The sequence below is a fragment of the Sphingomonas sp. MA1305 genome (assembly GCF_016107325.1).
Taxonomy (GTDB): domain Bacteria; phylum Pseudomonadota; class Alphaproteobacteria; order Sphingomonadales; family Sphingomonadaceae; genus Sphingomonas.
The window spans coordinates 909,821-966,771 of record NZ_RCVT01000002.1 but is presented as its reverse complement, the minus strand read 5'-3'; the positions used below and the strand labels follow the sequence as shown (position 1 = coordinate 966,771).

51 protein-coding genes, 1 tRNA gene and 1 pseudogene (2 of these 53 running past the window's edge) are annotated in these 56,951 nt (G+C 67.0%); 32 read left to right on the top strand and 21 right to left on the bottom strand.

Annotated features, from left to right (window positions below; all coding sequences use genetic code 11):
- Positions 1-904: the 5' portion of a serine hydrolase domain-containing protein gene (locus tag D9601_RS12635; protein ID WP_332837995.1), read on the bottom strand. Its footprint begins 26 nt before the window's first position; the window shows 904 of its 930 coding nt (coding positions 1-904); the start codon lies at positions 902-904; its stop codon lies beyond the left edge, outside the window.
- Between the two features lie 39 nt (positions 905-943).
- On the opposite strand from D9601_RS12635, the pseudogene D9601_RS12630 reads away from it, so the two are divergent.
- From D9601_RS12630 to D9601_RS12620, 3 genes and pseudogenes are all read left to right on the top strand, one after another.
- A pseudogene (locus D9601_RS12630) lies at positions 944-1,387 on the top strand (TrbI/VirB10 family protein); the annotation flags it as partial.
- 1 nt (position 1,388) lies between these two features.
- On the top strand, positions 1,389-1,619 hold the full coding sequence (locus tag D9601_RS12625) for a DUF2274 domain-containing protein (RefSeq protein ID WP_198354330.1): 231 nt from the start codon (positions 1,389-1,391) through the stop codon (positions 1,617-1,619).
- Between the two features lie 32 nt (positions 1,620-1,651).
- Positions 1,652-1,849: a helix-turn-helix domain-containing protein gene (locus D9601_RS12620; RefSeq protein WP_232474079.1), complete on the top strand. Its 198-nt coding sequence runs from the start codon at positions 1,652-1,654 to the stop codon at positions 1,847-1,849.
- On the opposite strand, the gene D9601_RS12615 is transcribed toward D9601_RS12620, so the two are convergent.
- Positions 1,846-3,177, bottom strand: a complete 1,332-nt coding sequence (locus tag D9601_RS12615) for a type II toxin-antitoxin system HipA family toxin (RefSeq protein ID WP_198354328.1) — start codon at positions 3,175-3,177, stop codon at positions 1,846-1,848. The genes D9601_RS12620 and D9601_RS12615 overlap by 4 nt on opposite strands.
- A gap of 2 nt (positions 3,178-3,179) precedes the next feature.
- A complete protein-coding gene (locus D9601_RS12610) occupies positions 3,180-3,428 on the bottom strand; it encodes a helix-turn-helix domain-containing protein (protein ID WP_198354327.1) in 249 nt (82 codons plus the stop codon).
- A gap of 530 nt (positions 3,429-3,958) precedes the next feature.
- Between D9601_RS12610 and D9601_RS12605 the strand changes: the two genes are divergently transcribed.
- Positions 3,959-4,159 (top strand): helix-turn-helix transcriptional regulator, encoded by a 201-nt coding sequence (locus tag D9601_RS12605; RefSeq protein WP_084220569.1) that lies wholly within the window; start codon positions 3,959-3,961, stop codon positions 4,157-4,159.
- A 31-nt stretch (positions 4,160-4,190) separates the two neighbouring features.
- Here D9601_RS12605 and D9601_RS12600 read toward each other — a convergent pair whose 3' ends face one another.
- Together D9601_RS12600 and D9601_RS12595 are read right to left on the bottom strand one after the other, a co-directional pair.
- A complete protein-coding gene (locus D9601_RS12600; protein WP_198354497.1) occupies positions 4,191-5,408 on the bottom strand; it encodes a tyrosine-type recombinase/integrase in 1,218 nt (405 codons plus the stop codon).
- Positions 5,409-5,558: 150 nt separating this feature from the next.
- A tRNA-Thr gene (locus tag D9601_RS12595) sits at positions 5,559-5,634 on the bottom strand.
- Positions 5,635-5,808: 174 nt separating this feature from the next.
- Here D9601_RS12595 and D9601_RS12590 point away from each other — a divergent pair.
- On the top strand, positions 5,809-7,143 hold the full coding sequence (locus D9601_RS12590) for a PAS domain-containing protein (RefSeq protein WP_443024740.1): 1,335 nt from the start codon (positions 5,809-5,811) through the stop codon (positions 7,141-7,143).
- A 167-nt stretch (positions 7,144-7,310) separates the two neighbouring features.
- On the top strand, positions 7,311-11,903 hold the full coding sequence (locus D9601_RS12585; RefSeq protein WP_198354326.1) for an NAD-glutamate dehydrogenase: 4,593 nt from the start codon (positions 7,311-7,313) through the stop codon (positions 11,901-11,903).
- A 131-nt stretch (positions 11,904-12,034) separates the two neighbouring features.
- On the opposite strand, the gene D9601_RS12580 is transcribed toward D9601_RS12585, so the two are convergent.
- The 4 genes from D9601_RS12580 to D9601_RS12565 form a co-directional block, all read right to left on the bottom strand.
- On the bottom strand, positions 12,035-13,174 hold the full coding sequence (locus tag D9601_RS12580; RefSeq protein ID WP_232474186.1) for a PepSY-associated TM helix domain-containing protein: 1,140 nt from the start codon (positions 13,172-13,174) through the stop codon (positions 12,035-12,037).
- A 55-nt stretch (positions 13,175-13,229) separates the two neighbouring features.
- The gene (locus D9601_RS12575) at positions 13,230-13,913 is read right to left on the bottom strand and encodes a Fe2+-dependent dioxygenase (RefSeq protein ID WP_198354325.1); all 684 of its coding nucleotides are present in this window, start codon (positions 13,911-13,913) and stop codon (positions 13,230-13,232) included.
- Positions 13,914-13,978: 65 nt separating this feature from the next.
- Positions 13,979-16,417 (bottom strand): TonB-dependent receptor, encoded by a 2,439-nt coding sequence (locus tag D9601_RS12570; protein WP_198354324.1) that lies wholly within the window; start codon positions 16,415-16,417, stop codon positions 13,979-13,981.
- Between the two features lie 61 nt (positions 16,418-16,478).
- Positions 16,479-16,745, bottom strand: coding sequence for a ribbon-helix-helix domain-containing protein (locus tag D9601_RS12565; RefSeq protein WP_198354323.1), 267 nt, complete (start codon positions 16,743-16,745; stop codon positions 16,479-16,481).
- 158 nt (positions 16,746-16,903) lie between these two features.
- Between D9601_RS12565 and D9601_RS12560 the strand changes: the two genes are divergently transcribed.
- A complete protein-coding gene (locus tag D9601_RS12560; protein WP_332837988.1) occupies positions 16,904-17,992 on the top strand; it encodes an AI-2E family transporter in 1,089 nt (362 codons plus the stop codon).
- On the opposite strand, the gene D9601_RS12555 is transcribed toward D9601_RS12560, so the two are convergent.
- The 6 genes from D9601_RS12555 to D9601_RS12530 form a co-directional block, all read right to left on the bottom strand.
- A complete protein-coding gene (locus D9601_RS12555; protein WP_198354321.1) occupies positions 17,993-18,430 on the bottom strand; it encodes a c-type cytochrome in 438 nt (145 codons plus the stop codon).
- Positions 18,431-18,444: 14 nt separating this feature from the next.
- Entirely contained in the window at positions 18,445-20,271 is a 1,827-nt protein-coding gene (gene cobT / locus D9601_RS12550) for a cobaltochelatase subunit CobT (protein WP_198354320.1), read from the bottom strand.
- Complete coding sequence (locus tag D9601_RS12545; protein ID WP_198354319.1) at positions 20,271-20,612, bottom strand: HepT-like ribonuclease domain-containing protein; 342 nt, start codon at positions 20,610-20,612, stop codon at positions 20,271-20,273. The genes cobT and D9601_RS12545 overlap by 1 nt, the downstream gene beginning before the upstream one ends.
- Positions 20,602-20,904, bottom strand: a complete 303-nt coding sequence (locus tag D9601_RS12540; RefSeq protein WP_198354318.1) for a nucleotidyltransferase family protein — start codon at positions 20,902-20,904, stop codon at positions 20,602-20,604. Before D9601_RS12540 ends, D9601_RS12545 begins: the two co-directional genes overlap by 11 nt.
- Before the next feature lie 3 nt (positions 20,905-20,907).
- Positions 20,908-21,912, bottom strand: a complete 1,005-nt coding sequence (gene cobS, locus D9601_RS12535) for a cobaltochelatase subunit CobS (RefSeq protein WP_198354317.1) — start codon at positions 21,910-21,912, stop codon at positions 20,908-20,910.
- A gap of 82 nt (positions 21,913-21,994) precedes the next feature.
- A complete protein-coding gene (locus tag D9601_RS12530; RefSeq protein WP_198354316.1) occupies positions 21,995-22,729 on the bottom strand; it encodes a winged helix-turn-helix transcriptional regulator in 735 nt (244 codons plus the stop codon).
- Positions 22,730-22,805: 76 nt separating this feature from the next.
- On the opposite strand from D9601_RS12530, the gene D9601_RS12525 reads away from it, so the two are divergent.
- From D9601_RS12525 to D9601_RS12515, 3 genes are read left to right on the top strand one after another with little or no spacing between them, the layout of a single operon-like run.
- A complete protein-coding gene (locus tag D9601_RS12525; RefSeq protein WP_232474183.1) occupies positions 22,806-23,243 on the top strand; it encodes a VOC family protein in 438 nt (145 codons plus the stop codon).
- A gap of 35 nt (positions 23,244-23,278) precedes the next feature.
- Positions 23,279-23,428 (top strand): VOC family protein, encoded by a 150-nt coding sequence (locus D9601_RS12520; protein ID WP_198354314.1) that lies wholly within the window; start codon positions 23,279-23,281, stop codon positions 23,426-23,428.
- Between the two features lie 58 nt (positions 23,429-23,486).
- Positions 23,487-23,960, top strand: a complete 474-nt coding sequence (locus D9601_RS12515) for an SRPBCC family protein (protein WP_198354313.1) — start codon at positions 23,487-23,489, stop codon at positions 23,958-23,960.
- A gap of 15 nt (positions 23,961-23,975) precedes the next feature.
- Here D9601_RS12515 and D9601_RS12510 read toward each other — a convergent pair whose 3' ends face one another.
- Complete coding sequence (locus D9601_RS12510) at positions 23,976-24,530, bottom strand: J domain-containing protein (protein ID WP_198354495.1); 555 nt, start codon at positions 24,528-24,530, stop codon at positions 23,976-23,978.
- Positions 24,531-24,624: 94 nt separating this feature from the next.
- Between D9601_RS12510 and D9601_RS12505 the strand changes: the two genes are divergently transcribed.
- The 5 genes from D9601_RS12505 to D9601_RS12485 all read left to right on the top strand — a co-directional run bounded on the left by D9601_RS12505 (position 24,625) and on the right by D9601_RS12485 (position 28,199).
- The gene (locus tag D9601_RS12505; protein WP_198354312.1) at positions 24,625-24,924 is read left to right on the top strand and encodes a BolA family protein; all 300 of its coding nucleotides are present in this window, start codon (positions 24,625-24,627) and stop codon (positions 24,922-24,924) included.
- Positions 24,925-25,632 carry a glutathione S-transferase gene (locus D9601_RS12500; protein WP_198354311.1) on the top strand — a complete coding sequence of 236 codons (708 nt, stop codon included), beginning with the start codon at positions 24,925-24,927 and terminating at the stop codon, positions 25,630-25,632.
- Complete coding sequence (locus D9601_RS12495; protein ID WP_198354310.1) at positions 25,622-26,113, top strand: NUDIX hydrolase; 492 nt, start codon at positions 25,622-25,624, stop codon at positions 26,111-26,113. Before D9601_RS12500 ends, D9601_RS12495 begins: the two co-directional genes overlap by 11 nt.
- Entirely contained in the window at positions 26,106-27,020 is a 915-nt protein-coding gene (locus D9601_RS12490) for a pirin family protein (RefSeq protein WP_198354309.1), read from the top strand. The genes D9601_RS12495 and D9601_RS12490 overlap by 8 nt, the downstream gene beginning before the upstream one ends.
- Positions 27,021-27,320: 300 nt before the next feature.
- Complete coding sequence (locus D9601_RS12485) at positions 27,321-28,199, top strand: alpha/beta fold hydrolase (protein WP_198354308.1); 879 nt, start codon at positions 27,321-27,323, stop codon at positions 28,197-28,199.
- Positions 28,200-28,208: 9 nt separating this feature from the next.
- Here D9601_RS12485 and D9601_RS12480 read toward each other — a convergent pair whose 3' ends face one another.
- Complete coding sequence (locus tag D9601_RS12480) at positions 28,209-29,249, bottom strand: DUF2332 domain-containing protein (protein WP_198354307.1); 1,041 nt, start codon at positions 29,247-29,249, stop codon at positions 28,209-28,211.
- A gap of 208 nt (positions 29,250-29,457) precedes the next feature.
- Here D9601_RS12480 and hisG point away from each other — a divergent pair, with 208 nt between their 5' ends.
- The 8 genes from hisG (at position 29,458) to D9601_RS12440 (ending at position 40,231) form a co-directional block, all read left to right on the top strand.
- Entirely contained in the window at positions 29,458-30,126 is a 669-nt protein-coding gene (hisG, locus tag D9601_RS12475) for an ATP phosphoribosyltransferase (RefSeq protein ID WP_198354306.1), read from the top strand.
- Positions 30,123-31,421, top strand: coding sequence for a histidinol dehydrogenase (gene hisD, locus D9601_RS12470; RefSeq protein WP_198354305.1), 1,299 nt, complete (start codon positions 30,123-30,125; stop codon positions 31,419-31,421). The genes hisG and hisD overlap by 4 nt, the downstream gene beginning before the upstream one ends.
- A 114-nt stretch (positions 31,422-31,535) precedes the next feature.
- On the top strand, positions 31,536-31,925 hold the full coding sequence (locus tag D9601_RS12465) for a PilZ domain-containing protein (RefSeq protein WP_198354304.1): 390 nt from the start codon (positions 31,536-31,538) through the stop codon (positions 31,923-31,925).
- Between the two features lie 31 nt (positions 31,926-31,956).
- Complete coding sequence (gene nusB / locus D9601_RS12460; protein WP_198354303.1) at positions 31,957-32,424, top strand: transcription antitermination factor NusB; 468 nt, start codon at positions 31,957-31,959, stop codon at positions 32,422-32,424.
- Positions 32,421-33,329, top strand: coding sequence for a thiamine-phosphate kinase (thiL, locus tag D9601_RS12455; protein ID WP_198354494.1), 909 nt, complete (start codon positions 32,421-32,423; stop codon positions 33,327-33,329). The genes nusB and thiL overlap by 4 nt, the downstream gene beginning before the upstream one ends.
- 97 nt (positions 33,330-33,426) lie before the next feature.
- Complete coding sequence (locus tag D9601_RS12450; protein ID WP_198354302.1) at positions 33,427-35,595, top strand: sodium-translocating pyrophosphatase; 2,169 nt, start codon at positions 33,427-33,429, stop codon at positions 35,593-35,595.
- A 100-nt stretch (positions 35,596-35,695) separates the two neighbouring features.
- On the top strand, positions 35,696-37,678 hold the full coding sequence (locus D9601_RS20135; protein WP_198354301.1) for an alpha/beta hydrolase family protein: 1,983 nt from the start codon (positions 35,696-35,698) through the stop codon (positions 37,676-37,678).
- A 153-nt stretch (positions 37,679-37,831) separates the two neighbouring features.
- Entirely contained in the window at positions 37,832-40,231 is a 2,400-nt protein-coding gene (locus D9601_RS12440) for a membrane-bound PQQ-dependent dehydrogenase, glucose/quinate/shikimate family (RefSeq protein ID WP_198354300.1), read from the top strand.
- 18 nt (positions 40,232-40,249) lie between these two features.
- Here the strand turns inward: D9601_RS12440 and D9601_RS12435 are convergent, their stop codons facing one another.
- Positions 40,250-41,821, bottom strand: coding sequence for a carboxylesterase/lipase family protein (locus D9601_RS12435; protein WP_198354299.1), 1,572 nt, complete (start codon positions 41,819-41,821; stop codon positions 40,250-40,252).
- 121 nt (positions 41,822-41,942) lie between these two features.
- On the opposite strand from D9601_RS12435, the gene D9601_RS12430 reads away from it, so the two are divergent.
- Together D9601_RS12430 and D9601_RS12425 are read left to right on the top strand one after the other, a co-directional pair.
- Entirely contained in the window at positions 41,943-42,710 is a 768-nt protein-coding gene (locus tag D9601_RS12430) for an IclR family transcriptional regulator (protein WP_198354298.1), read from the top strand.
- A gap of 62 nt (positions 42,711-42,772) precedes the next feature.
- Positions 42,773-44,350, top strand: coding sequence for an alkaline phosphatase D family protein (locus D9601_RS12425; protein WP_198354297.1), 1,578 nt, complete (start codon positions 42,773-42,775; stop codon positions 44,348-44,350).
- Positions 44,351-44,393: 43 nt separating this feature from the next.
- Here the strand turns inward: D9601_RS12425 and D9601_RS12420 are convergent, their stop codons facing one another.
- The 3 genes from D9601_RS12420 to D9601_RS12410 form a co-directional block, all read right to left on the bottom strand.
- Positions 44,394-45,224: a metallophosphoesterase family protein gene (locus D9601_RS12420; RefSeq protein WP_232474078.1), complete on the bottom strand. Its 831-nt coding sequence runs from the start codon at positions 45,222-45,224 to the stop codon at positions 44,394-44,396.
- Positions 45,221-45,988, bottom strand: coding sequence for a hypothetical protein (locus D9601_RS12415; protein ID WP_198354296.1), 768 nt, complete (start codon positions 45,986-45,988; stop codon positions 45,221-45,223). The genes D9601_RS12420 and D9601_RS12415 overlap by 4 nt, the downstream gene beginning before the upstream one ends.
- Before the next feature lie 70 nt (positions 45,989-46,058).
- Positions 46,059-47,066 carry a retroviral-like aspartic protease family protein gene (locus D9601_RS12410; protein WP_198354295.1) on the bottom strand — a complete coding sequence of 336 codons (1,008 nt, stop codon included), beginning with the start codon at positions 47,064-47,066 and terminating at the stop codon, positions 46,059-46,061.
- A 319-nt stretch (positions 47,067-47,385) separates the two neighbouring features.
- Between D9601_RS12410 and D9601_RS12405 the strand changes: the two genes are divergently transcribed.
- The 7 genes from D9601_RS12405 to D9601_RS12375 form a co-directional block, all read left to right on the top strand.
- Positions 47,386-48,675, top strand: coding sequence for a tyrosine-type recombinase/integrase (locus tag D9601_RS12405; RefSeq protein WP_198354294.1), 1,290 nt, complete (start codon positions 47,386-47,388; stop codon positions 48,673-48,675).
- Between the two features lie 92 nt (positions 48,676-48,767).
- Positions 48,768-51,062 carry a nucleoside 2-deoxyribosyltransferase gene (locus D9601_RS19835; RefSeq protein WP_232474076.1) on the top strand — a complete coding sequence of 765 codons (2,295 nt, stop codon included), beginning with the start codon at positions 48,768-48,770 and terminating at the stop codon, positions 51,060-51,062.
- A 224-nt stretch (positions 51,063-51,286) separates the two neighbouring features.
- A complete protein-coding gene (locus D9601_RS12395; RefSeq protein ID WP_198354293.1) occupies positions 51,287-51,481 on the top strand; it encodes a helix-turn-helix transcriptional regulator in 195 nt (64 codons plus the stop codon).
- Positions 51,482-51,603: 122 nt separating this feature from the next.
- Positions 51,604-53,580: an AAA family ATPase gene (locus D9601_RS12390; RefSeq protein ID WP_198354292.1), complete on the top strand. Its 1,977-nt coding sequence runs from the start codon at positions 51,604-51,606 to the stop codon at positions 53,578-53,580.
- 212 nt (positions 53,581-53,792) lie between these two features.
- Positions 53,793-55,373, top strand: a complete 1,581-nt coding sequence (locus tag D9601_RS12385) for a hypothetical protein (protein ID WP_198354291.1) — start codon at positions 53,793-53,795, stop codon at positions 55,371-55,373.
- Positions 55,374-55,636: 263 nt separating this feature from the next.
- Positions 55,637-56,401 carry a hypothetical protein gene (locus tag D9601_RS12380; RefSeq protein ID WP_198354290.1) on the top strand — a complete coding sequence of 255 codons (765 nt, stop codon included), beginning with the start codon at positions 55,637-55,639 and terminating at the stop codon, positions 56,399-56,401.
- A gap of 338 nt (positions 56,402-56,739) precedes the next feature.
- On the top strand, positions 56,740-56,951 hold the 5' portion of the coding sequence (locus D9601_RS12375; RefSeq protein ID WP_198354289.1) for a hypothetical protein. 199 nt of this gene lie beyond the right edge of the window; the window shows 212 of its 411 coding nt (coding positions 1-212); it begins with the start codon at positions 56,740-56,742; its stop codon lies off the right edge, out of view.

Genomic DNA, 56,951 nt, shown 5'->3' with positions numbered 1-56,951 from the left:
CGATCAGCTTCGGGTCGCTGCCGGTGCGTTCGAGGATAGGCAGGATGACCCGCCATCCGTTGTCGCTGTTGGTCAGGATCACGATGCCGTCGCCGCTCGCACGATCGATCGCGGCGAAGGTGAAGGCCCCGGCATCCTTGCCGGTGTGGAGCATCGTTGTGCCTCCGGGAAATCCGAGAAGCTGCCAGCCGAAGCCAAAGCCGGTCCAGGGTGGACAGCTGGCTGCTTTCGATCCGGCACATATTCCGGGCGTCAGATCGGCCTGCGATTTGCTGCGCTCCGCCGCGACGGACGCGACCAGGCCCCTGTCGTTGCGCGCATCGATGAGGAAGCGCGCATAATCACGCGCTGTCGCGTGCGCGAGATCGGCAGCGTTGTAGCGCGTCACACGCTCTACAGGGAGCGGCTTGCCGGCGTCGTCGTAGGGCACGGCGATCGGCGCCGCCTCGCCTTGCGCCGACACATACCCGGAAGCGCGCATGTGGGCAGGTGCGAACAGCCAGCGGCCAGCCAGCGTCTCGAACGACTGCCCGGTGCGACGCTCGGCGTAGCGCGCGGCATATTGATACCCCTCGCCCGAATAGCCGGTCGTCGTGCCAGGATCATGATCGAACGCCAGCCCCTTGGCATCGCGCCAGTTTGGCAACCCGGTGCGATGGCTCAGCGCCATGCGGACGGTGAGCTTCATCCGCCGGGGATCACGCGACAGGTCGGGATCGCTCCAGTAGCGATCCATCGGCTCGTCGAGCGACAGCCTGTGGGCTGACACCAGGCGCAGGATGACTTCCGCCGTCAGCGGCTTCGTCAGCGAGGCAAGATTATAGGGCGTGGCGACGGTCGCCGCCCGGTTCGGCCCTGCCATGCCCCAGGCGCCCGTCGAGACGATCCGTCCGTTGCGGATCACGGCGACCGAAGCACTCTCCACGTGTAGTTCTCGGAGACGATCCTGCTCGTACCACAGGGTGCCCGGCTGATCGGCAAGTATGACAGCGTCGTCGCGTTCGGGCAGCGCCGTGCGCTGGTGATCTGGCAAAGGCTGATCCTGCCCAACGGCAGCTCGGTGCGGCTCGACAACATGCCCGCCACTGACACGGCAGGCTATGCGGGGCTTGCCGACCGGGTCGATTTCCACACATGGACGCTGCTCAAAGGTGTCGCGATCGCGACCATGCTCGGCGTCGGTTCCGAGCTGTCGATCTCCGGCGGAAGCGACCTCGTGCAGGCGATCCGCCAGTCCGCCCAGATGAACGTCGCGCGGGCCGGCGACCAGATCACCCAGCGCAACCTCGACGTCCAGCCGACGGTCACGATCCGTCCCGGCGCGCCGGTCCGCTTGCTGGTGACCCATGATCTCATCCTCGCCCCTTATCCGGAAAGGACAAGCTGACATGGCCGATCTCAAGCTCGGCAAGCTGCCCGACCGCACGCCGGTCAAGCTGGCCATCACCATCACGCCGGACCTCCAGTCGTCTTTGCAGGCCTATGCTGCGGTCTATGCCTCGACCTACGGCATCGAGGAGCCGGTCACCGAATTGATCCCCGCGATGTTGTCGGCCTTCCTGGAGAGCGATCGGGCGTTCGTGCGCGGGCGCGACGGGCGGGCACGGGGGCAGAAATGATCGAGCGGGCATGGGAAAGGAATATCGAGCCGATGACGATCCAGGTCGCGACGGCGGTCCGGATCACCGGCCTCAGCCGCTCGCGGATCTACGAGCTGATCCAGTCGGGCGACCTTCAGGCGACGAAGTTCGGCCGTGCCACGCTGGTCCAGTATAGCAGCCTCAAGCGGTTGACCGACAATGAGGGTGGCGGAGACGGGCATGCCGGACTTGCTTTGCAACGCGACTAGCTTAGCTCCGTAAACGCCGTGTCGAGACGGGCCAGACGATCGGCGATCGCTCGGCTTACGCTGGCATGAACGTCGTCGGCGAAGTCGTCCGGCATTGCTTCTCTCGCGACGTCCGCGGCCGTGGCGGCTTTTTTGCGAATGTCGGTGATGACCTTGTCGATAATGGTCGGGCCGATACCCGCGGCTCTCGCGGTCTGGACGAAGTGCCGGCCCAGGACTTCCTCGATCCGGTAATGGCGGCTGGTGCCCGCCGACATTGCCAACCGGAAACTCTTCTGTGCCAACTGTCCGCGATCGACAGCATCCTGGACGCTCAGGACATCGTAGAAGGGCGTCAGCTTGAAGCCGCCGCCCGGACGCAGGAAGAGGCTGAAGTTTTTCGCATGTCCGTCGGTCGCGCCGATGAGCCAGAAGATGATCTGGCTCGACAGGAATGTCGCCTGATCCTCGGTCGGATCGTCGCTGCCGCCGAGCAGTCTTATGATGTCCGCCGCGGCGGGACCGCCTTCGCTTTGGTATTTCTGGGAGGATGGCACGCCGAGTGCCTGGCAGCAGTCTTCCTGCGGAATGCGCAGCAGTCGGCCATCGGCGAGCAATCGGCGATCGAACCGCTCGACGACCAGCGCGCGTCGCGCCCCGAAGGTGACGATCTCGGTCTTAGCGACCGGCAAGCCGAAGGCGCTCAGCAGCGCCAGACAGTAATGCTCGTTGTCGACGCTGGCGGTCATGTCGACCGTGCCGGTCGAGGTTGGAATCTCGCCGAGCTGAGGCTTCAGGATATGCGTTGTCGGAGTCGTTCCGATTGGACGCAGCCACTGGCCGTCGTGGCGTAGCAGCGCGGTCTTCTCCTGCGCACCGGCGATCGAGATTCGGAATTCCTGGCTAGGATCGATCCCGAGCGGCGCACCTTTGAGATTGTCGAGGAGGTGTTCGATATCCTCGTCGGCCAAAGCTTCGCCCCGTATATCGCCTGTGGCATCGATGGCTTCACCGTCGGGCAGAAACTGCATCGCGCCCACGCAATCCCGGCCGATGCGGGCCAAGAGACTGTATGGATCGGTACCTTCGGCACCGGTGCGCTCCGCCACGCGGCGTCGAATATCGGCGCTGTCGGGGAGCAGGTTGTCGAAAACGGCGAGTACCGGCGCGCCGCGATAGGTGGTTGCGCGAAGCGGCAGCGACAGCGAGGCCGCAAATGCGTGCTCCCACTCGAGCCAGCTCTGATCATAGCGGAACGATACGGCGCCGCTCGTTTCCTTCTCGAGGCGGCCGACGAGGCGATTATTGATCAGCACGTTCAGGGGAATGTGGGTCTTGCGGCGTGCCATTGTCAGAAGATTTCGCTCAGGTCAGCGCTGCCCTTGCTGCGCGGTGCGATCTGCATGTCGAGGTCGAGCGCTGCCAGGATACCGAACAGGGTGTCGAGCTTCGTACCCGTCTGCCCGCTTTCGATGCGGGAGATCGTCTTCTGCCCGGTGCCAACCAAGGCCGCCAGAGCCTGCTGGGTGAGGTTGTGCTTGGTCCGGGCGTTATGGATGAGCGCACCGAGCTGTTTGGGAGAGCGAGCAATATGGGCCACGGGAGACGCCTTTCAGTGACGGCATACCCTATAAGGGATAAATTAGCGATATACCTTGAAGGGTATATTGTGTATTTATACCCTGCAGGGAGTAAATGCAATTTATACCCTGTGGGGCATTATCAACGTTAAGGACGCTGGGCTATATCGGGCGTCCGCGAGGGTAGCGGCCAGAGGCGGGGAAGAGCTATTCTCGTCAGCATGGTTGGACGACGACATGTAACGCGCGCGATTCCAACGTTTGCCAGCCTTGCCTTCACGCCCTTGCGCAGATTTGGGTGGGGCGCCGTCGATATCCACCAAGCATTGCGATACTCGCGCTCTTTGCCTCGGGTCACAAAACAGAATGGATCCAGACGGAGCAGCTTGGCACCACGCCAGCGGCGTCGATGCCGTTCCTGCAGCATCGCGAGAGACGGTAGCGAATGTCCCTCGCGAGCACCCCGGAGGCCCCAGAGAGGCTCTACTCCACTTAGCGGGGAAACAGGACCTTAGCGGTTCCCAACCGCAAAAACCGAAAGGTGGTACCCATGTCCGCTAATCCTGACCGCTTTCTCCGTCTGAACGCCGTCCTGGCGCAGACAGGACTTTGCCGTTCCACCCTATATCGCAAGATGGCCGACGGCACCTTTCCAAGGAGCACTCAGCTCAGCACCCGCTGCATAGGTTGGCGTGCATCGGCCATCGACGAGTGGATGCGCAATCCCGCTTCCTACGATCCTGCGAAATGACGCCATCATCGCATGGCAGGCGTAGCAAGTCCTACGCTCGCTTGCGAAACTTGCCCTTGATGACGGCACCGCCGATCCGGAGTTGGTCGAGATAATCCGACCACCACTGCGCCATGCGCACCCGTTCCGCCCAGTGCGCGCCGCGATGATAGGCGGCGCGCACCTTGTCCTTCTCGCCATGGGCCAGCGCGCGCTCGATGGCATCGGGATGCCACAGCCCTGACTCGTTGAGGAGCGTGCTGGCCATGGCGCGGAAGCCGTGGCTGGTCATCTCATCGTTCTCGAACCCCAAGCGGCGCAGCGCGACGTTCAGCGTATTGTCCGAGATGCAGCGCTTAGTGGTATGGAGCGCCGGGAAGAGGAATTCGCTGTCCCGCGCCAGCGACCGCAGATCCTGCAACAGGAACAGCACCTGCCGCGACAAGGGTACGGCATGCGGCTGCTTCATCTTCATGCGCTCGGCCGGCACGCGCCAGACCTTTTCGGCGAAGTCGATCTCGCTCCACTTCGCCTGCCGCAACTCTCCCGGGCGCAGGAAGACATGCGGCGCGATCCTGAGTGCATGCAGGGTCTCGGGCCGGCCCGTGTACCCGTCTATTGCGCGCAGCAGGTCGCCGACTTTCTTGGGCTCGACGATCGCCGCATGATGCTTGACCCTGGGAACAGTAAGGGCGCCGCGCAGGATGTCGGCTGGATTACGCTCGGTGCGCAGGGTCGCGAAACCATAGCGGAAGACACGGCCGGCGAAGGAGCGGAGCCGAAGCGCCGTCTCATGATGCCCGCGACGCTCGACCCGCTTCAGCACGTCGAGAAGCTCATGCGGGGTGATCGCCGCGATCGGACGCTTGGCGATGCCGTCGAGGAGTTCGAGGAACCAGCGCGCTTTCTTGATGGTAGCGGGGGAACGGCCCTCGCGCTCCATCTTCTCGATATATTCCCCGGCGACGAGCGCGAACGTCGTCTGCGCCGCCAGTTCGGCCTTCAGCCGCCGCTGGCGCTTTTCCTCGACGGGATCGATCCCGTCATCGAGTTCGGCCTTGGCCTCGTCGCGCTTCTTGCGCGCCTGCACCAAGGTGACATCGGGGAAACTGCCCAGCGAAAGTTTCCGCTCGATGCCGCAGCACCGGTAGCGAAAGCGCCAGAGCAGGGCGCCGGATGGCTGCACCAGTAGATACAGGCCTTCCGAATCGGCCACCTTGTAGGGACGCTCTGCCGGTTTCAGCGCCCGGATCTGCACAACCGTAAGCATGGGGCCACGCCTCCTGCAACGTTCGTGGCCCCATGATTCGTGGCCCCTTTTGAGTGGGCCACGGCGGAACATAATGAGATTTCACGGGACCGCCGAGAGGCATTTTACCGCAGATTTCTGCGGTTTTCCAGGTTTGTTCCGGGGACGTGATGGTGCCGCTTACAGGACTCGAACCTGTGACCCCCGCATTACGAATGCGATGCTCTACCAGCTGAGCTAAAGCGGCAAGGCGGCCGGACGACCGCACTGGTGAGGCGGGCGCTTAGCAGGGGTGGCGGCCACTGACAAGCACGCAGATCGTCGCTTTCCACCCGTCGCGGCCTTTACGTCGCGTTTACCACGGAGCGTGCACACCGCCCGACGATCAGGGCGAAAGGCCCGATGTTCGAAGGGTCTGGGCATGGATACGGCGGGCGAATACGAGCACGAGGGGGCATATGCGGGCTCCGGCGCGCCGAGCGGAGCGAGCGCGGATCCGCTGGCCGACCTCGTCGTGCCGCCCGATGCCGAGATCGACGAGGGCGGCGTCGCCGATCCGATGTTCGACATCGGCGGCGACGAGCGGCGCATGCACGTGCGCGCCTACAACCATTGGGTGTCGCTGCTGAAGGGGCGCCCCTATCCGGCGATCGACGACCTCGACCCAGGCAATATCGCCGATTTCGGTCCGCACAGCGTGCTGCTCGATTTCTCCGACGGGCTCGACGATCCCAGCATCGCCTATCTCGGCCGGTCGCTACGCGAGGAATGCGGGCTGGAGACCAGCATCACCCGCATCGCCGACGTGCCGGGTCGCTCCTTGTTGTCGCGGCTGACCGACCATTATCTGCAGATCATCGCCAATCGCGCGCCGATCGGCTTCGAGGCGGAATTCGTCGGCACGCGCGGCCGCACGACGCTGTACCGCGGCATCCTGATGCCCTTTTCGTCGGACGGCGACGCGATCGACTTCATCTATGGCGTGATCAACTGGAAGGAGATGGTCGACCAGGCGACCCAGGCGACGCTGGATGCGGAGCTCGACGCCGCGATCCGCGCCGCGCCGCGCCCGCCGGCGGAGGCGCCGGTCTGGGCCGACGGGCCGAGCCATGGGGTCGAGGCGGAGCCGGCGACCGCCCCCGCAATCGCCGCGGCCGAAGAGCCCCTGCTCACCGGCACCTTGGGCGACCGGTTGATGATCGCGCGGGAAAGCGCCGCCGCCGTGCGCGCGGCCGATACGCGTGGCCGTGCCGCTCTGTACCGCGCCTTGAGTCGCGCCCATGATTTCGCTTTGGCCTGTCAGGCGGATCCCGAGGGGCTTGCCGCCCTGCTCGCCGCCAGCGGCTTGAAGCAGCAGCCGCGCGCGCCGCTGACGCCGCTGGTCAAGCTCGTCTTCGGCGCGGATTACGACAAGACGCGGCTCGCCGAATATGCCGCGGTGCTCGGCCATGCCCAGCGCGCCACGCTGCCCGCCGGCGGCTTGATGCCGCTGCTCGAGGCGACGGAGGGCGGGGTCAAGGCGCTGGTCGCGGCGGAGCGCGCCGCGCGCCGCCCGGTCAAGACGCCCGACAGGTTCGATCGCGCCGCGGCGGAATTGCGCGCGCTGCCCGTGCTCGGCAAGCTGGCGATGGGCGCTGGCGGCGACGAATTCGTGCTGTTGCTCGCCCGCGCCGCGGGGGGCGATACGGTGGAGGTGATTAAGCGCGTCGACAACAAGACGCTGGTCGCTTCCGCGCTCAAAAAGGCGGCTGGCTGACGCGGTCGCCGCGTCATTCGGCCATATTGAGGACTGCGAACGGCGCCTGCGCTGCCTAGGCGTAAGCAACGAAACGTCTTTTCGCGGTTAGTTCCTTCCAACGCGAAGAAATTATTGCACTGCGGCAAGTCTTGAGGTTGCGGTGCGAGGGGAGCATAGGCGCGGCCATGGCCGACCAAGACAAGAGCATGGCCGCGGCTCTGGCCGCCAGGCTGACCAAGGGCGCGCTGCCGGGAGAGTTGACGGGCTTCGGAGACGCCGAGCGCGCCGCCGCCGCCGCGTTCGTCGCGCAGACCGCCGCCACCCGCCCCGCGGGTTCCGCGGGAATCGCGCTGGAGCCGATCGCATCCGACGACACGCGCCGCCGCATGCGCCTCGCCATCGTCAACGACGACATGCCCTTTCTGGTCGATTCGATCGCCGCGGCGATCGGCGAGCAGGATCTCGACATCGACCGGATCATCCACCCCGTCGTCCGCGTCAGCCGCGACGGCGAGGGCCGGCTGACCGATATCGGCGGCGCGGGGCAGCCCGAATCGATGATCTACATCGAGATGGAACGTGCCGATGCGCGCGACCGGCGCGGCCTGGTCGATGATCTGGGCGCCGTGCTCGCCGACGTGCGCGCCGCGGTCGCCGACTGGCCCGCGCTGCAACGGGCGATGGCGCGCGACGAGGCGACGCTGCCGCAGGGCGAAGGCGCGCAGCTGCTGCAATGGTTCCTCGACGGCCATTTCACCCTGCTCGGCCATCAGATCTGGCGCCGCGACGGCAGCGCCGGCGAGGCGCTGGGCATCGTGCGCAACCCGCACGAGACGCCGGTGCTCGCCGAGGCGAGCCGCGCGCTGGCGATCGAGTGGTTCGAAAAGGGCAATGACGCCCCGCTGCTGCTCAAATCCAGCCTGATCTCCACCGTCCATCGCGCCGTGCCGCTCGATCTGGTGCTGGTCCCGCTGGTCGAGGGCGGTGCGATCACCGGCCTGTCGATCCATGCCGGCCTGTGGACCAGCGCCGCTTTGTCCGCCGCGCCGCGCGACGTGCCGGTGCTGCGCGCCCGCCTGTCGGCGCTCAAGGCGAAGTTCGGCTTCGATCCCAAGGGCCATGCCGGTAAGGCGCTGACCCATGCGTTGACCGCCCTGCCGCACGATCTCGTCATCGCCTTCGATCCGGCCTCGCTGGAAGAGGTGGTGCTGACCGCGATGAGCCTCGCCGACCGGCCGCGGCCGGCGCTGGTGCTGGTCCGCTCCGCCTTGGGCCGCCACCTGTTCGCCTTCGCCTGGTTGCCGCGCGACGACCTGACCACCGCGCGACGCGTCGCGATCGGCCAGATGCTCGCCGAAGCCTCCAACGGCGCGATCCTCAACTGGTCGATCAGCCTCGACGACGGCGTCGTCGCGCTGCTCCGCTACACGATCGATCTGCGCGGCGCCGGCCGCATGCCGGATACCGCGCCGCTCGCCGAACGGCTCGAGCGGATGGTGCGCGGCTGGGTACCGGCGGTCGAGGCGGCGCTGGTCGCCGATGTCGGCGCGGCCCGCGCCGCACGCCTCGCGCTGCGCCACGCCAATGCCTTCCCGCAGGGCTATCGCAACAGCAACAGTGCCGAGGAAGCCGCCGCCGACATCGAGCGGCTCGCCGGGCTGGAAGCGGCCGGCAGCCGCGCGGTACGCCTGTCAAAGCGCGGCGACGCCACCAAGCTCAAGATCTACCGCCAGGGTGGCGCGCTGGCGCTGTCCGACGCGGTGCCGGTGCTGGAGAATTTCGGCTTCCGCGTGATCGAGGAGGTGCCGACCGCGCTGGGCGACGATGCGCATTCGTCGATCCATGAATTCCTGGTCGAGGCGAGCGGCCCGCTGTCCTGCGACGCGACGATGCTGGAAGGCGCGATCGCGGCGGTGCTGGAAGGCCGTGCGGAAAACGACGCGTTCAATCGGCTGATCGTCGACGTCGGGCTCAGCCCGCAGGCGGTGGTGCTGCTGCGCGCCTGGTTCCGCTATCTGCGCCAGGCGGGCTTGACCTACGGCCTGACCACCGTCGTCGATGCGCTGCGTCGCGCGCCCAAGGTCGCCAATGCGCTGATCGCGCGCTTCGCCGCCGCGCATGACCCCGCCGGCAACGGCGATGCGCATGCGGCGGACGAGGCGATCGAGCGCGGCCTCGATGCCGTGTCGGCGATCGACGACGATCGCATCCTGCGCGCCTATCGGCATCTGATCGCGGCGACGCTGCGCACCAACGCCTTCGCGCCCGCGGCGCAGGAGGCGCTGGCGTTCAAGCTCGACAGCCATCTCATCCCCGGCCTGCCCGCGCCGGTGCCGTGGCGCGAGATCTGGGTCTATTCCCCGCGCGTCGAGGGCATCCACCTGCGCGCCGGTCCGGTCGCCCGCGGCGGCCTGCGCTGGTCCGACCGGCGCGACGACTTCCGCACCGAGATCCTTGGCCTGATGAAGGCGCAACGGGTCAAGAATGCGGTGATCGTGCCGACCGGCGCCAAGGGCGGCTTCTATCCGAAACAGCTCCCCTCGCCCGCGGTCGATCGCGACGCCTGGCTGGCGGAGGGGACGGAAAGCTACCGGATCTTCATCCGCTCGCTGCTGTCGATCACCGACAATATCGTCGAAGGGCGCGTCGTCCATCCGAACGGCGTGCGCATCCTCGATGGCGAGGATCCCTATTTCGTCGTCGCCGCCGACAAGGGCACGGCAACGTTCAGCGACGTCGCCAACGCGCTGGCGCTGGAACGCGACTTCTGGCTGGGCGACGCCTTCGCCAGCGGCGGCAGCGTCGGTTACGACCACAAGGCGATGGGCATCACCGCCAAGGGCGCCTGGGTCTCCGTGCAGCGCCATTTCGCGGAACGCGGCGTCGACGTGCAGACCGACAGCATCCGCGTCGTCGGCTGCGGCGACATGTCGGGCGACGTGTTCGGCAACGGCATGCTGTTGTCCAAGGCGATCAAGCTGGTCGCCGCCTTCGACCACCGCCACATCTTCATCGATCCCGATCCCGATCCGGCGACGAGCTGGGACGAGCGCGCACGCATGTTCGCGCTGCCACGGTCGAGCTGGGCGGATTACGACACCACGCTGATCAGCAAGGGCGGCGGCGTCTGGGCGCGCAGCGAGAAGAGCATCAGGCTGTCCGACGCGGCGCGCGATGCGCTCGGCCTGACGCAGAGCGAGATGGACCCGGCCAGCCTGATCTCCGCGATCCTCAAGGCGCCGGCCGATCTGCTCTGGTTCGGCGGTATCGGCACCTATGTGAAGGCGGCGGCGGAGAATAACGCCGCGGTCGGCGATCCCGCCAACGACCGCCTGCGCGTCAATGCCGAGGATCTGCGCGTCATCGCGGTCGGCGAAGGCGCGAATCTGGGCGTCACCCAGGCGGCCCGCATCGCCTTCTCCACGCGCGGCGGCCGGATCAACACCGACTTCATCGACAATTCGGCCGGCGTCGATTGTTCGGACAATGAGGTCAACATCAAGATCGCGCTCAACCGCGAGATGATCGAGGGTCGCCTCTCGTTCGAGGACCGCAACACGCTGCTCGCCAGCATGACCGACGACGTCGCGCATCTGGTGCTGGAGGACAATCGCCTGCAGACGCTGGCGCTGTCGATCGCGGAGGCGGACGGCGCCGCGGCGATCCCCTCCTATGTCCGCCTGATCGAGATCTTCGAGAATGCGGGCCGGCTCGACCGTGCGGTCGAGGGGCTGGCGGGGAACGAGGATCTGCTGCGCCGCGGGCTGGAGGGCCAGGGGCTGACCCGGCCGGAGCTCGCCGTGCTGCTCGCCACCGCGAAGCTGTCGCTGCAGGACGGCATCGAGCGCGCGCCGCTGGCGCTGGCGCCCGAACTCGCGCCCGATCTGCACGCCGCCTTCCCGCCGGCGATGCGGCAGCGGTTCGCCAAGGCGATCGACGAGCATCGTCTGCGTGGCGAGATCGTCGCGACCAAGCTCGCCAATCGCATCGTCAACCGGCTGGGTGTCCTCTATCCCTTCGAGCTGGCGGAGGAGGAAGGCGCCAGCGTTGCCGACATCGCCGCGATGTTCGTCGTCGCGGAACGGCTGTTCGGCCTCGACGGGCTGTGGGCGCAGATCGAGGCGGCGCCGATCGCCGAGGGTGCGCGCATCGCCCTGTTCAACGAGGTGGCGGTGGCGACACGCTCGCATATCGCCGACCTGTTGCGTGCGGTGGCGCCGGGCACGCTGCCCGCCGCCGTGCTCGACCGGATCGGCAAGCGCGTCGGCCAGCTGGAGGCCCAGACATCGTCGCTGCTGCTCGAGGAAGCGAGCGCGCAGAGCGCGCGCATCGCCGCCGAGCTGGAGGCGGCGGGCGCCCCGGCGGAGCTGGCACAGCGCGTCGTCCGCCTGTTCGAGCTCGACGGCGTCATCGGCCTCGCCGCGCTCGGCGAACGCCAGGGCATCGACGAGATCGAGCTGACCCGTGCCTTCACGCACCTGGGGCAGGCGCTCGGCCTCGACTGGGCGCAGGGCGTCGCGGCGCGGATCGTGTCGAGCGATCCGTGGGAGCGATTGCTGCTCGCCGGTCTGGCGCGCGACTTCCAGCAGCTGCGGCTCGAGTTCCTGTCGCGCGCCGGCACCAGCCCGCGCGCGGCGGCGGACGACTGGCTGGCGCGCAATGCGGCGCGCGTCGGCCAATTCAAGGCGGTGATCGACCGCGCCCGTCATGCGGCGCAGCCGAGCGCGGCAATGCTCGCGCAGATCGCGGGTCAGGCGCGGGTGCTGCTCGGTCGGTAGACGCTTCGCTGTCGCATGACGCGTACCATCGCTTCACCCTCCCCTTCAGGGGAGCGGACGGGGGTGGGGCCTCGCCACAGGCGCTCCGCGAGCGGATATGCCCCCCCGATCCCCTCAGGGCTCCGTGGCCGTTAACCCCGCGCCAAGCCTCGCTTCGCCCGCTGCTTCGCGGCCAGTTCCGCCTTCCAGCCGCGCGCACGCCACCACATGATCACGCCCGTGACGGCGAGCAGCGCGGGCAGCAGACCGCCGAGGAAGATGATCGTCTGCCACACCGGCCCCATGCCGGTGCCGTCGTGGATGCGGCGCATCAGCCGGGCGATGCCGCCCTGCCCGCGCGCCGGCGCGGCGACCGCGACGCCGCTGTCGTCGGCGACCTTGACGCTGCTGCCCGCCGCGCCGTCGCCGGCGAAGGCGACGGTCCAGTCGGCGGACGTTTCGGTCGGCCAGCTGATCGAGCGCAGCTCGCCGCGCGCCACCGAACCGGCCCGCGCGATCACCGCCTCCGGCGTCAGCGCGGGCGCGGCGATCGGCGCGGCGCGGGCGGCGGCACGCGGATCGGGGCCGCGTTGCGCCGATTGCCCCGACAGCGCGCCGAAGAAGGCGGGGAAGCTGATCCAGGCGCCGGTCAGCGACAGCACGAACAGCGGCAACGCCACCCAGAAGCCGGCGAGATAATGAAGGTTGGTGTCGGTGTTGCGATGCCGCCGCCAGCGCAGGCCGCGCAGCCAGGCGCCGACGGTCGGCCACCACAGCCACAGGCCGGTGAAGCTGGAGATCATCATCGCCACGCCGATCCAGCCGACGATGGTGCGGCCGACGCCGGGCAGCTGCAGGCTGCCGTGCAGCCCGTGCAGGAAGCGGACGAGGCCGGCGTTACGGTCGGCGACGACCAGCACCTTGCCGGTTGGCGGGTCGAGATAGACCATGGTCCGCGACGGCGGCCCGCCGCGCCCCTTGCCGCCCGCCTTGCCCGCGGCGGCGGGGGCCGCGGCGACGACCACCGGCCCGTGGCCGTCGGGCAGGGTCACCTGCGCGATCCGGTCGCCGGGCTTGAGCGCGGCACGCGCCGCCGCGACATAGGCGGAGGGCGCCAGCAGCCGGTCGCCGCTGACCGCATAGCGCGCCGCATTGGCGAGCCGGTCGAGCGGCTCGTCCCACACCAGCGCCGCGCCCGACAGGCACAGCGGTACGATCAGGATCGCCAGGATCAGCCCGATCCATTTGTGCACCTGGAACCAGGTCCGCCGCCACGCCAGCTTGTTCATCATCGTCTCCACGCCGAGCCGCCGCGCGTCGCATGGCCGCCATAACCGGTCAATCGCATCAGCTGTCCGCCCAGCGGCGCAGCAGATTGTGGTAGACGCCGGTCAGCCGCACCACCGCCGCATCACCCTGGCTCAGCGCCGCCGCGGTCGCCTGCACCCCCTGGTCGAGCTCGAACAGCAGCCGCCGGGCACCGTCGTCGCGCACCATCGATTCGATCCAGAAGAAGGATGCGGTGCGCACCCCGCGCGTCACCGGCGTGACGCGGTGCAGGCTGGATGCCGGATACAGCACCATATGGCCGGCCGGCAGCTTCACCGTCTGCGGCCCGAACTGGTCTTCGATCACCAATTCGCCGCCATCGTAGGTGGCCGGATCGTCGAGGAACAGCGTCGCCGACAGATCGGCGCGGAGGCGGAAGTCGGTGCCGCGCCGCATCCGGATCGCATTGTCGACGTGCAGCCCGAAATCCTCGCCGCCGGCATAACGGTTGAACAAAGGCGGAAAGACCTTCCGCGGCAGCGCCGCCGCCACGAACAGCGGCGATCGACCGAGCGCGTCGAGCACCAGGCCGCCCGCCTCGCGCGCCGCGGCATCGTCTTCCGGCAGTTGGCGATTGCGCTTGGCGAGCGCCGCCTGCGGCCCCGACGTCGCATTGCCGTCGATCCAGTCCGCCGCGTCGATCAGCCCGCGCACCCGCGCCAACGCCGCCGCATCCAGCACTTCGGCAATCGCGATCAGCATCGGCTCTCCTCGTCTCCTGCCCGCCCGTGCCCGGGGATGGTCGGGCGGGCAGGAGTGGCATGTCCTCAGAAACTATAGAAGAGGCTGAGCACGGCCTGCCGCCGGTCGCCCGGCATCGCCCAGCCGCCCGTCACCACGCCATTTGCATTGAGATTGTTGCGGACGTTGGTCAGGTATTTCTCATCGGTCAGATTCTGCACGTTGAGCTGCGCGGTCAGCCCGCCGCCGACAGTATAGGCCAGATAGGCGCGGTGGATCAGATAGTCGGGCGCACGCAGCGGCGTGCCGCTGACGAGGTTGGGCACATAGGTGGTGAAGCTGCCCTGATAGGTGAGTCCATAGCCGACCTCGAGCCCGAACGGCAGCTTGTAGGTGGTGAACAGGCTGCCCGAATGTTCGGGCGTCTGCACCAGCGGCGCGCCGGCCTGCGGATCGGGCACCGCGACGCTGTTGCCGCAGCCCGCCGCACCGGGCCGCGCCAGGCAGAAGTTCGACACGGACTGCAGCACCTTGCCGTCGAGATAGGTGTAATTGGCGAAGATCGTCCAATCGCGCGTGATATTGCCCGATGCGCCGAGCGCGATGCCGTCGACGCGGCTGCGCCCGTCGAGCACCTGCACCGTCGGCAGCGCCGGATCGTTGGACGGGATTCGGTAATTGGTCCGTTCGTTGCGGAACACCGCCGCGGTCAATTCCAGCTTGCGATGGAACAGGCCCGCCTTGACCCCGGCTTCGTAATTGCGCGCGTTTTCCGGCGCGACGTTGCACGTATTGGTCACCACCGTGCCTGATACGCTGACGCAGCCGGCGCGCACGCTCGCCGACGAGGGCGTCTTGGCGGTGCCATAGCCGGCATAGATGCTGACGTCGCGCACCGGGTGGAAGACCGCGCCAGCGCGCCAGGAGAACAGGCGCTCGCGGTTGATCTGCGGCGTCAGCTGCGCCGCCAGCGGCTGCGTCACGCCTGGCGCGGCATCGGGGATCGGCAGCGCGCGGAAATTGGCCTTTTGATATTCCCAGCGCAGCCCGCCGTTGAGTTCGAAGAACCGGCCGAGTTCCAACGTGTCGAAGGCATAGACGGCGACGTTCTGCGTGGTCGATTTGGATTGGGCGGTGGTGACGTAATGCGTCGCCCCGCGCCACACGCTGTCCGGATGGCTGATCGCAAGCAGTGGTAGCGCGGCCAGCGCCGAGCCATCGGCATTGCGCAGCAGCGAACCGGTGGTGATCCGATAATCCTCGACCATCGCGATGGCGCCGATGTCGGCGACGTTGCGCACGCCGCCGCGGACGCCATGCTCCAGCCGCAGGTCGACCTGATCGGCGAGCAGCTGATTCTCCTGGTCGCGCACCAGCCCGCGCGGCCCCGAGGGCAGCCACTGGCCGGCGGGGATGGTGAAGGCCGCACCGGCGACATTGGTCGTGCACGACAGGCCGGTCGGATCGCTGGCGCTGGTCGCGACCGGCTGGCGGCCGGTACCGGCGAGGCAGAAGGTGCCCTGCGGCGCGCTGGTGATGCTGTACTGGCCGACCCGCTGCCAGCGCGCGAGGTTGCGGACGGAGACATGGTCGTCGACGCTGTGGCGGAAGGTCGCGGTCAAGCGGTCGACCGTCACCCGCTGGGTGTCGAGGTTGCTGTAGCCGTAATAGTCGCTGCGGTCGGCGCCGGTAATGAGGCCGCCGACCAGCGCGTTGTTGAAATAGGGCACGCCGTAGAGCGGCGTGTTGCGATCCTCCTGATGGACATAGGCGAGGGTCAGGCTGGTCGGCCCGCCCATGCCGATCGTGACGGCTGGGGCGACGCCCCAACGCTCGTACTTCTCGACGTCGCGGCCCGGCACGTCATTGTGGTGATAGACCGCGTTGACGCGGGCGGCGACCGTGTCGCTGACCCGCACGTTCGAATCCACCGCGGCACGATAGTAATTGTCGGTGCCGACCGAGCCTTGCGCGATCGTCAGATCCTCGGGCCGTGGCTCCTTGGTGACGAGGTTGATCGTGCCGCCGACGCTGCCCGATCCGTTGAACACCGAATTGGCGCCGTTGTAGACCTCGATCTGCTGCAGGTTGAACGGATCGGTGCGGCTGTATTGCGCGGTATCGCGGATACCGTCGATGGTGATGTCGGTGTTGGCCGAATAGCCGCGCAGATTGATGCTGTCGCCATAGCCGCCACCGCCCTCGCCCGCGCCGAAGGTGATGCCCGGAATGGTCTGCAGCGCGTCGCGCAGCGTCTGCAGGTTCTGCTTGCGCAGTACCTGGTCCGAAATCACCGTGATCGTCTGCGGCGTGTCGAGGATCGAGGCCGTCGCCTTCGGGCTTTCGACCGTATTGGGCGCCTTCTCCGCCTTGTCGGTGACGACGATGTCGTCGCGCTGGATCTTGCGGCGCCCGTCCTGATCATCGGCGGCATGCACGCGATCGGCCGGCGCGGCCGCGGCGGGCGCCGTGGCGATAAAACCGACGCACGACAAGGCCAGGAACGAAGCTGAAGAACGCGACATGAAACCCCCCAATCATTCTCTTGGGGCGGGCTGCTATTGCGAATCTGTCGCATAGTCAACGCTAATGCGACCTACTCTCAACTTTACCGGCTTCCGCGAGCAGCCAGCAGCGCAGCGCGCTGCCCAGATTGGCCGGCATATCCTCGGCGATGCGCAACACGTCGATCTGCGCGACCAGCGCCGACAGCGGCAATCGGCGCGCCGCGGCGGCCCGCTCCAGGGCCTGCCAGAAGATCGGCTCCAGGCTGATCGACGTCTGATGCCCGGCGATGGTGATCGATCGCTTGACCGGGCCGTGGAAGCCGCCGGGAGGTGGTGCGAGAGACATGACGCGGCCATAGCCCGGCATCGCCGCCGCGACAAAGCGTCCGCGGGGGTGCCGCCACTGCCGGCCGCCTGCGAGCGATGGCACGAGCGACGCCGGCCCGTTTCGGCACCAACGCCGCGCCGTCGCGTTACACCCTCGCAACGAAACGGGGGACTTACGTGACGATCGAACGCCGGCACGTCGAAAACGGCGGCCTCATCCTGTTCCTGGTGCTGATCACCGCCGCGCTGGGCCTCGTGGTCTCCGGCTTCGTCGTCGCCCTGCTCTGGGCGGCGCTGGCGGCGCTGCTGTTCCAGCCGCTGTTCCGGCGACTGCTCGCGCGCTGGCCGGGTCGGCGCAACCTCGCGGCGGCGGTGACGCTGCTGATCCTCACCGTCGCCGTGGTCATTCCGGCGCTGATCATCGCCAGTCTCGTCGTCGATCAGGCGGCGGGCGTCTATGCGCAGATCCGCGGCGGCCAGATCAATTTCGCCGCCTATTTCGAACAGGTCCACGACGCCCTGCCCGACCGTATCCGGCAATGGCTCGACGGCGCCGGCTTCGGCAGCTTCGAACGCGCCCAGTCGCGCCTGTCGCAGGCGGTGGGCAGCAGCGCCAGCCAGCTTGCGCGCCGCGCCTTTTCGATCGGCGCCAATGCCGCCGCCTTCCTGCTCGCCTTCGGCGTTGGCCTGTACGTCACCTTCTTTCTGCTGCGCGACGGATCGCGGATCGGCCCGGCGATCGTCCGCGCCCTGCCCCTCGAACGGCCGATCGCCGAACGGCTGGCCGACAAGTTCGTCGCGGTGGTGCGGGCGACGATCAAGGGATCGGGCGTCGTCGCGCTGGTCCAGGGCGCGCTCGGCGCGATCACCTTCTGGATCGTCGGCGTTCCCGCCGCGCTGCTGTGGGGCGTGCTGATGGCGATCGCCGCGCTGCTGCCGGCGATCGGCCCGGCGATCATCTGGGCGCCCGTCGCCGTCTACCTGCTCGCCACCGGTGCGATCTGGCAGGCGGTGGTGGTGGTGCTGTCGGGCGTGCTCGTCATCGGCCTTGCCGACAACATCCTGCGCCCGATCCTGGTCGGCCGCGACGCCGGTCTGCCCGACTGGCTGGTGCTGGTGACCACCTTGGGCGGCATCGACGTGCTGGGCCTCAGCGGCATCGTCCTCGGCCCGCTGGTGGCGGCGCTGTTCCTGACCGGCTGGGCGGTGCTGACGGAGCAGCGGCTGGGCGAACCGGCGGGTACGGAGGAGGCGCCGTCCGGCTGATCAGCGCTGCGCCTTCAGATAGGCGATGACGTCGGCGCGATCGAGCGGATCGGCAAGTCCGGAAAAGCCCATCGACGTGCCCGGCGCGAACCGCTGCGGATCGGCGAGCCAGGCATCCATCCGCGCCGGGGTCCACCGGCCGCCGACCCGCTGCAACGCCGCGGTATAGGCAAAGCGCGCGCTGTTCTGCGCGATGCGCTGCCCCATCACGCCGTGCAGGTTCGGCCCGTTGCGATCCGGCGCCCCCGCTCGGATCGGATGGCAGGCGGCACAGCGCCCGAACAGCGCCTGCCCGGCAGATGCGCTGGCGACCGCGGCCAGCGTTGCCGGCGACGGCGACGGTCCCGCCGCACGCCGCCGCGCCTCTTTGTCGTCGCGTGAACAGGCCGCGGCAAGGATAAGGATCGGCAGGACGATCGGGGCGCGGTTGAAGGTCACGATCCCCGCCGCGCTCAATCCGTATCGAACAGCGCCGCCAGTTGCTCGATGATCGTGCCGCCGAGCTGTTCGGCATCCATGATCGTCACCGCGCGGCTATAGTATCGGGTGACGTCGTGACCGATGCCGATCGCGATCAGCTCGACCGGCGACCGGCTCTCGATCCAGCCGATCACCTGGCGCAGATGGCGTTCCAGATAGCTGCCCGAATTGACCGACAGCGTCGAATCGTCGACCGGCGCACCGTCGCTGATCACCATCAGGATGCGCCGTTCCTCGGGCCGCGCGATCAGCCGCGCATGCGCCCAGAGCAAAGCCTCGCCGTCGATATTCTCCTTGAGCAGTCCCTCGCGCATCATCAGGCCGAGGTTGGCGCGGGCACGCCGCCACGGCTCGTCCGCCTGCTTGTAGACGATGTGGCGCAAGTCGTTGAGCCGCCCTGGCTGCGGCGGCCGACCCGCCGCCAGCCAGGTCTCGCGCGCCTGCCCGCCCTTCCACGCGCGCGTGGTGAAGCCCAGGATCTCGGTCTTCACGCCGCAGCGCTCCAGCGTCCGGGCGAGGATGTCGGCACTGATGGCGGCGATGCCGATCGGCCGCCCGCGCATCGACCCCGAATTGTCGATCAGCAGCGTCACCACCGTGTCGCGGAATTCGGTGTCGCGCTCGATCTTGTAGCTCAGCGACTGGGTCGGATTGACGACGACGCGCGCCAGCCGCGCCGCGTCGAGCAGCCCCTCGTCCTGGTCGAAATCCCACGACCGCGACTGCTGCGCCATCAGTCGCCGCTGCAGGCGGTTGGCCAGCTTCGACACCGCCGATTGCAGATGCGCGAGCTGCTGGTCGAGATAGCCGCGCAGCCGCGCCAGTTCCTCGGCGTCGCACAGGTCGGTCGCGCCGACCACCTCGTCGAACTGCGTCGTCCACGGCTTATAGTCGAACTGCGGCGCGAAATCGTTGGTCGGACGGTTGGGGCGCGTCGGCTGTGCGCCGTCGTCGCCGTCGTCGCCGGGCTGGCCGTCGAGTTCGGCGGGGCTGTCCTCGCCCGATTCCTCGCCCTCGCCCTCCTCGCTGTCGGCGTCCTGCTGCTCGCCGCGCGCCTCGACCTCGCCTTCGCCCTGACCGGACTGCTCGTCCTCATTCTCGTCGCCCTGGTCGTCGGCCTGGTCCTCGGTGCCCTCGTCGTCGTTGCCGCCCTCGTCGGCATCGTCCGGGGTGACCTCGCCCTCGACCAGCTCGAGTTCCTCCAGCATCTTCCTCGCCAGGCCCTGGAAGGCGCGCTGATCGTCGAGCGCCAGCGCCAGCGCGTTGAGATCGGTGCGCTCCTCGATCCATTCGCGCACCAGCGCCAGGCCGCCCGCCGCCGCCTCCGGCGTCTCGCGCCCGGTCAGCGCCTCGCGCACCAGCAGGCCAAGCGCGGTCGACAGCGGCACCTCGTCGCGGGTCCGCGCACGGGCGATCGGGTCGCTGCGCAGGCGGACGTCGAGCGCATGGCCCAGATTGTCGGCGATGCCGGCATAGCCGCGGCTGCCCAGCGCCTCGACGCGCGCATTCTCGACCGCATCGAACACCGACCGGGCCACCGCCTCGTCCGGCGCGCCCTTCAGGTGCAAGGCGCTGTCATGATGCTTCAGCCGCAGCGCGAAACCGTCCGCAAAGCCGCGCGCTTCCGCCACCTGCTCCGCCGGTAACGCGCGCGCCGGCATGGGCACTTTGATATGCTTACCCGACTGCGCCGGCGCGTCGGCGGTGAAGGCGAGATCGACCTCCGGCTCCTCCGCGATCGCGCGCGCGGTGCCGGTCAGGACCGCCTTGAACCGGTCGAGGGGGGTTTCGTTGGCCATCAGGCTTCCAGCGCGCGTTGAGCCGCGTCGCGCAGCGGCGGAATGTCGCTGCGCGCCGTATCGAAGATGATGTTGGGGTCTAGCCGTGCGTATTCATGACGCAGCCGGTTGCCCAGACTCCGAACATCATTGAACGGCACCGTGAGATTCAGCGCCGCGACGGCTTCTGCGCCGATCTGCACGATCGCTTCCGCGATTCTCTCCAGGCACCGTTCAACGGCGTCCCGCGTCATCGCATCGGCCCGAAAGCTGGCGGCGTCGTGGGGCGCGATGTAGATCGCGATCCGATCACCGTTTTGCACAATATGGCGCAACCTGATCCGGATCCGATCAGAAGACATGCACGCGATCCCGTTCGATCTGCGCCTGCAGGATCGGCTCGTCGTTCGCTTCGGTCATGAAGTCGACCGGTGCGCCAATCATTTCCGCAATCCGCCCTTCGATTCCGAAGAAGCCGAAAGGGCCGAGCCGTCGGACGGCATCGTAATCAATGGTCGCAACTAAATCGACGTCTGAATCCTGCCGCGCCTCGTCGCGCGCCGTAGAGCCAAACAGCGATAAATGCACGATCCCCAACGCGCGCAACTCCTGCTCGCGGGCGCGCAATCGCTGCAGAGCTTCGGCGCGCGTCATGGTTCAAGCCCGCCCCACCACGCTTTCCGGCAGGTCCTTGCCGAACACGCGCTGGTAATATTCCGCCACCAGCGGCCGCTCGTTCTCGTCGCACTTGTTGAGGAAGCTCAACCGGAAGGCGAAACCGACGTCGCCGAAAATGAGCGTGTTCTGCGCCCAGGTGATCACCGTGCGCGGGCTCATCACGGTCGAGATATCGCCGTTGACGAACCCCTTGCGGGTCAGGTCGGCGACGCGGACCATATTCTCGACCTGCTTCTTGCCGTCGGGCTTGTCATATTCGCCGGACTTGGCGAGCACGATCTGCGCCTCGGTCGCGGCGGGCAGATAGTTGAGGGTGACGACGATGTTCCAACGGTCCATCTGACCCTGGTTGATCTGTTGCGTGCCGTGATACAGCCCGCTGGTGTCGCCTAGGCCGACCGTGTTGGCGGTCGCGAACAGGCGGAACCAGGGGTTCGGTCGGATGACGCGATTCTGGTCGAGCAACGTCAGCTTGCCCTCGGTCTCGAGCACGCGCTGGATCACGAACATCACGTCGGGACGCCCGGCGTCATATTCGTCGAACACCAAAGCGGTCGGCGTCTGCAGCGCCCAGGGCAGCAGCCCTTCGCGGAATTCGGTGATCTGCTGACCGTCCTTCAGCACGATCGCGTCGCGGCCGATCAGGTCGATGCGGCTGATATGCGCGTCCAGGTTGATGCGGATGCACGGCCAGTTCAGCCGCGCCGCCACCTGTTCGATATGGCTCGACTTGCCGGTGCCGTGATAGCCCTGCACCATCACGCGCCGGTTGTGGGCGAAGCCCGCCAGCACCGCCATCGTCGTGTCGGGATCGAAGACATAGGCGGGGTCGAGGTCCGGCACCCGCTCGTCCGCCTCGGAGAAGGCAGGGACCTGCATGTCGTTGTCGATGCCGAACACGTCGCGCACCGACACCATCCTGTCGGGCGCGTCGAGGATGGTGGTGTCGCGGCTGTCGGGCTGGGTATTGGGGATATCGGTCATCGTCTTTCGGGCACACCGTCCGGGCAGGGCCATCCCCAACGCACGATGCGCGGGGAAAGGCGCACGCTCTTCCAGTGGAAAGCTATCGCCGCTCCGTCAACCCGGGAAGCGCCGCATCGGCGACCGACGCCTCGCCCACTTTGCGTGGCAGCGCGAACAGCGCCGCGAAGCGGAGGGCGGCGGCGCGGTTGCCGGTGACGCGCAACGTCCCCTCCGCCTCCGCCGCCGCCATCGGCCGCTTGGCGTAGATCCAGATCGCCAGGGTCGTCGGATCGGTGTCGATCAGCACGTCGACATCGACGGGATCGGCCCGCGCGATCGTCAACGCCCCCTCCGCCAACGTCGCACGGAACCGGTCTTCGCCAAGTCGGAAGCCGAGCGTCATCGCCATGTCCGCCGCCTCGACCCGGTCGATCATGGTGCGCAGCGACAGCATCGCCGACGCGGGCGAGAACGGCAGCGTCGGATCATGGAGCGGCGAGCGCGTCGCCCACCGTCCCATCGCCTGCATCACCGCCTCGGTCTCATAGCCCCATTCGGTCAATTCATAGACCTGCACCGAGGCGGGCGGCGGCAGCTTGCGGCGCACCACCAGCCCCGCCGCTTCCAGCCCGGCGAGCCGCTGCGTCAGCACATTGGCGCTGATCCCGGTCAGCTCCGCGCGCAACTCGCCGAAGCGCCGCGGCCCGAACATCAGTTCGCGCAGCACCAGCAGCGACCAGCGCTCGCCAAGCAGCTCCAGCGCCAGCGCGGTACCGCAGGCATCGTCGTACCACCGCCGGCGCTCGTCGCCACTTGTTACTTTTTCTGACTTCATCGTTGCTTTAGATAACTACCGCGCGCATGCTCCGCCAGTAGCGAATCGAAAACAAGGAGAGATGCCCGTGGCCAAGATGATCTTCGTCAATCTGCCCGTCGCCGACGTGACCCGCGCCACCGCCTTCTACGAATCCCTCGGCTTCACCAAGAACGAGCAGTTCTCCAATGCGCAGGGCGCGTCGATGCAATGGACCGACACGATCGCGGTGATGCTGCTCGACAAGGCTCTGTTCGGCACCTTCACGCAGAAGAAGATCGCCGATGCCTTCAGCGAGACGACCGCGATCTTCGCGCTGGGTTTCGACGACCGCGCAGAGGTCGACGGCATCGTCGAGGCCGCGCTCGCCTCGGGCGGCCGCGAGCTGCACGAGCCGGAGGATCACGGCTTCATGTACAGCCGCGCGTTCGAGGATCTCGACGGCCACGGCTGGGGCCCCTTCTGGATGGACGTCGGTGCGCATGCCCAGGCGATGGCGGACGGCGGAGCGCACCAGGGCGGCGGCGATCACTGAACCCGCGCGGACTCCGGTCAGCCGGGAGAAGGACGATGGTGCACCCGAACCGCGATGGCGGCGCGGAATTGACGTGCGGCTGGTGCACCGATCGCTGGGGCTATGCGTGGCAGATCATGCCGCGCGTGCTGATGCAGGTGCTGTCGGCGGGCGACGCAGCGGGCGAGCCGCCTTTGCCGCGCTGATGATCAGGCGCAAGATCGACATCGCGCGGATCGAGGCCGCGCTGCGGGGAGAGGAATGATGAGCGACGGCCCCTTCGAACTGTCGATCACGCGGCTGATCGATGCCCCCGTCGCCGCGGTGTGGCGGGCCTGGATTGCGGACACCGGGTCATGGTTCTGTCCCAAGCCGTGGCGCGCCGAATTCGTGGTGCAGGAGCTGCACGCGGGCGGCCGCTCGGTGATCGTGATGCACGGCCCCGCCGGCGAGGAGAACCGGCTGGAGGGCCTTTATCTGGAGGTCGAGCCGGAACGACGGATCGTCTCCACCGACGCCTTTACCGCCGGCTGGATGCCGTCGGGTCCGTTCATGGTCCGCATCGACGATTTCGCCGAGGAAGGCGGTGGGACGCGCTACACCGCCACCGCTCGGCACTGGACGGCCGCCGCGCGCGACAGCCACGCCGCGATGGGGTTCGAAGCCGGCTGGAATGCGTCCGCGGATCAGCTGGAGGCGATTGCTCTCGATCTTGCCCTGCGCCCCCCGCCCGCTTGACCGGGCGGCGACTGGTTAGGCGAATGCCGGTGCCTGGCGAAGCTGCTGATAGGCCGCGATTACCTTCTGCAGCATCGCCTCGTGGCTGCGGTCGCCGCCGTTGCGGTCCGGGTGGTAGCGCCGCACCAGTTCCGAGTAGCGCTTGCGCAGTGCGCCGCGATCCGCATCCGCCGCGAGGCCGAGCACCTTCAGGCTGGCACGGTCCTGCCCGCTCAGCGGCTTGCCGTCGTTGCGCTCGGGTGCCGGCTCGCGCCGGAAGCGCGCGGCGATCGCGTCGAGCGGGTCGTTGAAGTCCGCCCAGCGCGGCCCCTGGTCGCCGCTGCCGGCGCGCGCGAAGGCCCGGGTCTCGCGTTCCCAGCCGGCGAGCGGCCGCTGCGCATGATGGATCTCGTCGGCGGTCATGCCGTCGAAATAATTGTAGCGGTTGTTGAACGCGCGAACGTGCTCGAGGCACATCCAACGATAGGCCCCCGGCCCCTCGCCGTCGCCCGATCCCGCCGCCGGCGGCGCGCGGAATTCGCCCGGCTGGTCGCAGCCGAGTTCCGCGCACAGGCGTCCGTTCGATTCCATCCGGCCGTGAAACCGCGTGTGCGGCCGGTCCTTGCTGTCACTTCCGCGCGCCACGGATGCTCCCTCTTCAGCGCAAACGGGGTATATAGGGGCGATGAACGACCTCGCCACCGCTCCGCATCCCCTTCCCCTAGTCGATGTCATCACGGCCCGCCTGACGGAGGCGCTCGCCCCGACGGCGTTGCAGGTCGTCAACGACAGCCACCATCACGCCGGCCACATGGGCGACGACGGCACCGGCGAAACGCACTTCACCGTGGTCGTCGAAAGCGAACGCTTCGCCGGCCTGTCGCGGGTCGCGCGGCAACGGCTGGTGAACCAGGCGCTCGCCGATCTGTTGTCGACGCGGATCCATGCGCTCGCCATCCGGGCGCGCGCACCCGGGGACGCCTGAATGACCTACCACCTCTGGTATTGGCCCGACATCCAGGGCCGGGGCGAGTTCGTCCGCCTCGCGCTCGAAGGCGCCGGCATCGACTATCGCGACTGCGCCCGGTTGCGCGGTGCGGAGGCGCTGATGCACGATCTGGAGGCGCGGGCCGGCAGCGGCCGCGGCCCGTTCGCCCCGCCCTATCTCGACACCGGCGATGCGGTCATCGCGCAGGTCGCCAATATCCTGCTGTTCCTCGGCGAACGCCACGACCTCGCCCCCGCGTCCGACCGGCTCTGGCTGCACCAGCTGCAGCTGACGGTCGCCGATTGCGTCGCGGAGGTGCACAACGTCCACCATCCGATCGGCACCGGCGACTATTACGAGGACCAGAAGCCGGAGGCCGCCCGCGCCGCCGGCCAGTTCCGCGACGAACGTATGCCCAAGTTCCTCGACCATTTCGAGGATGCGGCACGCCAGGCGGGCGGTCCGTTCGTGCTGGGCGATCGATGGACCTATGCCGACACTTCGCTGTTCCAGCTGATCGAGGGGCTGCGCTACATGTTCCCGCAGCGCATGCACACGCTGGCCGACGAATATCCCGGCCTGATCGGACTGCGCGACGCGGTCGCCGCGCTGCCGCGGATCGCCGGCTATCTCGCCAGCGAACGGCGGATCGCGTTCAACACCGACGGCATCTTCCGCCACTATCCCGAACTCGATGCCGCCTGACGCCGCCCCCGCCCCCGACCCTGCCCCCGCAACGCCGCCGCGCGTACCGCGCCCGGCCGCGCGCATCCTGTTGACCGACGCCGCGGGCCGCGTGCTGCTGATGCGCTTCACCCCCGGCGACCGGCCGCCGCTGTGGTGCACGCCGGGCGGCGCGGTCGATCCCGGCGAAAGCTATTCGCAAGCCGCGCGCCGCGAATTGTGGGAAGAGGTCGGCCTCGATCTCGATTGCGGGCCGGAGGTCGCGCGCCGCGTCGTCGACTTCCTGACCTTCGAAGGGGTGGAGGTTACCGCCGACGAACGCTATTTCCGCGTGTGCGTCGATGCCTGCGAGGTCAAGGCGGGCGCGCTCACCCCATTGGAGCAACGCGTGCTCGCCGGCTGGCGCTGGTTCGCGCCCGCGGAACTGGCCGACTGGCCCGAAGCCATCTTCCCCGAGGACCTCGCCGAGCTCCTCGTCGCCACGGAGCCTGCCCATGCATGAGTCCAGCATCCTCGACGATCTCGTCGAGCGGGTGATCACGCCCGTCACCCACGACCTCGGCGGCTTCAAGGTGCACCGCACCCTGCCCAGCAAGGAACGGACGATGGTCGGCCCGTTCCTGTTCTTCGACCAGATGGGGCCGGCGCATCTGCCGACCGGCGGCGGCATCGACGTGCGGCCGCATCCGCACATCAACCTCGCCACCGTCACCTATCTGTTCGAGGGCGCGATCGACCATCGCGATTCGCTCGGCACCTGCGCGCGGATCGATCCCGGCGCGGTCAATCTGATGACCGCCGGCCACGGCATCGTCCATTCGGAACGCTCGCCCGGCGACGAGCGCGCGCACGGCCCCGCCCTGTCGGGTATCCAGACGTGGCTGGCGCTGCCCGAAGCCCAAGAGGAGATGGACCCGGCGTTCGAACATGTCGGCAAGGCGCAGCTGCCGACGGTCGAGGCGCATGGCGCCCGTGCCCGCGTCATCATGGGCGAGCTGTGGGGCGCCGCGGCGCCGACCACCACCTATGCCGGCACGATCTACGCCGACATAGTGCTCGACGCCGGCGCCAGCGTGCCGGTCGACGCCGCGGCGGAGGAACGCGCGGTCTATCTGGCGATGGGAGAGGCGAGCCTGGAGGGGGTGACGCTCGAACCGCAGCGGCTCTACATTTTGAAGCCCGGCATCGCCGCGACGCTGCGTTCGAACGGCGGCGGGCGCGTCATGCTGTGCGGCGGCGACGCCTTCGCCACCCCGCGCCACGTCTGGTGGAACTTCGTCTCGTCGAGCCGCGACCGGATCAACGAGGCCAAGCGCGCGTGGAAGGCCGGCGAGTTTCCGCGCGTGCCGGGCGACGAGAAGGAATGGATTCCGATCCCCGAGGTGCCGAAGACGGTGAGCTATCCGTAACCCGCGCCCCCGAACCCCGCCCAGGCGGGGATTCGGACATGCGGCGCCTCGCCCGGCATCGACGGTACACTTACCCGCAGCCACCTGCCGTCATCCCCGCGCAGGCGGGGATCCAGAGACGCTGACTCTCGGGCTCTTGCGGGACGGTGTGCGTCTGGATCTCCGCCTGCGCGGGGATGACGGAGAGTAAGCTTACCCGGCTTCTCCACCCGCTTGCGGGAGGGGCTGGGGCAGGGCATGATCCCCATGCTGCGGCCGGGGCAAACGCCCTCCCTGACCCCTCCGCAAGCGGGAGGGGAAATGATGACGTTACGCCGCCTCACCCTGTCGACCGGCATCGAACTCGACGTCCAGATCGCCGGCGACCCCGCCGCCCCGCCGGTCATCCTGCTCCACGGCTTTCCCGAATCGCACCGCACCTGGCGCGGCATCGTGCCCGATCTGGCGCGCGACCATTATGTCGTCGCGCCCGACCAGCGCGGCTATGCCCGATCGTCCAAGCCCGACGGGGTCGAGGCCTATGCCGCCGACCAGATCGTCGCCGATCTGATGGCGCTGGCGGACGCGCTCGGCATCGGCCGCTTCACGCTCGTCGGCCACGACTGGGGTGGCGCGGTCGCATGGATGGCGGCGCTGACCCGGCCCGACCGCGTCGCGCGGTTGGTCATCGTCAACGCGCCGCATCCCTATCTCTTCCAGCGCGCGCTGTTCGACGACCCCGCTCAGCGTCAGGCGAGCCAGTACATCACCCGCTTCCGCGACACGGGGCTGGACCAGGGACTGGTGGGCGCCGGGCTGGAGCGGTTCTTCGGATCGACCTTCGTCCACCATGTCGCGCACGCCGTCGCCGGTGAGGACAAGGCGGCCTATCTCGACGAATGGTCGCAACCGGGGGCGATGACCGCGATGCTCAACTGGTATCGCGCCTCGGGCGTGATCGTGCCGGCGCCGGGCGAGGATGCGCCCCGCCCCGCGTTCCTCGACCGGCCCTTCCCGCCGGTGACGCAGGACACGCTGGTGATCTGGGGCACGCGCGACACGGCGCTGTTGCCGCTGCTGGTCGACGACCTGCCGCCGTTCGTGCCGCAACTGACCGTCGAGAAGATCGACGCCGGGCATTTCGTCACCTGGGAAAAGCCCGAGGCGGTCTTCGCCGCGATGCGCCGCTGGGGAATCTGAGACGGGGCTTCACGCCAGCGGCATCACCCAGGCGCCGTGCGCATGGCTCTCCGCGACCGCTTGCCACCCATCGCCCGGCCAATTCCTCACCCGCACCAGCATCTGCGCGGTGCGGCGGTCGGGCTCCATCTGCACCCAGGCGAGCGGCCGGGTCGCGTCGGCGCGGGTCGCCGCCGCGGTCATCGCCGCCTCGATCCGCGTCGCGCTCGTCGCCGGCAGATATTGCCAGACCACCGAATGCAGCAGCACGCGCGTCACCCCCGCCGCCTGAGGCTCGGCGAGCCGCGCCTCGACCCAATCGGCGGCATCCGCCCGATCGAGCGCGACGCCGCGGTCGCGCAGCATCGCGATGGCGGCTTGCAGCCGCACCTGCCGCTCGACCGCCTCGGCCCAGACATAGGCCGACAGGCGTGCCGCCACCGCCGGATCGGTCGCGTCGAGCGGCTGGATGTCGCAGCCGCGCACCGACTCGATGGTCAGCGGCACCGGATCGGGCGCCGGGCCACGCCAGTCCGGGCGGATCGTCACCGGCGCGTCCGCCGGACCGATCATCGTCCCGCCGAGGTCGAAGCGATAGCGGTCGATCAGCAGATTCAGCCCCGCGCTCGATCCGATCTCGATCAGCTCCAGCCGCGGCCCATGCCGCGCCGCCACCGCGAGCAGACCGGTCATCAGCGCCCCCGACCGGCCCGGCTCGTTGGTCTGCGGCGGCCCATCGAGCCAGGGCAGCAGCGCCGCGTCATGGTCGACCAGCGTCCGCGCCACGATCGCGGCGATCGCCGCCTCGTCGGTCACCGTGCCGGCGAAGACGCGGGCCAGGTCGTCGTCCCGCCCCGCCTGCACCAGCGCGTGCAACCCGCCGACCAGCCGCAGCGGCAGCGCGTCGCGCGTCGGCTCACCGGTCCAGCCGAGCACCCGCCGCCCGGTCTCGCTCTCGCCGCTCAGCCCATCCGCGATCACCCCGCACAAATGGGCATAGATCGGCGCATCCATGTGGGCGCAATAGCCGCGCTGGATGCGGAACGACTCGCGATTGGCCGCCTCGGTCATGGCCGTGCTCCTTCCTAGCGCTGTCCTACACGATCGCGCTGCGTTAGGCTCGCGCCATGCACCGCCTATCCACCCTCCCGTTCTGTCGGCGTGATGGGCGGGGATGCGGGCGGCACGCGACTTGGCCCGTTCAGGCGTCAATTCTGTCAAGACTCGCCCGCGCGCCGCTCTGTTGCTCCCGCCCCCCCGCGCTCGTAAGGCGCGTCGCGTGACCCAACCGATCATCATCGCCGTGCCCAAGGGCCGCATCCTGGCAGAGGCCGTGCCGCTGCTCGCGGCAGCGGGCATCGTCCCCGAACCCGCCTTTTCCGACGAGGACAGCCGGGCCTTGCGCTTTGCCACCGATCGGCCGGGCATCGAGCTGATCCGCGTGCGCGCCTTCGACGTCGCGACCTTCGTCGCGCATGGCGCCGCCCAGCTCGGCATCGTCGGTTCGGACGTGATCGCCGAATTCGGCTATTCCGAACTCTACGCCCCCGTCGACCTCGGCATCGGCCATTGCCGCATCTCGGTCGCCGAACCGGCCGACCTCGCGGCCAGCGACGACCCGCGCGGCTGGAGCCATGTTCGCGTCGCGACCAAATATCCGCACATCACCGCCGCCCATTTCGCGCGTCGCGGCGTGCAGGCGGAGTGCGTCAAGCTCAACGGTGCGATGGAGCTCGCCCCGACGCTCGGCCTGGCGCCGCGCATCGTCGATCTCGTCTCCTCGGGCCGCACGCTCAAGGAGAACGGGCTGGTCGAGGTAGAGGTGATCGCCGAGGTGACCAGTCGCCTCGTCGTCAATCGCGCCGCGATGAAGACGCGCAGCGAGGTCGTGCCGCTGGTCGAGGCGTTCCGCCGCGCGGTCGGCGCGACGACGGGGATCGCCGCATGATCCGCCTCGACGCGCGCGATGCCGGCTTTGCCCAGGCTTTCGCCGATCTCGTCGACGCCCGTCGCGAATCATCCACCGACGTGGCGCGCGACGTCGCCGCCATCCTGCGCGCCGTGCGGGACGAGGGCGAAGCGGCGGTCGCCGCCTTCACCAGGAAGTTCGATCGTCACGATCTGGCCGAGACCGGCTGGCGGATCGAGCCCGCCACCTGCGCCGCCGCCTATGACGCGCTGGAGCCGGAGCTGCGCGCCGCGCTCGATCTCGCGGCGCAGCGCATCCGCACCTATCACGAGAAGCAGCGGCCGGTGGACAGTGACTGGCGGGACGAGGCCGGGGTGCGGCTCGGCGCGCGCTGGCGGGCCGTCGATGCCGCCGGCCTCTACGTCCCCGGCGGTCGCGCGGCCTATCCCTCGTCGCTGCTGATGAACGCCATCCCCGCCAAGGTCGCGGGCGTCGAACGGCTGGTGATGGTGACGCCGACCCCGGATGGGCAGATCAATCCGCTCGTCCTCGCCGCCGCGCATCTGGCCGGGGTCGACGAGGTCTGGCGAATCGGCGGCGCGCAGGCGATCGGCGCCCTCGCTTATGGCGCGGGGCGGATCGCCCCGGTCGACGTGGTCACCGGCCCCGGCAACGCCTGGGTCGCCGAGGCGAAGCGGCAGGTCTATGGCGTGGTCGGCATCGACATGGTGGCGGGGCCGAGCGAGATCGTGGTCGTCGCCGACGGCCGCAACGACCCGCGCATCACCGCCGCCGACCTGCTGAGCCAGGCCGAGCACGACACCGTCACGCAATCGATCCTGTTCACCGACGACGCCGCCTTCGCCGAGGCGGTCGCGGCGCAAGTCGAATCGGAACTTGGCCAACTCGCCACCCAGGCGGTCGCGCGTGCTGCATGGGACGCCAATGGCGCCATCATCGTCGTCGAGCGGCTGGAGGATGCCTGCGCGCTGGTCGACCGGCTCGCTCCCGAGCATCTGCAGCTTTCGGTCGACGATCCCCAGGCGCTGTTCGACCGCGTCCGCCACGCGGGCAGCGTCTTTCTCGGCAAACACACGCCGGAAGCGATCGGCGATTATGTCGCCGGGCCCAACCACGTTCTGCCGACCGGGCGACGCGCGCGCTTCTCCTCGGGCCTGTCGGTGCTCGACTTCATGAAGCGGACCAGCTTCCTCGGCCTCGATCAGGGCGCGCTCGCCGAGCTTGGCCCGGCAACCGTCGCGCTCGCCCATGCGGAGGGGCTGCCGGCCCACGCCCGCTCGGTCGCACTGCGATTGCGTCTCAACCACCAATAACAAAATCAACGGCGTACCGGGCAGACTTAAGCATTTATTGGGGAGGTTGGTCGAAAACGGACCGATCAAGCATCCGAGTCCGGCAGAAGCGTGGGCTGACTTGGGAGAGTCCGAATGCCCGAAGAACGTCGTCGCAAGATCAATGGCCGTGCCCATCAACGCTTTCCGACCTCCTTCGAAGCCTGGATCGGGCGGCACGGGCTGTATCTTCCCGCCCAGGTGGCGGACGTTTCCGTACGCGGCGCCAGAATCATCTTGTTGCACCAGGCCATCACGCTGGCGATCGGCGAGCAGGTGACGCTGCGGGCCCATGGCTGCGAATTGGACGCGACGGTGGTGCGCCGCAGCCCCGATGGCTACGGCCTGCACTTCCTGTCCGACATCGCCCCGCTGCAGCTGGTCCGCGAAAACTATGCGCCACTGTCGCGACTGAAGAGCCGTCGACCGGCCGCGGGCACGCCGCCGGGACCCGGGGAAACGTCTCTCTCCGCCTGCAAGGGGTGACGGCGCGGCGCCACGCGCCTACATGCGCCCGATGTCCCGTACCCAAGATCGCACCAAGGCGCGCGCCGCCGCCCGTCTCGCCGCCGTCCAGGCGCTCTACCAGCATGAGATGGAGGGGACGGCGATCCCCGCGCTGCTTCATGAATTCCATCAGCACCGGATCGGCGCGACGATCGAGGATGTCGAATATGCCGACGCGGACGTCGATTTCTTCGACGATCTGGTCACCGGCGCCCATGCCCGCGCCGGCGAGATCGACCTCGCGATCGAGAAGAAGCTGGCCAGCGGCTGGACGCTCGCCCGCCTCGACAAGCCGATGAAGGCGCTGCTGCGCGCCGGCACCTACGAACTGATGGCGCGCAAGGACGTACCGGTCGGCGCGACGATCAGCGAATATGTCGACGTCGCGCACGCCTTCTACGAACGGCGCGAGACCGGCTTCGTCAACGGCCTGCTCGACGGCATCGCCAAGGACGTGCGGGCGGACGCGCGCAGCTGACCGAGGCGGACTTCCTCGCGGCGCTACGCACCCTGCCGATCCATCCGGCGGCGCGGGATCTGCGCGACGATACCGCCCGGCTGATACTGGCGCCGCTGGTGGTATCGACCGATACGCTGGTCGAGGGCGTCCACTTTCTGCCCGACGATCCACCGCGGGACGTCGCCTGGAAGCTCGTCGCCACCAATCTGTCCGACATCGCCGGCAAGGGCGCCCGGCCGGAAGGCATCTTGCTCAACTACCCGCTGTCCGACGACGGCTGGGATCGCGCCTTTCTGGAAGGTCTGGGCGAGGTGCTGTCCGCCTGTGGCACCGGCTTGCTGGGTGGCGATACGGTGACCTTGCCGACCGGAGCACCGCGGATCCTGACCGTCACCGCCTTCGGTGGCGATACGCCGGCGCCACCGCGCGGCGGTGCCGGCGAGAATGACGCCTTATGGGTGACGGGGACGATCGGCGACGCCGGGGCCGGCCTCGCCATCGCGCAAGGCACCCCTGGCCCCTCGGCGCTCCTCGCGCGCTATCGCCGCCCGGTGCCGCGCCTCGCCGAGGGGCGCGTGCTGTCGCGCGTGGCGCATGCGATGATGGACGTGTCCGATGGACTGTTGATCGACGCCGCGCGCATGGCCGAGGCGAGCGGCCTGGCGGTCGAGATCGATCTCGCCGTGGTGCCGCTGTCCGCCGAGTATCGCCGCCATTCCGGTGACGATCGCACGGCGCGGCTGCAGGCGGCGACCGCCGGGGACGACTACGAACTGCTGTTCGCGATGCCGGCCAACGTCCGGCCCGCGGTCGCCGCGACCCGCCTGGGTCGCTTCCGCCGCGGCACCGGACTGCACCTGCATGAAGACGGTGTGGCGGTCCCGCTTCCCGCCCGTCTCGGCTATCTCCACCGGCTTGACTGAGGTGCTTGCGCTCGCTTCCACCGCGCCATAGCCTCCCTTCACCGCGCGAGACCGGGGGCACATCGGCCGCGCGCCCACAGGAGAAGGACTTGCGCGAATGACCACGGTCACCCTCGCCATCCTCTGCGGCCTCGTCGCCGTGGTCTATGGCTTCGTCACCAGCCAACAGGTGCTGCGCGCCTCTCCGGGCGACGCCCGGATGCAGGACATCGCCGCCGCCATCCAGGAAGGCGCCAAGGCCTATCTGGGTCGCCAATATACCACCATCGCGATCGTCGGCGTCGTTGTCGCGGTGATCCTGTTCGCCACCCTGGGAAGCCTGTCGACGATCGGGTTCCTGATCGGCGCGGTGCTGTCCGGCGTCGCCGGCTTCGTCGGCATGACCATCTCGGTGCGCGCCAACGTCCGCACCGCGGAGGCGGCGCGGACCAGTCTGCAGGGCGGCCTGACCATGGCCTTCCGCTCCGGCGCGGTGACCGGCATGCTGGTTGCGGGGCTCGGCTTGCTCGCGATCGCGACCTTCTTCTGGTATCTTACCGGGCCCGGCGGCCACGCGCCCGGCGACCGGATCATTGTCGAGGCGCTGACCGCGCTGGCCTTCGGCGCCTCGTTGATCTCGATCTTCGCGCGGCTTGGCGGCGGCATCTTCACCAAGGCCGCCGACGTCGGCGCCGACCTGGTCGGCAAGGTCGAGGCGGGGATTCCGGAGGACGACCCGCGCAACCCAGCGGTCATCGCCGACAACGTCGGCGACAATGTCGGCGACTGCGCCGGCATGGCCGCCGACCTGTTCGAAACCTATGTCGTGACGCTCGGCGTGACGATGGTGTCGATCGCCCTGCTCGTCAAAGCCGATGCCGTCGAACTGATGCGGCTGATGAGCCTGCCCCTGCTCGTCGGCGGGGTGTGCATCATCACCTCGATCATCGGCACCTATATGGTGCGGCTAGGCCGCGGCACGATCATGGGCGCGCTGTACAAGGGATTCTGGACCAGCGCATTGCTGTCGATCCCGGCGATCTATCTCGCCACCCGCTACGTGCTCGGCGACCTGCACCGTACGCTGGGCGGCGCGGGCTTCCTCGATGCGGTCACCGACGATCTGACCAGCGGCTATGACGCCCCGGCGGGCGCCACGGCGGCGCAGGTCGGCGCCAGCTTCACCGGCATGGACCTGTTCTGGTGCATGGTGATCGGGCTTGCCGTCACCGGCCTGATCGTCTGGATCACCGAATATTACACCGGCACCGCCTATCGCCCGGTCAAGTCGATCGCCAAGGCGAGTGTCACCGGCCACGGCACCAACGTCATCCAGGGGCTGGCGATCAGCCTGGAAGCGACCGCACTGCCGACCCTGGTCATCGTCGTCGCCGTCATCGCCACCTACCAGCTTGCCGGCGTCATCGGCATCGCCTTCGCCGCGACCGCGATGCTCGCGCTCGCCGGCATGGTGGTGGCCCTCGACGCTTATGGCCCGGTCACCGACAATGCCGGCGGCATCGCCGAAATGGCCGGCCTGCCCGACGAGGTGCGGCACAAGACCGACGCGCTCGACGCGGTCGGCAATACCACCAAGGCGGTGACCAAGGGCTATGCGATCGGTTCCGCCGGCCTTGCCGCTCTGGTGCTGTTCGGCGCCTACACCACCGACCTGTCGACCTATTTCCCGGACGTCAGCGTCGATTTCAGCCTGTCCAACCCCTATGTCATCGTCGGCCTGCTGCTCGGTGCGCTGCTGCCCTATCTGTTCGGCGCCTTCGGCATGACCGCGGTCGGCCGCGCCGCCGGCGCGGTGGTGGAAGAGGTCCGCGGCCAGTTCCGCGACAATCCGGGGATCATGGAGGGGACCAGCCGGCCCAATTACGGCCGCACCGTCGACCTCGTCACCCGTGCCGCGATCCGCGAGATGATCGTCCCCAGCCTGCTGCCCGTACTGTCGCCGATCGCGGTCTATTTCATCGTCCGCGCCGTTGCCGGCCAAGCCAACGGCTTCGCGGCGCTGGGCGCGATGCTGCTCGGCGTGATCGTCTCCGGCCTGTTCGTCGCGCTGTCGATGACCAGCGGCGGCGGCGCCTGGGACAATGCCAAGAAATATATCGAGGACGGCAATTTCGGTGGCAAGGGATCGGAGGCCCACAAGGCCGCGGTCACCGGCGACACCGTCGGCGACCCCTACAAGGATACCGCCGGACCGGCGGTCAATCCGATGATCAAGATCACCAATATCGTCGCCCTGCTGCTGCTCGCGGCGCTGGCGGGAGGTTGAGGCCAAGGGTTCGCAACGGTCTGCAGGCGGGACCTTGCGAACCCACCTTCGCCGCGGCAGAGTTGCCCGGGGTCGCATCCGACCTAACCGGGGGGTTATCGTGACGAACACATCTTTGCACCTTCGTCGTGCTTCGGCATTGCTGGTGCTCGCCGTCGTTGCGCCGGTTTCGGCGCAAACCAATGTGTCAGGTGAGCAGGCCGCGAGACTGTTCGGGAGTCGGGAGCGCATCATCGACGCCAGCCTGTCTCCCGATGGCAGCAAAGTCGCGATCGTGGCGCCGGGCCCGCAACAATCGGCGGTCGTGCAGATCATCGACGTCAAGACGGGCGAAGCAAAGCCGATCAATTACGCCAATGGCGCGCCGATGACGCTGACCGGCTGCGGCTGGGCCAGCGTTACCCGCCTCGTCTGTACGCTCTACGGCGTGTCCAACGTCCAGGGCGGCTGGGAAAGCTATTCACGGTTGATCGGCATGGATGCCGACGGCAGCAATCTGCTGCCGCTCGGCGTCACGCAGCGCGTGCAGGATTACGTCAGCTATGCGGACGGCCACGTCATCGACTGGCGCGACGGCAAGACCGATCAGGTTTTGATCGCGCGCAACTACGTGCCACTCAAGGCGAACGTGATCACCATCGGCAGCAAGGCGCAGGGGCTTGGCGTCGATCTGCTCGACACCCGCACCGGCAACGTCAGCCACGTCGAAAGCGCCGACCCCATCGTCACCCGCTATTTCGCCGATGGTCAGGGTCATATCCGGATCAAGGCGCAGCTGGACTCGCTACGCCAGGGCTATACCTTCGACGGTCGGGTCAATTACTATTATCGCGTCAACGACAGTCGCGAATGGAAGCCTTTTTCCACCTTCTCGCAAATGGAGGACAAGGGGATGACGCCGCTCGCCGTCGATGGTGCGGCGAACGTCGCCTATGCCCTGGACCGCGCCAATGGCAGGCAGGTGCTGTACCGGGTCGCGCTCGACGGCACGCTGGCCAAGACGGTGGCACTTGCCGATGACGCGGTCGACATCGACGGCGTCACCACCGTCGGCCGCCATGGCCGCGTCATCGGCGCCGTGATGAGCAAGGAACGTCGCGAAGCGCGCTACTTTGATCACGACTATGAAACACTGGTGACCAAACTGGGTCGCGCCCTGTCCAGCACCCCGATCATCAGCATCATCGATTCCAGCGCCGACGAGAAGACCCACCTGATCTACGCGGCCAGCGACACCAATGCCGGCGAATATTACGTCTATGATTCGGCCGGCAAGAAGCTGGTCCCGATCGGCGCCGTGCGACCCGATCTGTCTGGCCTTGCTTTGGGCAAGATGCAGGCGATCACCTACAAGGCTTCGGACGGCACCACCATTCCTGCCTATCTGACGCTGCCCGCCGGCAACACGGGCAAGGGCCTGCCCGCGATCGTCATGCCCCATGGCGGCCCGGCATCGCGCGACGAATGGGGCTTCGACTGGCTCGTCCAATTTTTTGCCAACCGCGGTTATGCAGTGATCCAGCCGAATTACCGCGGTTCGACCGGCTATGGGCAGGAATGGTTCCAGCAAAACGGTTTCAAATCGTGGAAGGTGGCGATCGGCGACGTCGCGGACGCCGGTCGCTGGCTAGTCAAGGAGGGGATCGCCGACCCCAAAAAGCTGGCGATCGTCGGCTGGTCCTATGGCGGCTATGCCGCGTTGCAGAGCCAGGTGCTCGCGCCCGACCTGTTCAAGGCCGCGGTGGCGATCGCCCCCGTCACCGACCTTGGCGCGTTACGCGCCGAACGGGGCGGTTTCGACAAGGTCGGCCGCGACTTCATCGGTGAGGGGCCGCAGCTCGACGAGGGCTCGCCGGCGCGCCACGCCGACGCCTTCCGCGCGCCCGTCCTGATGTTCCACGGCAGCAAGGACATCAACGTCAGCGTCAACGAATCCAAACTGATGGACCGGCAATTGCACAAGGCGGGCAAACGCAGCGAACTAATCGTCTATCCGGCGATCGACCATCAGTTGCGCGATTCCGCGGTGCGGGTCGACATGCTGACGCGAACCGACGCCTTCCTAACCCAGGCGCTCAAATGACGGTGCTTCGGCAAATCTTCGCCGTCGCCTAACCCAATCTAGCGCGGCCATGGGGTCGCGGCGGGCAGGGCACATGATGCGCTGTCCGCCCGATCGTCACGGAACATTGCTGGCGCGGGCGGGTAGAGCCGGACGTTATCGAGAAGGTGCCGCATGACCCATTCCCGCCATCCCGCCCGGTGGCCCCACATCCTCGCCGTCGTCATCGGCACCGTCGGCGCGCTCAACCTGATCGGCGGCGGCTGGCTGGCGGCGCTCGGCGGCAGCTGGTTCTATGCGGCCGCGGGACTGGCGATGCTCGCCACGGCGGCGCTGCTGTGGCGGCGACAGGCGGCGGCGCTGCACGTCTTTGCGGCCCTGGTGATCGGCACGGTGATCTGGGCCTGGGCGGAGATCGGTGCGGACTGGTGGCCGCTGGTGCCGCGCGGCGACCTGATCTTCATCTTCGGCGCACTGCTCGCATTGCCGTGGACGGTGAAGCGACTCGTCCCCCGAACCCGATGGATCGGCGCTGCCGGGCCGCTCGCCGCGGCGCTCGCCGTCGCGGCGGTGTTCGGCGCGGTGTCGCTGACCCGCGACGTCCACAATCTCGACGGCACGCTGCCAGGGCCGCGCAATGCGCTCGCCGCCAATCTGCACGGTGTCCCCGATGACGACTGGCAGGCCTATGCCCGCAGCTGGGCGGGCGACAAATTCTCGCCGCTCGTGCAGATCACGCCCGCCAACGTCGGACGGCTGCAGGTCGCCTGGCAGCTGCAGACCGGCGACCGCAAGCGGGAGGGCGATCCCGGCGAGACGACCTATGAGATGACGCCGATCAAGATCGGCGACACCGTCTATCTGTGCACGCCGCACAATTGGGTGATCGCGGTGGATGCGGAGACGGGCCGGGAACGCTGGCGCTTCGATCCGAAGATCGCGGTCTCGGGCAAGAACATGCAGCATCTGACCTGCCGCGGCGTGTCCTATTGGGACGGCACCCGCGGCGGCGCGGCGGCGGCCACTTTGGGTGACTGCCCGCAGCGGATCTTCCTCGCCACCAACGACAGCCGGCTGATCGCGCTCAACCCGCGCACCGGCGCGCCCTGCGCGAGCTTCGGTCGCAACGGCACGATCAGCCTGCTGCCTGGCCAGCCGCATTACAATCAGGGCTGGTATCAGGTCACCTCTGCGCCGCTGGTCGCACGCGGGCTGGTGATCACCGGCGGCGCCGTGTTCGACAATATCGCCACCCGCGTCCCGTCGGGCGTGATCCGTGGCTATGACGCGCGGACCGGCCGGCTGGTGTGGAACTTCGATCCGGGCAATCCCACCGACACCGCGCCGCTCGGCGCCGGCAAGCGCTACACGCCGTCCTCGCCGAACAGCTGGAGCACGCCGGCGGCGGACGAGGCGCTCGGCCTCGTCTATCTGCCGATGGGCATGGGCGCGGTCGACCAATGGGGCGGCAACCGCCCGGCGACGACCGAGCGGTTCGCCACCTCGGTGCTGGCGCTCGACATCGCCACCGGCCGGCCGCGCTGGGTCTATCAGACCGTCCACCACGATCTGTGGGACATGGACGTGCCCGCGCAGCCCGCGCTGGTCGATCTCGACCTGCCGGGCCGTGGACGGGTGCCGGCGCTGATCCAGTCGACCAAGACGGGCAATCTGTTCGTCCTCGACCGCCGCACCGGCACGCCCGTCTATCCCGCACCGGAACGGCCGGTGCCGGCCGGTGCCGCGCCGGGCGACCACACGTCGCCGACCCAGCCCTTCTCCAGCATCTCGCTGATGCCGGCGCCCGCGCATGAGAAGGACATGTGGGGGGCGACGATGATCGACCAACTGTGGTGCCGCATCCGCTTCCGCCGCCTGGATTACAAGGGCGCGTTCACGCCGCCGTCGACGCGTGGCTCGCTCGTCTTCCCGGGTAATTTCGGCGTCATGGACTGGGGCGGTATCGCGATCGACCCGGTCCGCCAGGTGCTGTTCGCGCATCCCAATTACGTCGCCTTCGTTGATCGGCTGGTGCCGCGCCGGGACGACACCGGCGGTCCGAACGAACGCGGCCCGGCGGGCGGATCGGACCGCCACGGCTCGGACGAGAAGGGCTACAATCCCAACACCGGCGCGCCCTTTGCCGTCGACATGAACCCCTTCCTGTCGTTCGCCGGCCTGCCCTGCCAGCAGCCACCCTGGGGCTATGTCGCGGGCATCGACCTGACCACCGGCAAGAAGGTGTGGGAACACAAGAACGGCACGATCCGCGACGAGACGATCCTGCCGCTGCCGTTCAAGCTCGGCGTACCGTCGCTCGGCGGCCCGATCACCACCGCGGGTGGCGTCGCCTTCATGGCGGCGGCGATCGACAATTACGTGCGCGCCTATGACACGCGCACCGGCAAGGTGCTGTGGCGCGCGCGCCTGCCCGCCGGTGGCCAGGCGACGCCTATGTCCTACCGGTCGCCAGCGAGCGGGCGCCAGTTCCTCGTCGTCGTCGCCGGCGGCCATGGCTCGCTCGGCACCAAGCTCGGCGACAGCGTCATCGCCTATGCCCTGCCGAAGTCGTAAGGCGGCCCGCCGCCGCGCTCAGCGCGCGGTGAACAGCGTCGCCGCCGCCTCATAGCGCGCCTGTTCCGGGAAGGGCGCGCTGCGGGTGTCGACGTCGATCACCTGGCGGCGGATCGCGGCGGGGTCGGCCGCGGCACGCGGCCAGCGCGGCAGGCCGGCGCCATTGGGGTCGCCGGTCTTGACGAAATTGGCCCAATAGCCGCTCATCGTCCGCGACACCTGCCGATCGGCGTCGGTCCAGACGTAGAGCGGGTTGGCGTCGAGATTGCCCAGGGCATATTCGATTTCCGCACTGTGCACCGCGCCCCAGGGCAGCGGCCGGCCCGACGTGTCGCTGACCATGCGCGGCCGCACATGGGCAAAGAGGTACCAATAGGTCGGCGCCCCCGCCCGACGGCTGAGATCGAACCAGCGCCAGGTCTGCGCGGCGAGGAAGCCGTCGCTGGCCACCGCCGTCGCCGCCGCGATCACGTCCGCGTCGCTGGCGGCCGGATAGAGGGCGAAGGCGGCGTCGGCCCTGGCGCCGAACATCCGGGCAAGGCCCGCGCGATAATTGGCGACGGTGGGCGGCAGATCGCCGAGCACCGCCGAAGCAGGCCCCTCCTGCGTATTGGTGCCGACCAGCAGCGGCACATGCGCGGCGCGCCCGTCTGCGAAGCTCGTCGCCGGCGCTTCGGTGAGGAAATATCCGTCGATGACCGGACGGAACGCCACCCCCGGCTGGCGGCTCTGCGCGGCAAGCAGCGTCTCGGCGGGCAGCGCGCGCAGCGCCGCCGCGGTGGTCGCGCCCTGTGCCGCGGCGAAGGCGGTGCCGTCGCGCTCCGCCGCCGCCAGCGGCGCAGGCGTCAGCGTCTGCATCACCGCGCCGCTTTCGCCGATCGCCCCGGCGATCGCGTCGCGCGACAGTGGCGAGGTCATCAATGCGCTGACCGCCAACGATCCCGCCGATTCGCCGCCGATCGTGATCCGCTTCGGATCGCCGCCGAAGGCCGCGATATTGCGCCGAACCCAGGCGAGCGCCGCGGCCTGATCGAGCATGCCGTAATTGCCCGAGCTATGCTCGCGCGATTCGGCGGTCAGCGCCGGATGGGCGAGGAAGCCGAACACGCCCAGCCGATAGTTGATCGTCACCACGACGATGCCGCGCCGTGCCATCGCGGCGCCGTCATAGCGCTTCTCCGACCCGTCACCCGCCGCAAAGCCGCCGCCATGCAGGTAGAAGAGCACCGGCAGGCCGCGCGCCTTGCCGGCGCCGGCAGGCGTCCAGACGTTGAGGTACAGGCAATCCTCGCTCGGGGCGGGTGAGCGGAACATCATGTCGGAGAACAGCGGCTGCTGCATGCAGCGCGGCCCGAACGTGTCCGCCGCCCGGACGCCCGACCAATGCGCCGCCGGCCGCGGCGCCTGCCAGCGCAGCGCGCCGACCGGCGCCACCGCATAGGGGATGCCGCGGAAGATGCGGACCTGCGGATCGGCGGCCTCGACCACGCCCTGCAGCGCCCCGCCCTCCACCGATACGGTCGGTCGCTGCTGCGCCGATGCCGCGGTCGCCAGGGCCAAAGCCAAAGCCCCGGCCGCTATCCGTGCCATCCGCCGCATCCTTGCTCTCCTCCGTGTCTTGCGTCATCCCTATTGACCTGCCGAAAGTGCTGTCAATGCAGCCCGATACCGGCGCTTCTGCTAGGGCCGATCCTGGCCTAAGGAGACGGAGATGGCAGATTCGGACGAACAGCGCCGCGGCTCCGGCCGCCCGACCGGGGTGCAGACGCTCGAGCGTGGCCTCGACCTGCTGGAGCGGGTCGTCGACCGGCGACGGCGGCTCGGCGAGCTGGCCGCCGAATCCGGCCTCACCAAATCGACCGCCTGGCGCCTGACCAATGCCCTGATCGAGCGTGGCTATCTGGCCATGTCGCCGACCGGCGAGATGCGCGGCGGCCCCAAGCTGTTGCAGCTGCGCGCGCGGATGGACGATGCCGGCGAGATGCTCGCCGCGGCAACGCCGGTATTGGAAGCGCTGGCCGAGAAGACCGGCATCTCCGCCTTCCTCGGCCGGCGGGATCACGACCATTCGGTCCACCTCTATCGCAGCGACGGTGGCGAGCGGGTCGCCGTGACGACTCCCGTCGGCACCCGTCGGCCGCTCGGCGAAACCAGCCTGGGCAAGGCGCTGATGCTCGACGATGGCGAGGCCGCCTGGGGCAAGGCCTTCGCCGCCGCGCCCGCCGCGGCGCAGGCCGAGGCGATGGCCGCGATGCACAAGGCCGCCGCGGCCGGCGTGGTGCTCAACCAGGGGCCGCCGCCCGACCGCGTCCATGCGATCGCCGCGCCCGTCCGCGATGCGAGCGGCACCATCGTCGCCGCGATCAGCATCGCGGGCGCCGCGCAATATCTCGACACCGGTCGCATGGCGAAGCTGGCGCCGGTGGTGCGCACCGCCGGAGAGACGATCAGCCGGCAACTGGGCTATCGCAAGGGCTGACGGGCCCCCGCCGCGGCGGCCGGGGTCACGGCCGTGCAACATTCGGCGCGCAGGTCCGCGCCATGACCACGATCCTCCCCGCCACCGCACCACTGTCGCGCCGCACCCTGCTCGCCGCCGGCGGCGCCTTGCTCGCCGCGCCGGCGGTGCTGCGCGCGCAACAGCTGTTCGCTGCCTATCCGTTCCAGCTCGGCATCGCCGCGGGAGACCCCGCATCCGACGGCTTCGTGATCTGGACCAGGCTCGCCCCCGCGCCGCTCGACGACCATGCCGGCATGCCGATGCAGCCCGTCGAGGTCGCCTGGGAGGTCGCTGCCGACGAGCAATTTGCGAACCGGGTGGCGCACGGCACCGCGCTGGCGCTGCCCGACCTCGGCCATTCGGTGCATGTCGAGGTCACCGGCCTGTTGCCCGACCGTCCCTATTGGTATCGCTTCACCGTCGGCCGCGAACGCTCGATCGCCGGTCGGGCGCGCACCCTGCCCGCCGCCGGCACGCGGCTCGACCGGCTGCGGTTCGCGGTTGCCGGCTGCCAGAATTACGAACACGGCCTCTACACCGCCTATCGCCATCTCGCCGGCGAGGATCCTGCCTTCGTCTTCCATTACGGCGACTACATCTACGAAGGGCGCGGCTCGCCGACGGCGATCGGCTATGACGGCAAGCCGGCGCCCTTCGTCCGCGCCCATGCCGGGCAGCAGTTGTTCGACCTTGCCGACTATCGGCGCCGCTATGCCCAGTACAAGCTCGATCCCGATCTGCAGGCGGCGCATGCGGCTGCCGCCTGGTTCACCACCTTCGACGACCATGAGGTGGAGAATAATTGGGTCGGCCTGATTGATCAGGAAGGCGACGCGCCGGAGGTGTTCGCCCTGCGCCGCGCCGCCGCTTTCCAGGCCTATTACGAGAACATGCCGATGCGCCGCAGCGCCTTCCCCGCTGGCGGCGGCATGCAGCTCTATCGCCGCGCGCTGGTCGGCGACTTGCTCGACCTGCATTTGCTCGACACGCGCCAGTTCCGTACCGACCAGCCGTGCGGCGACGGTTTCCGCACGATCTGCACGGGCGTCGCCGATCCAAAGGCGCAAGTGATGGGCCTGAAGCAGGAAGCCTGGCTTGGCGATGCGATCAAGCAGCGGGCGGCGCGCTGGCAGGTGCTGGCACAACAGGTGATGATGATGCCGCTGGATCGCCGCACCGCCGACGAGCCGGCCGCGATCCGCAACATGGACAGCTGGGGCGGCTATGATCATCCACGCGAGCGCATTCTCGCGATGCTTGACGGCGTGCCGGGCGCAATCGTGCTGACCGGCGACGAACATCAGAACTACGCCGGTCAGCTGCGCCGCGACGGCGGCACCGGGCGCAGCGTCGCGACCGAATTTGTCAGCACCTCGATCAGCTCGGGTGGCGACGGCGCCGACAAGCGCCACGGCGAGGAGCGCATCCGCGCGCGCAACCCCTATCTCGCCTGGACCAACGATCGCCGCGGCTACCTACTCTGCGACGTCAGCCGCGACACGTGGCGGGCCAGCTTCCGCACCGTCCCCTATGTCACCCGCGCCGACGCCCCGCTGCAGACCGCCGGTATCGCCACCGTCGCGCACGGCGATCCGACTCCGGTGTTCGAGCGCGGCTGACACCGCGCCACGTCGGAACCGTCGCGGCGGATGCGATGTGGGGTCAGCGGTGATCGTCGGCCATCTCCGCCGCGCCCTCCGGGGTCCGTCGCGCTTGCACGAAGGCGATCCCGGCGCCGTCCAGCCGAACCGCGGTCAACACCCCCGTCGCGTAGACGCCGGTGTCGATGCCGATGCGGTTGTCCGTCGCCTCCGGCCGATCCGATCGCCAGCTATGACCGTGGACGACGATTTTTTCGAACCGACGATCCCGCCGCAGGAAGTCGTCGCCGATCCACAGACAATCCTCGTCGCTCTGCCGCGCCAGCGCGACCCCGGGCCTCAGCCCAGCATGGACGAAGACGTAATCGCCGCGGACCAGGCGCACGGGCAGCGCGCGCAACAGCGCGAGATGCGCCGCCGGCATCGCGTCCAGCAACCGATCGCGGAGCTGGTAGCAATCCTCGTCCGGCCCAGCCTCGACCCCATAGGAGGCGAGCGTTCCGATCCCGTCATGCTCCAGCCACAGCAGGGCCTGGTCGGGCCGCTCGAGGAATTGCAGCAACATCGCCTCGTGGTTGCCGCGCAGGAAGGCCACGTCGAACGGCGCCCGCCGTCTCAGCCACACCAGGGCATCGAGCACCTTGGCCGAATCGGGCCCGCGATCGACATAATCGCCACAGAGGATCACCGATGCCGGCGTCGCCCCATCCGCCTGGGCGATATCGGCGACGATGGCCTCCAACAGGGCGACCAGCTGTTCGTAGCAGCCGTGCACATCGCCGATCGCGTAGATCACCCGCCCGCCGGTCGACTTCGCGCGTCTCGAAGGGGGATGATCGCGCATCCAGACGATTTCGGCGCGCGGCGCCGCATCCAATGCCGCGTCCGTCATGGCCGTGCATCCTGACGCAGGTCGTCCAGCTGATCGGCCAGCTGATTGTAGCGGCGGATCGCGCCGTCCGGATCGTCCTCGGCCCGGTCGCGCGCGTCGCGCCAGCGTCGGGTGACGGCGGTCAGGTCGCGATTGCTGACGCCGTCCGCCTTGGCACGTTCGAAGGCGCGGTACAGGCGGTTATGCGCCGCGAGCACGTCCTGATAGATGCAGCGATTCTCCAGGCTGCCCGGGGGGCAGTCCGGCGCGGTCACGCCGCCGTCGCGCCGGCGCTGGATCGCCGGACCGCGGACCGCCGCGGACCGTGTTGCGGGGACGATCGTGCGCGTCGGCGGGCGCATCGCCGGCGCATCGCTCGGCGGCGAGTCAGCATCGCGCGCGACGGCGGCCGGCGCATCGACATCGGTGTTGCGCGCATCGGGCGCCGGGGCGGCGGCGACGCTATCCGGCTCGACCATGGCGGGCACGCCGCTCGGCCGGCTTGCCATGGCGGGAGCCCGCACACGATAGGCATCGGGCGTCGCCGAGCGGGTCGCCGCCACCGGCGGCTGCCATCCCTCGCGGATCGCGGTCAGGCCCAATGCGGTGCCAGCGACCAGCACCAGCGCCGGCGCACCGAGCATCCACCAGCGCGAACGCCGCCGCTGGCGACCGGCGACCACGGCCGGGCGCGCCGCTGCAGCCGTCGTCCGCCGCTCCACGAGCGGTCCAAAGATGCGGTCCATGTCCGCCAACACGGCTTCGGTCCGATCGCTACGCGACATCGCCCATCATCCTCTCCCGCAGCCCATCGCTTCGCTACACTGTATTGCCACTGAACCCGCCCGCAACGTCTTATCGCGAAGCCGGCGGCCGCGCACATGCGCCCGTCGCCGCCGTCCCGGCCGGGCAGCGGCGCAACTGGAAGCGGACCTTGCGCGACGCGAAGTCGAGCGACACGCGCCGGAAGCTGCTCATCAGGTCTGTACCAAGGAGCATCGCGGGCGTGTCGCCGAGGCCGAACAAGGCGAATGGCGGCAGATCCGCGAACCCCACCACGACGTTGCGGAGCACGATGCTGCCGACCCGCATTTCCGCCACCAGCGCCACCGGCACCGTCATCCGCGTCCCCGTCACGCTGATCAACGTGGTCGACGTCAGCGGCATCGGGGGGCGATGGCGCCGGACCAGCGCGTCGCGCAGCGCCAGATTGCCGATCGTCAGTTGCGAACCGGTGTCCAGCACCGCGCGAATGCCGACGCCGCTCGCCCGGGCTTGGGTCAGGATCAATTGGCCGGCGCGGCGGCGCGCGGTGACGACGATGTCGTCGGGCCGGCTCGGCAACGCGCGGCGGCTGTCTTCGACCGTGACGGCGTTGGACTCGAAGTCGAGCATCAGCCGCTGGCCGTGCAAGGCGTCGATGCCGATCAGTCCCTCGGCGCCCAGCATCGGCTCGGGCAGCGTCGGTGCGGCGATATCCTCGATTAGGCCGCTGCCGATCCCTAGCCGCTTGATCAGCACGGTGTCGCGCCGGCTCGCCCCCGCCACGTCGTGCATCATCACCGGCGTCGCCGCCGGCAGGGCCAGCCCCTGCGCGATCCGTGTGCCGATCACCGATCGATCGGCGCCGCTGTCCACCACGAAGCGATAGGGGCCATGTCCGTCGACCGTCACCCCCACCGCCATGCGCGTGTCGATCTGCTTGCCGGCGATGCTGTCGCCGGTGATCTCCAATGTGTCGTCGATCTGCGCCTCACCCGGCGCGATTCGCAGCGGCACGGCCGCCGGCGGCGCCTGTTGCGGCAACGGCGCCGCGGCCTGCGCCCATGCACCGGCGATCCAGACGAGGTAGCAAGCGACCATGGCCGATCCTACCATCGCGGCGGGAGCGTTGCCACGGCCATGGCATGCACGGGAAACGGCAGGTGGGACAACGCCGACGGCTTACGGACACGACCGGCTGGCGCGGTGGCGGAGACGGAGTCCTTAACGGTTGGCGGTCACTAACCGTCAGCAGCAATCACCAGCGCCAGCAACGCCCCAGCAAGCACCTGATATTCCGCAGCTTTGTGCGATTGCTGCGGCACATGAATAAACAGGAGCGATCAAGAGCGTCGAACGGCTGGTTAGCGCTGACCGGTGAGTGACAGCGGACGATACTCACCGATAGGATACCCGCCAAATGGGCCAACTCACCGTTAAAGCAATCGCCTCGCTTGTCGCCGCCCGATCGCCTGGACTGCATGCGCACGGACGCGGCCTGTATCTCGCGATCGGCAAGTCCGGCTCCGCTACATGGACGTTCCGCTACACCACGCGGGAGGGCAAGCGGCGGCTGATGACGTTGGAGGGCTACTCACCCGCTGGCACCACAGCAGCAACGCTCAAGGCAGTGGAAGCGGAAGTCGAACGACTGCGCGAGGTAGTGAAGGCTGGCGACGATCCCCTCGCGGAGCGCGGCGGCCCCGCCGAAATCGAACAGCGCTCGGCCGGACTGACCTTCAAGGAAGCCGCCCTAGACTATATCGCTGCGAACAAGGGTGCATGGAAGAACGAAAAGCATGCGCAGCAGTGGGAGAACACGCTCGCGAGCTACGTTTATCCGCACGTTGGCGACAAGCCAGTCCACACCGTCACCACAACTGACGTCAAAGCGATCCTTGAACAGCCGCACAGCCGAAACGGGAAAACCGGCACGCTATGGAGCAACGCTCGCGAAACAGCATCCCGCGTCCGGTCGCGCATTGAGATTGTAATCAGCGCCGCGAAGGCTCTCGGGCTTGGTGACAAGAAAACCGCACCGCTATGGATCAACCATCGCAATCCGGCTCAGTGGAAAGACAATCTCAACCGGTTGCTGAACGGCAAGCAAGCTAAGTCGCATTTCAAGGCAATGGACTGGAACGACGTTCCGGCCTTCATGTCGGACCTGCTTGCCAAAACTGATTATTCGGCTCGCGCGCTCGCGCTCACGATCCTGTGCGCAACCCGCACCAATGAGACGATAAACGCGACGTGGTCTGAGGTTGACTTGAAGAACGCAGTATGGACGATCCCAGCGGCTCGCATGAAGGCCGGGCGTGAACACCGCGTGCCCCTTTCTACGATCGCGCTTGAACTGCTGAACCAAGTGCCCCGCGTGGACGCCAATCCTTATGTGTTCCCCGGTGCGAGAGCCAAACAGCCGTTATCGAACATGGCGATGCTGGAAATGCTGCGAGGCATGAGGGGCGACGGGCTCACCGTGCATGGCTTCCGGTCAGCCTTCCGCGACTGGATTACCGAAACGACCGTGCATCCGGACGTGATCGCGGAACAGGCGCTCGCTCATACGATCAACGACAAAACCGTCGCGGCATACAGGCGTGGTGACGCCTTCGAACGCCGCAAGAAGCTTATGCAGCAATGGGCGGACTACTTGACCGTTGAAGGACAGGCTTACGCGAACCGGTGGAGCACCTTTCTCGCGTAAGGTGGCTCACAAGCCAAATGGGCAAATGTGAACTCGGCTGGCTTGCGCTTTCGGGGTAACCCCATAGTGTCTCCTTCGCAGGAGGGGGAAACATGTCAGCCGTATTCGTCGCGTATGCATCGTCAAATGAGTATCAATCCAAGCTCATTCGCGAGGCTTGCAGGGCCGCGACGACTCCACAGCGCTCTGTCGTGCCCTGGTCAGACAAGGATACCAGCGGCGCGCCCATCGCTAAGTCTGTAGAAAGCTGGATCGAGGAGTCAGACACTGTTGTTGCCGACATTTCGGTAGTGAATGCGAACGTTACGTACGAGCTTGGATATGCAATCGGAGCGAACAAGTCGATCCGGCTGATACGGTCGACCCACGTCGACTTTCGTCCCGTGAAGGACGTCGGTCTACTCGACACGCTCGGGCACGACAGTTACGATTTGGCCCTTTCCCTCTCTTCGACACTGAGGCGCACTGACAACAATCCGCGTTGGCCGTCGATCGAGAAGAACCGAGATCAGCCGATTTTCGTCCTTCAACCACCTAAGCCGACAGACAGCGCGCTCAGAGCAACTAGCGCTATAAAGAAGATAGCCCGAATTAGGTTTCGGACTTTCACGCCCTCCGAGGTGAGCCGCCTGAACGCAAGCGAAGCTTACGAGCAGGCAATGTCATCCTACGGGGTCGTCGTATTTTGGGACGGTACCGAAGGCGACGCGGCAATCCGGAACAACCAACGTGCTTGCTTCATTTACGGGTTGGCACGCGGCCGGAACATCCCGGCCCTGCTCATCGCTCACCAGAACTTGAGGCTGCCTCTCGATTTGGAAGATCAGGCGGACCGTTGGAAGTCGGTCGACGAAATCGACAGCCTTGTGAATGATTTCCGGCTGCGGGTTGCCGACCATCAGAACGACTTTGTTGCTGCCCGTACAAAGCGGCCGCAGAATATCCTAGAGGTTCTACACTGCGGCGACCCCGTGGCCGAGAACGAGGCTGCGACCTTGGGCGACATATTTCTTGAGACGGACGCATACCAGCGCACGGTCACAGGCGCTGCAAACGTCCTAGTGGGCCGCAAAGGAAGCGGAAAGACCGCAGTTTTCCTTCAGACTCGTGACGTCTGCCGCTCAGACAAGCAGAACATAGTCATAGACCTGATTCCCGATGGGTACCAGTTGGTAAAGATGAAGGAGTTCATTCTCGACCAACTTGCGTTCGGAGCAAGGAAGGAGGTTATCGCTGCCTTTTGGGAGTATGTCCTCTGGCTGGAAATTGCATACAAGCTGCTGGAAAAGGATGAAGTCCGGGCTTATCGAGACGCCCGACTTACAGATGGCTTTCGTAAGCTTGAATCCGCCTTCAAGCGCCGCGTCGACACGGGACGAGGCGACTTCTCCGAACGTCTTAAGCGACTTTCGGCTAACATCATCCAGCGTTTTAGCGAGGCAGGGTTAGACAGCCAAGATCGAGAGTCTCTCGACTCATCTAAGGTTCTGGAGATTATATATGGTCAGGACGTGGCCTTTCTCCGCGACCATGTTCTTGACTACCTGCGTCTCAAAGGCTTCGTTCTCTTCCTCCTCGATAACCTCGACCGGTTTTGGACACCGGGCGGCTTTGACGAGGATGACGCCCTTATTGTCGTCGGCCTAACTGAGTCGATGCAAGAGATCTCCCGTAAGTTTCAGAAACGTAATCTCGACTTCCGCTGGGCGATCTTCGTTCGCAGTGACGTATATGAGTTTCTCGTTCGCGGCATGGCAGACTATGGCAAGCTCGCGGTCCAGAGCTTGGAATGGTCTGACAGAGACTTGATGGCGGCCCTTTTCAAGCAGAGAGTAATGTCTAGCGCAGAGAGCCTGTCCTCGACTTGGGAACAGATTTGGAGTGAAGCATCTGTTCAGACGGTTCTGGGCCGGCCCGTCATAGAGTACCTGCTGGACGGTAGCATGATGCGCCCGCGGTATCTCATAAGGCTATTCGAGACCGCAAGGCGGAGAGCCGTCACCTTTGGCCGGTCTACAATAGAGGAACAGGATTACACGGCAGCCCTGAAGGAACTCGGGTGGCAGGTTTTGGAAGACTTAGATCGTGAAATAGTCGATCTTCTTCCTTCAGGGGCGGAACTTCTATTCGAACTGCTCACGCAGGGTGACGACCTAACGCCGGAGAAGTTCCGCTATTACTGTGGCAAAGCGATTCCTGACCGGGAGGACGTAGACAGACTCTTAGATATCATGATTTGGAACGGCAGTATTGGTGTGATCGAGAACGAAGTAGTGCGGTACATCTTTGACACCGGTTACAAACGGCAATATCTGTCGGTGAAAATCAAGAATAATCCGCAGGTTCGGCTTACTATACACCCCACGCTAGTCGCAGCGCTGGCTTGAGCCCCTTTTTGGATGCCTTCGATTGGGCCCGCTGAACCGGGCCCAAAAAACTGACAGTCTTGACGCCTCATGCACGACCCTGCATGTTGCTGACCTAGCCGGATGGATTACACCTCCGGCGTTCGGGCCGGGAAGGCCGTAGCCGTGGGCAACACGGCGTTCGCAGGCGGGAAGCCAGCATTTCGGTAATCGATCGCGCCCGAGTGGCGCGCCGGAGGCAACCCATGTCCGAACCCATCACGATCCTGACCGTCGCCCAAGTTTGCGAGCGCCTGACCATCAGCGAACCGACCCTTCGCCGCTACTCCCGCCGCCCCGACTTCCCGCGCAAGGTCCAGCTTGGCCCGCGTCGCGTTGGCTTCATCAAAAGCGATGTGGAAGCCTTCATCGAGCGCCAAGCCGTCTCATTGGCTAGCTGATTTGGTGAGCGACCAAGTTTAGCCAATCTTTTCAGTAGCGAGAGCGGAGGATCACTCCGCAGCACTCGCGAAAAGCCCGGCAACGCCGTGGTGGGCGCGCCGGGCCAACAAGGTCAACAGCGATGAATATAAGCCTGCCGGCAGACACCGGCAATTCCCGACTCGCGCGTGCTCTACAGCTTGCGCAGCATGGGTTCGCAGTCCTCCCGGTTCGCCCGGACGGCTCAAAAGCTCCCTATGCCGATCGAGACGTTGCGGCCGCTCTCGGTATTTCGGAACCGGGTAGCAGCGAAGGCGGTGTGAAGCTTGCGTCATGCGACACTGCTGCGATCGGCAAGCTTTGGGCGCGCTTTCCTGACGCTTCGGTCGGGATCGCCACAGGCAGCGCCTCCGGCGGGCTCTACGCTCTCGACGTTGATCGGAAGAACGGCAAGGACGGTGCGGCGACGCTCGCCAGCATGGGCCACCATCCACCAGAAACGCAGTGGCAGGCCACACCAAGCGGCGGATGGCACTACCTGTATCGCTCGCTCACCGAACAGCCGCTTTCGTCCGCTCCGCTCGGCATCGGCCTGGATCGTCGCGGCGATGGAACATTCATCGTTGATTATGGGACGTGGAATCCCGCGCTGCCGCTAGCACCTGCTCCGATGTGGTTGTTTGCCGCCGGGCGGACGGGAGAGCGGTTAGCGCTCGGCACCAACCCTGCGCCTTCGTTCGAGATTGCCACGGCGGCGCTCAACGGAACCGACAACCCCGACGACTATGACACTTGGCGGAACATCACTTCGGCGTACCGGCAGTCTGTCACCGGCCTTATTCCTGACGATCAGGCGCGTGCCACATGGGAAATGTGGTGCGCGAACTACCCGAAGAACGACTTAGCGGACAACGCGAAGCTTTGGCGCTCGCTGGATCGCGGAACCTCACTAGGCTGGTCATATTTGCAGGGTCAGGCGCTACGGAGTGGCAACCTCAGCGCCCATGAACAGGCGCTCGTGCAGGGCTTCAGTCCGACCGGCTATCAGGTGCCGCCGGGCGCGAGCGCGACCCCCCTGCCTGCCTCCCCGCCACCTGCCATCTGGTTTGCAGCATCCGACCTGTCGGGACCGATCCCGCCCCGTGAATGGCTTGTCCCGGATGTGGTGCCACTATCGACTGTCACGATGCTCGGCGGCGATGGCGGCACCGGAAAGAGCCTGATCGCATTGCAACTCGCACTTAGCGTTGCCTGTGGTCAGTTTTGGCTCAACCGGGTCCCGAAATCTGGTCCAGCCCTCTACCTTTCCGCAGAGGATGACAGGGACGAATTGCATCGCCGCATTGCCGCTATCGCCGCTCATAGCGGTAGCAGCATGGCTGACCTTGGGCGTTTAAGGCTGGCGAGCCTTGCGGGCTGTGACGCGTTGCTCGCCTTGGCAGAGCGTAACGGCACGCTTGTACCGACCGACCTGTATCGGGCGCTGGACGCACAAATCGCTGCCGATAAGCCGGCCCTTGTCGTCCTCGACACCCTGGCGGACCTTTTTCCCGGCAACGAGAACGACCGAGCCCAAGCCCGGCAATTCATCGGCCTGCTGCGCGGGTTGGCGATCCGCCACCATTGCGCAGTGCTGTTGCTCGCCCATCCGTCACTGACCGGCATTGCGACCGGCACAGGGGCCAGCGGCTCTACGGCCTGGAACAACAGCGTTCGTTCCCGGCTCTACTTCGAGAGGATCGTGTCTGAAGGCTATGAGGCGGACCCTGACGCCCGCCGGCTCAAGGTGATGAAAAGCAATTATGGGCGGATCGGCGCTGAAATCGCGATGACCTGGCGCTCTGGTGTGTTCGTCGCGGACACGCAGGCCGCAAGCGCGGACGTGCATGCCAAGGCCGATCGCGTGTTCCTGACGCTGATCGAACGTAATGAGGCACAGGGCCGCAGGTTCAGCACCTTGCATGCACCGAAGGAACTTAGCGGGATGCCCGATGCCGAGGGCTGCACAAAGAGAGCGCTTAAGGGCGCGATGGAGCGCCTGCTCGCTGACGGAAAATTAGCGCTTCAGCAAATACGGGAGAACGGGCGGGATCGGACGGTAATCGGTGTTTGCCGTTAATTAGCGTCGGACGGGCTTAATTAGCGCTAATTAGCGGGCCACACAGACCTGCACAAACCCCACACAAACCGTCCGCAAACCACCCCCGCACACACCCCCCTATAACCCCCAAGGGTGTGTGTGCGCGCAAGGGCGCACCACACCTCACTTATGCTGCCGTTATGGACTGAAGCCCTACTTGACTTAAGTCATCCTCCATTCTTCCTGCGCGCATGACGATCGCAGCACCATATTCACTGGAGAAGTTTGACGAATGGGCGGAGGACACTTTTCAGCAAAGCGGAAGCGGAACCGGTGCCGCCATCAACCCTCCACGCCGAGATAGAAGAGGGTGGGATTTCTTGGTGGAATGGGACGTTCCGTCGGTCCCGAATGCCCCGCTAGATCGTCAGCTGACGGCGAGAACAGCACGTATACAAGTCAAATCCACGATCTCCGATCACCGGAAGCCGGCTGGCCGTGTGACGCTCTCGAATGCACTCCGCTTCGCAGAGTCTGTCGATCCCTGCTTCATCGTCCTCTACGCTCTCGACAAAGGCGGACAGACTGTCAGCGTTTATGGTCGCCATTTCGACGACCAACTAGTCGAGCGCACCCTTAAGCGCGCGAGAGAAGCCGATCGAGACGGACTAGAGCCTCACCGCATTGAACTTGTGATCCCCATGGTGCCCGACGATTGCCACACGGATGATCTTATACCTTGGATTATCCGTACATGCGTCGATGAGCCGGCCGTCTATTCTCGCAACAAACTTCGCGTACACGAGACGGTAGGATACGATCAAGGAAGCCTAGTAGGTTCGATCAAGTTCCCGTCCGCACATGCCGAGGCGTTCGTTGAACACGCCGTAGGGCTAAACCCGACGTTCAATCCGTCCTGGGTAGAACTTAAAGAAGCTCGCTTCGGCATTCCGGCCAGGATGCCCATCGTCGCTGGTGAGCCCGCTCACTTTTCAATGCGCGTGAACCCTCGGAAGTCTGCTCTAAAGTTCACATCCGGAGACGGCCGAACTATTGTCATGAACGGCGAAACGCGTTGGTTCAAAATGCCGGGTTCGTTCGGATCGCCGAGCCTAGTCGGATCATACACCAGTTCGCATGTTACAGGACGCATGTACGATAGCGGCCTGTTCAAGATGAATTATAGCCTAAGCGCACCTGAAGTGGGCGAAATTCGGTCTATTTTAGATATCGTTGATCTTATTCTGCTGCTTCAGCAGGATAGCTTACGCATTGTCCTCACTGTGGACGACAGCGATTGGGACACTGGCTCGTTCAACATAGATAGAGCATCAGTCGATGTTGAGTTTCTGACGTGGTGTTCAGAGGTGCTCAAGGCACTCATGATTTGCTGCCGGCGGAGTGATAAACCGCTAGTTTCGATCGGGCAGTTGGCTGAATGCGGAGCAAGCATAGAGCATTTTGCGAAATGTGTAACGCCGGGAGAGGCAACGTTGCGGCTAGAAGGGCCAGACAATCAGCCGGTTCGAGGTGAACTAACTCAGTTGTTAGGGTATGCTTACGCTCAGGTCGGCGATAGTACTTTCGCAGCGTTCTATAGACAGTCCATTACGAGCTACTCCGCATCTGAAAGTGAACGTGTAGCAGTATTCGGCTCCCCCGAGATAATCGACCGATGGGCAAAAAAGGGAGCATTATCGCAGCACACCCGCGCGATACGCCGCCGGTTCAAGCAGCTTCTTGAACGCGCCCCTACAGGGACCGTGTATGTGGACGAAGGCGACATGATCACCGGGACTCAGCAAGCAAGGACTTTTCAAGCAAAATTTTGAGCGAAATCGGTAAGCGGAGCCGTCCTCCGCCGTGCGTGCAACGTAGCGTGTTGTGCGCAAACCGCTTTTCAGGCGTCGCGCAAAGTTGCTCACCAATCGCGCTCACCGTTTGTGAGATTAAAGGTTATCGCAGAAGTTTTGTCCACGGTATAGTACACGGTAAGTTACACTCTTGATGAATGTACTGTTGGTTTCTGACTGAGTACTTGACGAGAGGCCATTTGGTGCCGATCCTAAGTCAATATTCGACTAGGAGGCATGACATGGTACTTACGATTAGCAGCCAGAACACCGAGGCCGGCGACATAAGCATGATTGACAATGCTGGTCGCTCGGCAGTCCTTGCGATCACCGCTCCGGTGAAGGCCAATACTGCTATCGGACCGCAGACCATCGCTTTCGGGGAAGCCGTTGCCGGCTTTAGCCGTGACGCAATGACGCAGGCGGGCCGACTGCTGCCGGAGGCGCTGAACGCTCACCTTCTCTCAACAGCATCTGCTGTCCTGGCCGGACCATTCCGCGCGGTCCAAGCTGCCGCAATCAAGGAGGACCAAGCCCGACGTGCGGCAGAAGCACGTCTACTTGAGACCCCGAACGATACCGCCAGCGTTGCCATCCGCGCGGAACATCGCGGGGTGCTGCGGACGCTGGATCATGCGACGCTGCCGACAGCAATTAACAGTGCGGACCTCCTGCGCCTTCAGGCCATCCTGGAATTGCCGGACGGCTTCCCGTCGCAGTTTGTCGACATGGCGCGGGATCGAGCCATGCGGCTCGCCCATATCCAGAAATCCGGCCTTCAGGCTGATTACGCCCTCAAGCCCGATGCAAACGATCCCCTGGCGCACGGGCCGGACGCTGCCGCTGCTGAACGGGCCGCAGATGCCGCTCTTGCAACGCATCGCCAGCGGTCAGAGACGATCGACCTGACCCGGAACATGCTTCGCGAAGCCATCCACTTCGTCGCAGTCGCGGGCGGCGTGGATCAGGACAGGGCATTCGCAGCACTGACGGGAGCGGCGGCATGAAAGCCGCTCCACAGCTACCCGGCCATGTGATCTTACCGGCCGTGCCTGAGGTGGACGCCCCTACGCTCGTTGCGGCGCTCGGCAATGCATCACGTGCGCTAATCTCCGGCTGGCGTCGTAAACACGGCTTCCCTCAATCCACCCGGCGCGCTGGTACGGCTTGGACCTCAACTTCCGCCATCGCGGCTTGGGCGGCACGTCACGGCGCGCAGGTGTCTTATGTCTAGTCGCCGCTTCCCCACGAGCATCTGGAAGCGATACGCGATCGCCTCACCGATCGCCTGCACTGTGGGCGTGGTATGGTATGCGGTGGAACAGGCGATCAGGGCGGCAGTCCGATGAACCCGCCCGCTGATCCCCGTACATCAACGGACAGTCGCGATGCGCTCGGACGTTTCGGCCCCGGTAATCCCGGCCGGCGCGTCGGCAGCAAGAACAAGCTGTCCCGCGACACGCTTCACGCCGTTCAGAACCTAGCGGGTGAGGCAGTTCACGCGCTCCGTCTCCGGATCGCAGCGGGTGACATGACGGCAATCGCTTATGCGCTGGA

What these genes read in the sequence shown, in the direction of transcription:
- D9601_RS12625 (WP_198354330.1), top strand. Translation starts at nt 1,389, where the DNA reads ATGGCCGATCTCAAGCTCGGCAAGCTGCCCGACCGCACGCCGGTCAAG.
- D9601_RS12620 (WP_232474079.1), top strand. Translation starts at nt 1,652, where the DNA reads ATGACGATCCAGGTCGCGACGGCGGTCCGGATCACCGGCCTCAGCCGC.
- D9601_RS12615 (WP_198354328.1), bottom strand. Translation starts at nt 3,177, where the DNA reads ATGGCACGCCGCAAGACCCACATTCCCCTGAACGTGCTGATCAATAAT.
- D9601_RS12605 (WP_084220569.1), top strand. Translation starts at nt 3,959, where the DNA reads ATGTCCGCTAATCCTGACCGCTTTCTCCGTCTGAACGCCGTCCTGGCG.
- D9601_RS12600 (WP_198354497.1), bottom strand. Translation starts at nt 5,408, where the DNA reads ATGCTTACGGTTGTGCAGATCCGGGCGCTGAAACCGGCAGAGCGTCCC.
- D9601_RS12590 (WP_443024740.1), top strand. Translation starts at nt 5,809, where the DNA reads ATGGATACGGCGGGCGAATACGAGCACGAGGGGGCATATGCGGGCTCC.
- D9601_RS12585 (WP_198354326.1), top strand. Translation starts at nt 7,311, where the DNA reads ATGGCCGACCAAGACAAGAGCATGGCCGCGGCTCTGGCCGCCAGGCTG.
- D9601_RS12580 (WP_232474186.1), bottom strand. Translation starts at nt 13,174, where the DNA reads ATGATGAACAAGCTGGCGTGGCGGCGGACCTGGTTCCAGGTGCACAAA.
- D9601_RS12575 (WP_198354325.1), bottom strand. Translation starts at nt 13,913, where the DNA reads ATGCTGATCGCGATTGCCGAAGTGCTGGATGCGGCGGCGTTGGCGCGG.
- D9601_RS12570 (WP_198354324.1), bottom strand. Translation starts at nt 16,417, where the DNA reads ATGTCGCGTTCTTCAGCTTCGTTCCTGGCCTTGTCGTGCGTCGGTTTT.
- D9601_RS12565 (WP_198354323.1), bottom strand. Translation starts at nt 16,745, where the DNA reads ATGTCTCTCGCACCACCTCCCGGCGGCTTCCACGGCCCGGTCAAGCGA.
- cobT (WP_198354320.1), bottom strand. Translation starts at nt 20,271, where the DNA reads ATGGCCAACGAAACCCCCCTCGACCGGTTCAAGGCGGTCCTGACCGGC.
- D9601_RS12545 (WP_198354319.1), bottom strand. Translation starts at nt 20,612, where the DNA reads ATGTCTTCTGATCGGATCCGGATCAGGTTGCGCCATATTGTGCAAAAC.
- D9601_RS12540 (WP_198354318.1), bottom strand. Translation starts at nt 20,904, where the DNA reads ATGACGCGCGCCGAAGCTCTGCAGCGATTGCGCGCCCGCGAGCAGGAG.
- cobS (WP_198354317.1), bottom strand. Translation starts at nt 21,912, where the DNA reads ATGACCGATATCCCCAATACCCAGCCCGACAGCCGCGACACCACCATC.
- D9601_RS12530 (WP_198354316.1), bottom strand. Translation starts at nt 22,729, where the DNA reads ATGAAGTCAGAAAAAGTAACAAGTGGCGACGAGCGCCGGCGGTGGTAC.
- D9601_RS12525 (WP_232474183.1), top strand. Translation starts at nt 22,806, where the DNA reads ATGATCTTCGTCAATCTGCCCGTCGCCGACGTGACCCGCGCCACCGCC.
- D9601_RS12520 (WP_198354314.1), top strand. Translation starts at nt 23,279, where the DNA reads ATGGTGCACCCGAACCGCGATGGCGGCGCGGAATTGACGTGCGGCTGG.
- D9601_RS12515 (WP_198354313.1), top strand. Translation starts at nt 23,487, where the DNA reads ATGAGCGACGGCCCCTTCGAACTGTCGATCACGCGGCTGATCGATGCC.
- D9601_RS12510 (WP_198354495.1), bottom strand. Translation starts at nt 24,530, where the DNA reads ATGGAATCGAACGGACGCCTGTGCGCGGAACTCGGCTGCGACCAGCCG.
- D9601_RS12505 (WP_198354312.1), top strand. Translation starts at nt 24,625, where the DNA reads ATGAACGACCTCGCCACCGCTCCGCATCCCCTTCCCCTAGTCGATGTC.
- D9601_RS12500 (WP_198354311.1), top strand. Translation starts at nt 24,925, where the DNA reads ATGACCTACCACCTCTGGTATTGGCCCGACATCCAGGGCCGGGGCGAG.
- D9601_RS12495 (WP_198354310.1), top strand. Translation starts at nt 25,622, where the DNA reads ATGCCGCCTGACGCCGCCCCCGCCCCCGACCCTGCCCCCGCAACGCCG.
- D9601_RS12490 (WP_198354309.1), top strand. Translation starts at nt 26,106, where the DNA reads ATGCATGAGTCCAGCATCCTCGACGATCTCGTCGAGCGGGTGATCACG.
- D9601_RS12485 (WP_198354308.1), top strand. Translation starts at nt 27,321, where the DNA reads ATGATGACGTTACGCCGCCTCACCCTGTCGACCGGCATCGAACTCGAC.
- D9601_RS12480 (WP_198354307.1), bottom strand. Translation starts at nt 29,249, where the DNA reads ATGACCGAGGCGGCCAATCGCGAGTCGTTCCGCATCCAGCGCGGCTAT.
- hisD (WP_198354305.1), top strand. Translation starts at nt 30,123, where the DNA reads ATGATCCGCCTCGACGCGCGCGATGCCGGCTTTGCCCAGGCTTTCGCC.
- D9601_RS12465 (WP_198354304.1), top strand. Translation starts at nt 31,536, where the DNA reads ATGCCCGAAGAACGTCGTCGCAAGATCAATGGCCGTGCCCATCAACGC.
- nusB (WP_198354303.1), top strand. Translation starts at nt 31,957, where the DNA reads ATGTCCCGTACCCAAGATCGCACCAAGGCGCGCGCCGCCGCCCGTCTC.
- D9601_RS12450 (WP_198354302.1), top strand. Translation starts at nt 33,427, where the DNA reads ATGACCACGGTCACCCTCGCCATCCTCTGCGGCCTCGTCGCCGTGGTC.
- D9601_RS12440 (WP_198354300.1), top strand. Translation starts at nt 37,832, where the DNA reads ATGACCCATTCCCGCCATCCCGCCCGGTGGCCCCACATCCTCGCCGTC.
- D9601_RS12435 (WP_198354299.1), bottom strand. Translation starts at nt 41,821, where the DNA reads ATGGCACGGATAGCGGCCGGGGCTTTGGCTTTGGCCCTGGCGACCGCG.
- D9601_RS12430 (WP_198354298.1), top strand. Translation starts at nt 41,943, where the DNA reads ATGGCAGATTCGGACGAACAGCGCCGCGGCTCCGGCCGCCCGACCGGG.
- D9601_RS12425 (WP_198354297.1), top strand. Translation starts at nt 42,773, where the DNA reads ATGACCACGATCCTCCCCGCCACCGCACCACTGTCGCGCCGCACCCTG.
- D9601_RS12420 (WP_232474078.1), bottom strand. Translation starts at nt 45,224, where the DNA reads ATGACGGACGCGGCATTGGATGCGGCGCCGCGCGCCGAAATCGTCTGG.
- D9601_RS12415 (WP_198354296.1), bottom strand. Translation starts at nt 45,988, where the DNA reads ATGTCGCGTAGCGATCGGACCGAAGCCGTGTTGGCGGACATGGACCGC.
- D9601_RS12410 (WP_198354295.1), bottom strand. Translation starts at nt 47,066, where the DNA reads ATGGTCGCTTGCTACCTCGTCTGGATCGCCGGTGCATGGGCGCAGGCC.
- D9601_RS12405 (WP_198354294.1), top strand. Translation starts at nt 47,386, where the DNA reads ATGGGCCAACTCACCGTTAAAGCAATCGCCTCGCTTGTCGCCGCCCGA.
- D9601_RS19835 (WP_232474076.1), top strand. Translation starts at nt 48,768, where the DNA reads ATGTCAGCCGTATTCGTCGCGTATGCATCGTCAAATGAGTATCAATCC.
- D9601_RS12395 (WP_198354293.1), top strand. Translation starts at nt 51,287, where the DNA reads ATGTCCGAACCCATCACGATCCTGACCGTCGCCCAAGTTTGCGAGCGC.
- D9601_RS12390 (WP_198354292.1), top strand. Translation starts at nt 51,604, where the DNA reads ATGAATATAAGCCTGCCGGCAGACACCGGCAATTCCCGACTCGCGCGT.
- D9601_RS12385 (WP_198354291.1), top strand. Translation starts at nt 53,793, where the DNA reads ATGACGATCGCAGCACCATATTCACTGGAGAAGTTTGACGAATGGGCG.
- D9601_RS12380 (WP_198354290.1), top strand. Translation starts at nt 55,637, where the DNA reads ATGGTACTTACGATTAGCAGCCAGAACACCGAGGCCGGCGACATAAGC.